The organism is Sphingomonas sp. PP-CE-1G-424 (assembly GCF_004341085.1).
Lineage (GTDB): Bacteria > Pseudomonadota > Alphaproteobacteria > Sphingomonadales > Sphingomonadaceae > Sphingomonas.
In genome coordinates this window covers 1-55,126 of record NZ_SLXW01000012.1, presented here as the reverse complement: position 1 = coordinate 55,126, position 55,126 = coordinate 1, and the positions used below count along the sequence as shown (strand labels likewise).

Here is a 55,126-nt window from a genome sequence, read left to right as displayed (position 1 = left end):
CGCGGAGGCTAGTCTCGACGCTGCCGGCTGACGATCGCGAACTTCTGGCGCGCGTCAGCCTATTAATCGGTCGCGTCGCCCGCGCGCGCCTCATGGCGGTCGCGCGGATCGACCCGCCGATCGCCGAGCCGGGTGACGTGATCGACCGGCTCACCGGCCCCTGGCTCGAAAGGACGGGCAACGAGGATCTCCGGCCGTCGCCGCTTCTGAATGATCTGGGCGGCGAGACGCGCGGCCAGGAGTGGACGACCGCTATGCACGCGGGCATCGCCGCGTCGTTCCTGCGACCCGGTGGTATTCTAGCCACCGACATCCTCAGCATTGCGACCCACGCGATGATCGGCCGGACCGCCGCGTCGCTCGTTATGATCATCCCCGGCCTGATGCAGGCGGGCCCTGAGGTCTGGTCGCAGGTGGCGGAATCGGCGAGCGTGCTTCCTTACTTGGGGCTGACCGACGCGGCGCCGCTGCCGTTCGAGGATCCGAACGAGACGGCGGCGTTCCGCGTGCTTCAGCTACGCATCGCCATCGAGAACGGGAAGGAGGAGGAGATCGCTAAAGTCGTGGAGCGCTCGCTGCACGAGTTCGACGCGGTCGATGCATCGCTCATTCCCGGCCCGGGGCTGTTCGAACTCGTGTTCCTCTGGCAGCTCATGCAGCGCCCGGGGGACCTGCCGCTGGCAGACCGTGTGCGGCTGTCCCTTCGGTTCGTCCGGGTCGGCGAGGCCATGGCGGCGGCGTTCCGCGCCATGGAGAGGCTCGGCGATATGAAGGACATGCTGGAGGAGTGGCCGGACGTGTCGGCAGCCGTGCCGATGGCGCTCATCCCGGCAGTGGGCGACGTCGACGAACTCGACGAGATGCTCGACCTTATGGAGTCCCTCGATCCTGCGGACAGGGCTGTCGTGTTGGGCGGCTACGCCGGTGACAATGAGGGCGCCGCGCTCGCAATGGACCGGGTCTGGCTCGGCGAGGCTCAGCGCGACGAACCCAGATGGGGTGAACTTGCCACCGCGCTTAGACGGGTGATCGCTATGTCCGAGGAGCTGGAGGTTCCCGGATTGGCGTCGGCGGCCGCCCCGCTGCTTGTCCGAGTGCTCGACGAGAATGTCCGTGACCGTGCTGCCGCACTGACTGCGGCTGACGACCTTATCGACCGGCTCGGCCGTCTCCCGCGCGTTCTGACCGCCAAGGCGAAGGTGCTGTGGCGCGGACGAGAGCTTCCCGAGGCGCTCGCGCTCTACGACGAGGCGCTTCCGGCATTCCCGCTCGGCCTGTCATGGCGGTCGGACGTGCTGAGGGAGGCCTCGGTGGCCGCCGGTCGAGCGGAGGACTGGCCCCTTGCTGCGAGCCGAATGGCCGACGCGCTCGCGAACCTGTCGGCCGCGGAGCCTCTGGTTCGCCGCGTCGGCTTCCTGTTCGACCTTGCGATCGCGCTGCACCTTTCGGGTCGTAAGCGGCAGGCGGTAGACCGGCTAGGTCAGGCGATCGACCTCATGGTTGAGGACGGCGCCCAGATGCCGCCAGAGCCGCTACTGTCAGTGCGGCAGTTGGGCTCGCAGGCGATCAAGACGATTGGAGCGGAGTCCAGCAGCGATGGGATCTGGGGCGACAACACGATGCCGCTGCCCAATATATTCGGTTCGCCGAGCGCGATGGAGGAGCTGACATGGAATGGTCAGCGCGCGGCCTCCCTAGACCTCGTCGTCCTCCTGATGGCGGACCTCGACCTCCTCATGTCCGAACCTCCCACGATAGCCTCGCGGCTGGCGGCCCGGCTCAGGGCGTCCACGAACCTAATGGCCCAGTCGACGCAGGGCGACTTGCTCACGCGTCTGTCCATTCGCACCCTTGACGTCGGAACGGCCGTTGTCGACGTGCTGCGCGAGGGTCGGGCGCTGACCCAGGCCAATGCGGAGAACGCCAAGGGCGTCGATGTGTCCGGCGTTGAGTTTCAGGACATGCCCGGCGCCGGGTCCCCGTCCTGGACCGATCTCGTTCAGCACCGTCTGCTAGCGCGCATCGTTGCGATGGTCGCCGGTGGCAGGACCTTGGAAATCCCGGTTGATCTGTGGATCGACGCGCTGCCCACCGACGGGAGCCTTGGAGACGTCCTGGCGACGCTTGAGGATCTGCGAGGGCTTCTGAACAGCAGCACGGCCGCCACGTCGCGGATCATGGGTGGCAATGCCTCCTGGGATCGTCACCTGCTCGCCGTACTACTCGCACCCGTCGGCCGGCATCTTTCCCCAGAACAGCTGCTCGCGTGCCATGTGATCGCAGCCACCTATCTTCAAAGGCAGAGGCTCGCGGAGTTCACGGGGCTTCCCTTCTCGGAAATGGTCACGACTGCGTGGCTGGACCGCTGCGACAGTCCGGCGCAGCTCGTGACGCCGCGTCTTTCAATCCCAGCGATCCGCTCGGCGGCAACTACTACGCGACCCGGATGGCCGCGCGTCCTTGCGATCCTGGAGGCCGCGAGAACCGCTATCTCGTCCCCGGCCGCGGCGGGACTGCGGGAGGTTCTGCAGAGCCTGCGCGAGAAAATCGGGCCGTCCGCGGCAGAAACCGCATAGGAAAAGATCCGGTATACCTAAGTTTCAGCGCAAGCGGCGGTTATTGCTGTATAGAAGTGTTTACCGGTCGTCTGCATGGAACAACTACCCACTTAGACCAGGATCGGTAACCTACTTGATGCTGAGGTCGCTCCCATCCTGTGGTATCAATGATCTTTACGACACGTGAGTCTGTCATCGCTAGGCGGTGCTCTTGGTAGAAGAGGATATGGAAGTTGGCATGTATGCTGGCGAACTTCGGTAGCGTCATCATCTGCCGGGATCGCGATATCGCTCGCGCTCTTAACGGGAAGGATAGCTTTGCTCGCTTCTAACCTGTCAGTCGACTTGGGCTGAGTCTACTTCGTTCTGTGGTACCGGTCGGACGAGCGGGAAACGACGGCTTCTGACAAGAGATGCCGTTCGGCATGTTGCACGCAAACGGCAGGAAAGACCAATTTAGACCGTTCCTAGCACCTGCCTAATGCCGCAAAGCACTCGATCTGCGCGCATGAATGAGCGACTGCTTTCGGGGGCCGGCAAGGGCTGCGTGAGTGTCTAGATGGGTTGTAGCTGCCTCGGCCGATGCCAAGCAACGACTAGGTCCGTCGATGAACGTGCGCACGCGCGAAATTCGGCGCTGTCGAAGGGTTAGGCGCAAACTGAAACTTTACGATCAAGCGGTAGGTTGCTCAGCACGCCAAGCGATTTTCGTTAGCCAACCAGACAATGATTCCGCAGCCGGACTCATCATAATGACCAGCGTTAGCGACGTCGACAGGCGTCGGAGAGGGTAAGCGAATGGGCGAACAGCAAACATCTGATCTAACGCTAAGTAGGCCGTTCATGGCCGCTGCGTTATCCGGATGCGCGATCGCGCTCGGTATCATCCTGTACGGCTACACGTATTCATTCGAACGCTTGGGAGTAGGCGTCTGGGCTGCGTCCGGGAGTTTGCTGGTTCTCGTCGTGATTTCAATTGGCTCCCTGGCAAAGAGCCGGGTGATACCGTGGAATTCTCGCAACCCGCGCGAGTGGCTGCGATGGCAGGTACTCGGTGCCGCGGTGTTCGAGTTGCTTCTCGCGGCGCTCTCGGCGACAGCAGTAGTTCAATTGCTCGATCCGAAGGACCAGCCCCCAGAGTTGGCGGCGGCGGCAGCGAACTCGGCTCGTGCAGCCGAAGCGTCTGGCACGGTCCTGGCTGAGCTTGTGAAGTCGGGCTTGATGGCGAATCCTGGCGATACGTTCAGTGCGGGGGCAAAGGGTGTTTGGGGCGAGCGTGGATGCGCCGTCACGTATGAGGTTGCGATTGAGAATGACACTATGGTCATGCACTCAGTGCACGACCTTCCCGGAATGTCGTCGTTCCGCCAAGTGCTTCGACTCGCTCCTGCACGGACCGGGCCAGGAGGGACCGTGACTGCGCTAGCGGAGGTCTTCGATGGCCCCGATACCGGCACCAGCATATTACTCAGCTATGAAAGGCGCGGCGGCGTCGAGCGGCTTGTTCGCGATCAGAAGAGTCCTCAGCGTGTCATCTACTTTGATCGATGCCCTGCGTGATGAGAACGCTCCGTATCGCGACGATGGCAGCAGGGTTGCTTGCCTCCGTTGAGCTTGCGTCGGGTCAGGCAGATCGGTTTGGCGCGACACCGGCCGAATTCCGCGCCGCGACGAAACGGATCGCGTCCTTAGAGGCCGATTTCGCCAGCCTTTCGCAAAAATACGGTGTGCCAAAGCCAACGTTGCGAGCGATCGCACGTGGTCAAATTCGAGCAATGCCTACGCTTGGAGGCGGCGAATTGCGAGAGACGGTGCGCAAGTTGGCGCTGGACGCCGCCAAGCTGCGCGTTCAACTCGCTTCGCTGCGCACGACGGCCCTTGGCATATCGGGTCCCTCGGGCATTAACGACGACCAGCCAGAGGACGTCGCGGGACGACTAGCCCGGGCATCGGCGTTGATCGACAGCGGGGACCTCTCGGCCGCCGGCAGGATACTGGCGGAGATCACGCCGGGCTCGACCGCCGCAGTAGGGCGCGCGGGCCGGTTGTGGGTGGACGTCGTCAAGGCGACAGCGCTGACGCAGTTTCTGGCAGGTGACTTGGCCGCGGCGGATGAAACGCTGCGATCGGCAAGCGGACGGCTGAAAGTGGAGGCCGACGATTATCGTTGGGAACTCGAGTACGAACGGGGCCTTCGCCTGGTCCAGCATGGCCATGCGAAGCAGGACATGCAGGCCGTGATGAAGGCCGTGGCCATTCTTGAGACTGAGGCATTGCCGCTTACTGCCATAGGATCAAGGCAGCGGTTGCGCACGCTTACCGAGGTCTGTTCCGGCAGAACAAGCCTCCTTAGCGAAACCGTTGCGTCGACTGGGGCGGCGAACATACTGTCGACGTTGCAGATTCTCCTCGACACGTGCGGCGCTGCGGCCAGTATCGCCGAGCAAAGCAGTGCCGGCACCATCTCAGAGCGTGGAACGGCGTTGACGCTTCATGGAATAGCATTCGTTCTCGCGTGCACGATCAACAGCGAGCAGGCAGGTATCAAAGGCGCCTTTGCCCAAATGCGGCGGGGCTTAGCAATGCTGCGAGCAGGATCGGACAAGGAGGCGCTGCGGATTGGCCTCATCATATACGGAGATGCCTTGAATATTCAGGGCAGCGCGACGAATGATAGGGGTATGCTGGACGACGCGACCCGGCAATATGGCAGTGTCGTCGAACTGACGGATCGTATGGAGGTCCCAGGCGAATGGGCTGCCGCGCAGCAACGGCTGGCCGGCGGCTATGCTGCGCTTGCGGGTTTGAACGGACAGCCCGCCACGTTCCGGCGTGCGATTGACGGCTACCGTCGTGCTGCAGAGATTTTCACTCGTGCTTATTCCGATCCTGCGTGGGCTGGCAACGTGGTTATGACGGCTCGTACCGAGGCGGCGCTTTCCCGAATTACAGGCGATTACGCAGGCCTGAGGGCTAGCGAGCAAGACCTTCGATCGGCAGAACGGATACTGGCCACCTCTGGGTCTACGACAAAACAGGAGGAGGCGGGGGAGTTGTTATCGTCGATCGAAAGATCGGGCGTCAGCAAGTAGCCTGATTGCCAGTCCATCCCATGACGGCGCCAAACGACTGGAACAGGAAGCGGTGTGCGACGCGGCGTAGCATCTCATCGCGCCCGTATTCGATGACGATTGGCTCGACGATCGCCGAACCGAGCTTGGTCATGTGCTCGCCGAGCCAAGCGGGCACGCGCCCGCCATGCAGCGGCAGGTCGGCGCTTCCGGCTAGCTGTGTTACGAAAGGGAGGTTCCGGTAGGAGCTGAGACCGCAATCGGGGACGCGTCGAACAGTTCGAGTGCGTTTGAAGACGCGCCGCCCTCGAAGTTGGAGACGGTCACGCCGACAAGCCGGATGGGCTTTGTGGTGGGAAGCACCGACCGAACAAGCTCGAGGCTGACCGAATGAAGCTCGGCGTCCGATGTGATCGCGGACGGGCGGCTCCGGCTGCGAGTGATCTGCTGGAAGTCCGCGTACTTCACCTTGACGGTTACGGTCCGCCCGAAGGCCCGCCGATTCTCGCACCAGGACCAGACGTCGTCAGCCATCCGGAGCACGCCGGCCTCGATGTCGGAGTCGGATGTCAGGTCCTCGCGGAAAGTGGTTTCCGAGCCGGACGACTTTCGCACCCGGTTGGGATTGACGGACCGGTGGTCCTCGGCGCGTGCGATCGCGTGATACCACTCGGCTGAGCTGCCGAAGTGCTGTTGAAGGAAGGCGAGCGATTTTGCGCGCAGGTCGGCGCCCGTCTCGATGCCAAGCCGCTTCATCTTGTCCGCGGTGACCGGGCCGACGCCGTGGAAGCGCGAGACCGGCAGCGTTTCGACCCAGGCCGCACCCATGTCGGGCGTGACTGCGAATTGACCGTTCGGCTTGCGGTGATCGGATGCCAGCTTCGCCAGGAACTTGTTGTATGAGATGCCGGCCGACGCCGTGAGCCCGGTCTCTTCCAGGATGCGAGCGCGGATCGCCTTTGCCGTGAGCCACGCCGTCGGCAGCTCGCGGCGATTGGCGGTCACGTCGAGATAGGCTTCGTCGAGCGAGAGCGGCTGGATCAGATCGGTGAACTCCGCGAAGATGGCATGGATCTGCGCCGAGACGGCGCGATAGACCTCGAAGCGGGGCGGGACGAAGACCAGCTCGGGGCAGCGCCTCATGGCCGTGACGGAGGGCAGGGCGGACCGGACTCCGAACTTGCGTGCTTCGTAGCTTGCGGCGGCGACCACGCCGCGCGACGCGCCGTGACCCACGGCCACCGGCCTGCCCCTGAGCGTAGGATCGTCACGCTGTTCCACGGACGCGAAGAAGGCGTCCATGTCGACGTGTATCACCTTCCGGATGGCTGGTTCGACGATCATGCACCGCGACTAGCATATGCCGAACATAGAGAGAACAGTCGCGTGCTCGGCAGGTTCTGAAATTTGGCGTCCGAACTAGTTGGCGGGGTAGATGAGATCCCGACACCCCCCTTTTTGATCCACGGCGCTTATCATGCGTTGACCGTCGCAACCCGATGGAGACGGTGATGGCCGAGCTGAGCACGAAGGACCGCAAGAAGCTGGACAAGGGATCGTTCGCCTTTCCCGAGCAGGAGAAGGAGCCGCTCGAGAACGCCAGCCACGTTCGGAACGCCATCGCCCGGTTCAACCAGGTGAAGAACGTCACGGATGACGAGCGCGATGCGGCGTGGAAGCGCATTGAAGCTGCTGCGAGGAAGTTCGACGTCGAGGTCAGTGAGAAGGGCTGGCGCGACATCGGCAAGTGATCGGTAGTAGCCGGCGACTGACGCCGCAGCTCTAGAGGGCAAGCGTCGCTTGTCGGCCAGCGCCGATCTCTTCTGCGCGAAAGGTTCGATCAGGTCGCGTCGCCAGCAGTTCGGATTCGAGCACCGTGCACTCCCGCCAACAAACTGGGGCGCGGGTCCTCAGGTCGCCTCGACCAGCTCGACCACTTGATCATCGTCGGGGTTTCGCCCGATTATGGCGCGCCGATTGCCGAGCGGCACGTCCGAATTGAAGGGCGTTGGCCTCCGATCCATGGTTGAAACCCAGGGGAACGATCGGGACGCGCAACCAGGGGTGTTTGAACGTGTGCAACGACTACCGTCTGGAAATGGACATCGCATCGATCGCCGAGGACTTTTCCGATCTCAAGATCAGGATCGAATTCTCCGAAGGCGTTCCCAACATCGAGGCGCGTGCGGACATCAAGATCACCGACCCCGGTGTCATCGTGCGCACCGCTGCCGGTCGCGGGGTCGGGGATCTGGTGCCGCGACGTTGGAGCTGGCCTGGTCCGACCGGCAAGCCGGTGTACAATTTCCGCTCGGATGGCCGCGAATTCACCAGCGGCCGTTGCCTGATCGTCGCCGACGGGTTCTACGAATTCAGGAAGCCCAGCGACCCAAAGAAGAAGGTCAAGGACAAGTGGCTTTTCACCAAGCGCGATGAACCGATCTTCTGCATCGCGGGTATCTGGCGCAGTACGCCTGAGGTGGGGGAGGCGTTCACGATGCTGACGATGCCACCCGGATCGGACATCGCACCGTACCATGATCGCCAGATAGTGGTCCTAGATCGCAGCCAGTGGGCTGACTGGCTGGACCCGACCGTGCCGGCTGCCGACATCATCCGCACCCTGCCGGCTAGAACGCTCAACGTCGTCCAGGTCGGCTAAGCTCTGTACGCCGCCGCGTCGCGGAACGGGAGTATCCAATTGAACACCGAAGTCGCCCACGCCTTCGTCGATCATCTCGCCAAGCTCCTCGAGCTGGTCGGCGTCGTGATCATCATATGCGGCGTCGTTCTTGCGGCCGTCCTTTTCATACGATCAGGGTTTCGAGGTGGTGATTGGCAAGCCGCCTACCAGGCTTGCCGGTCCAACCTTGGGCGGGGCATCCTCCTCGGGCTGGAGCTGCTGGTTGGCGCCGACATCATCTCGACGATCACTGCACCGCTCACGTTCCAGAGCGTCGCCCTCCTCGGTGGCATCGTCATGATCCGCACTTTCCTCAGCTTCTCGCTCGAGACCGAGATCGAGGGTTGCTGGCCTTGGCAGCGCTCCGGCCGCGATCGTGGCGACCGGGACCGACGTTCACCACCAGCGGACACGACCTGACCCGCCAAATCAATCACGCGACAGTCAGCGTCAGCTTCGCAAAGCGCTATTTACCTTTGAAAACGCGTTTTGCGTCGAATACGGCATCGGCGGCTTTGCCCCCGACGCGGTCAACATCCTTGTTGAACTGCGCGACGATGCGAGGCGCCGTCAAACCGTTCAAACCCTTGCGCAACAGGCGGTTATACTCCTGACGGCTATCTGCCTTGGCGAAGGTTCGGGCTTTGAATTCCGAGAGGGCGGCCTCGAACTTCAGGCGGTCCTTCGGTCCCAGATCGGCCTTGGCGGCGCCTAACGTTCGATCGAACGCCTCCGCGCTAGTACCGTCGATGACCGTCGGCTCATCACGGCCGAAATTGCAGGCCGATACGAGCAGGCAGACGTAAAGCAGGAACGACCGTCGCATGTGGTAACCCTTCGATGCAGAGTCCATCGCTCTCACCCCATTCCGCCTACTTGGTCCAGACCGAACTTGGCTAAGACTGTCGATGCGCGGCATGGTTTGGGTCCTCCAGACCGACGGATCAAGGGGTTCTACGCAAGCGAATTTCCGCTCAAGCTCGTGTCTGATGGAAGGGCTGCAGGGCTTCTGATGATGAACGGATGTTCGCAGCTGGGGAGGGGGGAAGGCACTGCAAACGGCCACAAGTGGTCGGTGGCACGAGAATGCATAGCAACATCGTCGATCCAATGCGGTCTCCGACAACAGGCCAGAGACACACGTTCGTGGTTACGGGACGCCCTTCGCCTCGTCGAAACCCAACCGATTGCCTTCGATCTCCGCGATATGGGCGCCGGCCCAGTAACCGAGCTCGCGGATCGGACCGGCCAGCGAGCGGCCAAGATCCGTGAGGGCGTACTCCACCTGGGGCGGCACGGTTGGGCGGACGGTACGCGACACCATACCGTCGCGCTCGAGAGCACGCAGGGTCCGTGAAAGCATCTGTTGGCTGATGCCGCCAATCGTTCGCTTGATGTCGTTGAACCGACGCGAGCGGTCGTTGAGCGTCATCACGATCATAACCGTCCACTTGTCGCCAATCAGGCTCAGGACGCTGCTGAACCGGCGGCATTCGCCGTGGATTGGTTCCGGGGTAGTCAGCTCCATGTGACCAGGTCCTTCCAATATGCCTTCTTGGCGAAGCGGTTCGGGTCACATAGCTGGTGCAGGTCACAATTCCAGACCGGAGACGCCCCAATGAGAATCCTCCACGTCGACGCCAGCGCGAGCGACACCGAAACCTCGCATACACGCCGCCTTTCCAGCGAGCTCGTCGAGCGCCTCATCGCGGCGAACCCCGGTGCAACGGTCGTGTACCGCGATGTCGCCGCCAATCAGCTTCCCCATGTCGACATTACGATCCGGCAGGCATGGACGCCCGAGAACAGCGCCGACCCGAAACTGGCCGGTACGATCACGAGAGCCAAGGAACTGGTCGACGAGCTGAAGGAAGCTGACGTGGTGGTGGTCGGTTCGCCCATGTACAACTTCTCGGTACCCTCGACCCTGAAGGCGTGGATCGATCATGTCTCGATCGCCGGCCAGACCTTCAGCTACACGGCCGAGGGGCCACAGGGGCTGCTGACCAGCAAGGTGTATCTTGTCCTGTCATCCGGCGGGATCTATTCTCAAGGGCCGTTCGCCGCGAACGACTACCTTTCGACCTATCTGCAGGCGATCTTCCGCTTCCTCGGCGTCAAGGACGTCGAAGTGATCCGAGCGGAGGGTGTCGCTTACGGACCGGAGCAGGACCAAGCCGCCATGGCGAGCGCCGCCGACAGGATTGAGACGCTCACCGCTACTGCCTGACTAGGATGTTGGACAACCACAGCCATCACCGCAGGCCGCGACCTTGAGCCATGAAGGGGGGATGTCCGCTGCATTAGCGCCGTACTCACACGCATTTTCGCCCCCGCGCGGCGCCGTCGAGGCGGCTTGAGTCCGACATCCGGCCGCCCCTCTTACCCCGTGGGGGCGTCCCCGACTGGCGTCAAAGACCCCAACGTTACGAATGCGACGCAGCCGGAGGCAATGGCGAACAAGGCCGCAAGTATTGCCGCGTACCTGAACGTCTCGACGAGCGCGGTGCCGGTCTGGGCGATCACCGCTCCGGCAAGCGCCGTCGCTATCAAACCGCCCGTCCGCGCGATCGCGCTGTTGAAGCCGGAAGCGGTGCCTGTGTGCGACTGATCGACCGATGAGAGAACCGCGGTGGTGAGTGGCGCCACGGCGCCCGCCATGCCGAGCGCGACGACGATCATCCCAGGCATCACGGTGGTCCAGTAGCTGCCGCCCGGATCGACGCGGACCAGCAGTAGGAAGCCGAGACCCGTGACGATCGGCCCGATAGTCAGCGGCCACCGCGGACCGATCCGCTCGGTCGTCCTCCCCATGAGCCGCGACGCCGCGCCGATGACCAGAGAGAAGGGTAGAAGTGCCAGGCCGGCCTGAAGCGGCGAGTAGCCGCCGCCGACGATCAGCAGGTACGGCAGGAGTACGAGCAGCCCGCCCAGCGCTCCGTAGAGCAGGAACGTCAGCAGCGTCAGACCGACGAACGGGCGCGACGCGAACATCGCGAGCGGCATCATCGCGTCGCTCCGCCGGCCGCGCTCGATCCACACGAACAGCGCCAGGAGGACGACACCGCCGACAAGTCCCGCCCATATCTTCGGCGATCCGGCGTGGGTGCCCGACCAGAGGGTAAGCGCCCAGGTGAGTGTGCCGAGCGCCAGCGTCGCTAGGACCGCGCCGGGCACGTCGAGCGGCTGTTCGCCTTCAGCGCTCTCCTCCACATATCGCCACGCAATGACGATCGCGGCGAGCGCGACCGGCACGTTGATGAGGAAGATCGCACGCCAGCCCGCCGCTCCGACGAGCCAGCCGCCAAGCGGCGGGCCCACCGCGCTCGCGATCGCGCCGGCGGACGCCCAGGTGCCGACCGCCCGACCTCTCGCCTCGCCCTTGAAGGAGGCACCGAGGATGCCGAGGCTGTTGGGCATCAGCAGGGCCGCGCCGACGCCTTGTGCGGCACGCGCGGCGAATAGGGCCGTGCCCACAATCAGCATGCGCCGGCGGCCGAAGTGGTCGCCCGCCGCGCCGCCTGCGAGCAGCAGTGCCGAGAGCGGCAGGAGATAGGCGTTGACGATCCACTGCAGCGACGCGGCGTCCCCGTGCAGGTCGCGTTGGATCGACGGCAGCGCGACGTTGGTGACCGAACCGTCGATGAAGGCCAGACTGGACGCGAGCATTGTCGCCGCGAGGATCCAGCCTGCTTTGTCAGGGAACGCATCAGCGGTCATCGCAATTCGACTTGGTTCTGGTGAAGTCACGTAAATCAAGAACCTCCGATAATGTTCGCCAATCTGAAGCCGTATAGCGGCTGATCGCTGGGCGGTGCGGCCACGCATAAATTTGAACGGTGCTTCGCTTCCGCTCAATATAGATCACCGCGAGGTCGCACCGGCATAGTTTCGGTTTCGGAGTGCTAGGCGCCTGATCGAGCCAACTTGCCGCCGCCCAGTGTCTTTCCCATGTTCACGGTCCCAGGATTTCACGCACCTGGTCGCGGCCGGAGAATGTAGTTGGACGAAATCGATTGGGACAACCTGCCAAAGAGCACGACGCCCGTCGGGCTGAACGTCCGCGTCATCGGTTTCGACAACATGGAAGCCGCGACGCAACTTGGACAGGCCGTCGCCGAGGCCGTGGCATTGTTCGGGTCATTCATCGATTTGACGACCCTCGATGGCATCACGGTGGGCTTCGACTACGACGACGCCCTTGCGTCGGTGGATCAGGGCATCGCCGGTCTACCCCCGCTCGATCGGACGAACACCGACGAGCTCACCGGGGTCGCGAAGGCGTGTCGCGTCGTCCGCGATGGTGTCGTGAAGACCCATCTGGTCTTCGGCGCAGAACAGCTCGTGCCGCTGATCGCCGGTGATGCCCTCACGCCGGCTGATCGCGAGTTCTCCGTCGGCCTGATGGCGCACGAGTGCGGACATGTCGAGGTGAACGCCATGAACGAGCAGTTCGTGCCGGATGCACGGCTTGGAGCGACGATCGCCGAGTACGACCGTGCCATCATGTTCCCTGCCGCCGTCGTTTTCTGGGACGAATATGCCGTGTGCCGCCTCTCTGCACCATTCGCGAGGGGCCAGAACACGCTGCATGCCGACAGCATGGCGGCCGTCACGCCCGGGGCACGAGGTCGCAGCGATGCGCATATCCGTGCGCATCGGCTCCACCAGAACCATCTGCGGACGCTAGGAGAGACGGCGACCGAACTCGTGACACCGCTCAAGACGGTCTCATATCTTCTTGGTGGTATGGACGCTGACGGGGCTGGGTGGGAGGATTTCGCCGCTGTGCGCCGGATCATCGACGCGGCTGGCTACGGGGAGCTGGTCGACGACCTGCACCGCGCGCTGCGGCGGATGTGGGACACGCGGGATCAATGGAATGAGGACGACGACATTCTCGCCCCTGTTGTAGAGATCATCCGCGAGACGCTTGCTTCGGGTGGCGTCAGCCTGTTCAAAGAGCCCGACGGCAGCTGGCACGCCCATTTTCTCTTTCCTGGCTGAAGCATCGTCGAAAGCGGGTCGACCAATACGCTGCGCGAACGCCGTGTCTGCGATCAAACTACGGTAAATTGTGCGGGCCGAATCCGTCATCCGCGCTCGATCGCGGTCGGCGTCACTTCGGTCCCGTCACCCAGGCTCGTCACCAGGTGATCGATCAGGATGCGAAGCCGGACCGGCATATGGTCCCGGCTCGGGTAGACCGCATAGATCCCGACCTCGGGGGTCAGCAGGCCCGGCAGGACCTGTTCCAACGCGCCTTCGGACAGGTCGTGACCGACCAGCCAGTCCGCCAGAAGCGCGACACCGTGGCCGCGGATCGCCATCTGCCGTACCATCGCACCCATGCTCGACGTGAATGCCGGCGACACGTGGGCCGTTTCCCACTGACCGTGATGCTCGATCCGCCACCGATCGTTGCTTCCCAGGACGAGGCAGCGATGGGTAAGAAGATCGTCAGGCTTTTCGGGGCGACCGAACCGGTCGAGATACTGCGGCGAGGCGCACAGGATCTGTCGCCCCTTCAGCAATCTGCGAGCTACCAGCCTCGAGTCCTCCAAATTGCCATAGCGGATCGCGACATCGACCCCTTCGCTGATCAGATCGAGGACGCGGTCGGTCAGATCGACATCGATGGTGACCTTCGGATGGAGGCGGAGGAACGTGTCCAGGACAGGTCCGAGGAAGCGGTCGGCGAAAGTCGCCGAAGCTGTGAGCCGGAGGTGGCCGGACACCTCGCTGGCGCCGCCAAGGAACCGATCCGCCTCATCCGCTCTAGCCACCAGCGCCCTGACCAAGGGGAGGAACTCTAGCGCGTCGACGTCGGTCGCAGCGCGCGGGTGCTCCTGTGGAACAGACGTTTTCCGATCCCGTCCTCGAGCGCCATGAGCCGCTTGCTGGCAGCCGCGGCGGTCAGGCGGGACTGCGCGGCCGCAGCGGCGATCGAGCCCTGTTCCAGTATCGCCAGGAAGAGCCTCAGGTCGCTGATCGAGTTCAGCATCATTATCGCCGCATTGGAAGGAATGACATGCAAATTCGGAGTGATGGACGACGCTCGGTAATCATCAAATCAGTCCGGTAGCAACTGATTGGAACGAATTATGCGAGCGATAGTAATTCAGCGTCACGGCTCCACCGAAGTGTTCGAAGACATCGAGATAGCCGATCCGCAGCCTCGCCCGGGCTACGTCATCGTCGATGTGAAGGCGACGAGCGTCAATCCCGTCGACACCAAGATCCGCGAGGGGTCGGAGGGCACCCAGGGACTGACCTTCCCCGCGATCCTGCATTTCGACGTCGCGGGTATCGTGCGATCGGTTGGCGATGGCGTTACGAAGTTCCGGCCTGGTGACAAGGTCTATGGCAGCGCCGGCGGCGTCGTGGGGATCCCGGGTGCCCTCGCCGACCAGATGGAGGCGGATGCCGACCTGCTCGCCCACATGCCATCGAGTCTCAGCTTCGGCGAAGCGGCGGCCGTCCCGCTCGTCGGGATAACGGCATGGGAGGCGTTGGTGGGCCGGGCGAGGATCACGCCGCGGTCCAACGTGCTCATTCAGGGCGGGACCGGCGGCGTCGGCCACATCGCCGTGCAGATCGCGCGGGCCATGGGAGCTCGGGTGACCGCGGCTGTTTCGACGCCGGAGAAGGGCGATGTCGCCCGCGGGCTCGGAGCCGAGGAGATTATCCTCTACCCCAGCGAAGCACCGGAGGACGCGGTGCAGCGCATTACCGCGGGCGAAGGCTTCGACATCGTCTTCGACACGGTCGGCGGCAGCTCCCTGCAGTCGGCGTTGAAGTTGGCGAGGATGAAGGGGCATGTCGTCTCCATCATCGGTTACGACACCTATGATCTCACCGACATGCACTTCAAGGCGCTGCGGCTCGACCTCGTCTTCATGCCGATCCAGCTCATCCACAACATCGACCGTCATGAACACGGAGAGATTCTGCGGCGTCTCGCCGAACTGATCGACGCAGGCGCCGTCACCCCCCTGATCGACAGTCGGCACCCGTTCTCGGTGGGAGGCGCGCGTTCCGCGCATGAACGTGTCGAGTCCGGCAAGGCGATCGGCAAGGTGGTGATCGAGCGCGACTGAAGAGTCCGTTCGGCAATTGATGTGATGCGGCTTCCTTCAACAGAGGATAGCGGCCCGCGTTGGTAGAAACGTCTACCTTCCTCAATGCAGCTATCGCCCGAGGATCCCGATCATGCGGGAGTCGGCAAAGCGGCCCTAAGGAAACTGACATGAGGTTCTCGGCGACGGCGAGAACCTCATGGAAGATGCCTTAATTCTGCATGTGCGTAATCGGTTTGATGCTCGCCGATCATTCGGCGAGTATTGCGTCGGGGCAGGCGATAACCCGGTCCCGGCCGGCCCTCTTGGCGTCGTACAACGCGACATCGGCCTTATGCATCGCTCCGGTCAGCGAGGCATAGTTGCGGACGATCGCGAGGCCGCAGGAGAAGGTCACGGGACCGTTCGGCGAGACACCGAAGCCTTCCCCGTTTAGCGTGACGCGCAGCCGGTTCACGATCTTGTTGGCCTCGTCCAGATCCGTGTCCGGCAGCAGGATGGCAAACTCCTCACCACCCCAGCGCGCAGCCAGATCGGTTCGCCGCAGGCCACGTTCCAGGCGCTCGCCGAACGCGCGGAGAACGCGGTCGCCTTCGCGGTGTCCGAAGCGGTCGTTGATGCCCTTGAAGTGATCGAGATCGATCATTCCGACCACCGAACTGCGATCGTCATTAAGCAGCGGGACGATCGCGTCCATGAACCCGCGGCGGTTGCGCAGTCCGGTCATCACGTCTCTTTCGGCAGCTTCGGCCAGCCGGTCGATCCGCGCGGCGGTCTCTGCGGCGGCATCCGAAACGCCCGCGAGCAGCGCGCCGACCAGGTCTTCGCCGCCCGTAGGCACCGGTCCGATGGGTTCGCCGCGTTGCACCGCGCGCAGCAGGCTCGTGGCGTGTGCGATCGGCGCTAGCAGCGCCGAAAGCCCTGCGATGCCGGCGGCCGTGCCTACTAGCGTGGCTCCCAGCAGAGATAGGAAGAGCTGCCAGTCCCAAGCGTTCACGACCATCTGCGTCACGCAGAACGCGATCAGTGGCAGATGCACGGCGCCGAAGCACACCGTGAACGCCCGTAGTTGAAAACTGCGGGGAAACAGGAATCGAGTGCGGGCGTAGAAACGCATCTGGCCGTCCTTAGGTAATCATGGAACGGCTATGCGGTCACGGTTGATCAACAATTGAAATCATGTCCGGTGCAAGTTGAACGGTTCAGCTAGTCGGCCGCGCCCATTACGTTCGCAGGTTATAGGCACACGGTGAACGAACCGTGCGTCCGGCAATGGTAGGTCCCCAAATGTTTGCCGTTGTGGCTTGGCGCCACTCGACGGCTAGATTCGATCGAACACCGAACCCATGCGCGGGCTGAACAGGCGCTCGTACGTCTTGAGTAGGAAGCTGTCGGTCATGCCTGAGATGTGGTCGCAGATCACCCGCCGCTTGTCGTCCGCGGCGGCGTACCTCGCGCGCGTGGAGTCCGGCAGCAGCTTCTCGGGATCGGACGCCAGCGCGTCGTACACCGCGACGACCATGTTCTGGCCCTTGAATTCGAGGTGCTGGACCGACGCGCTCTGGATGACCTTGATCATGACCGCGTCCTTGAGCGCGTCGAGGAAGACGCGCTGACGAAGCGGGAGATCGGCACGATAGCGCAGCAGCGGTGCCTCGAACGCCTCGTCCGTGGTGATCTGAACGTGGGTGATGAAGTGGTGCACCATTCGGCTGATGCAGCGCTTGCGACGACCTTCGTCCGCTAGCGCTGCTATGAAGCCACCATGGACGTCGTTTCCGAATTCGTCCGGATAGCGTTCCTTCAGCGCGTCCAGGAAACATCCGGAGACGTTCTCGGGGATCATCTCCCGTAGATCGTCGGCGTCCATCAACCCCATGGCAAGCGCATCCTCGAGGTCATGGACGCCGAAGGCGATGTCGTCGGCCAGATCCATGATGCTGCAGTCGAAGGACTTGTGTCTGGTCTTGCCGTGCTTCCCCGGAACGGCGTCCCAGCTCGTGAAGCGGTCGCGATCCTGGTCGCTCAGTGGCTGCAGAAGCCAGTCGACGACGTCCTGTTCGGAGTCGAGGTAGCATTTCGGCGGCTTGCAGCTCCCCCGGTCGATCAGCTGCACGACGCTCGTGCCCTTCATGAGCCGCGGTTCGGCTTTCCGATCGGGGTTGCGGATGGACAGGTAGGGCGCCGGATACTTCAGGACGCCGAGCATGGTCCTGCGCGTTAGGTTGGCCCCCGCGTTTTTGGAGAAGCGCTCGAGCCGGGCTAGAATTCGAAGCGTCTGCCCATTGCCTTCGAAGCCTCCGGCCTTCCTCATCACATAATTAAGGGCGTACTCGCCACCGTGTCCGAACGGCGGATGGCCCAGGTCATGGGTGGCGCCAATGGCCTGGATCATCGCGAGTTCGGGGATCCATTCGAACGCTGGATGTTCCGCGAAGTCCTTCTTCATCTGACGGGCGAGCCCCCCGGCGATCTGCGCGACCTCGATCGAGTGGGTGAGCCTGTTCCGGTAGAAGTCGCTGTCCCCGAGGTTCAGGATCTGGGTCTTGCCCTGGAGGCGACGGAAGGAGGCCGAGTGGATGACGCGCGCATAGTCGGTGGCGGGACCGTCGCGAGCGTCCTCCTTCTGCGGATCCCATTTTTCCCTTCGCGCTGCCCAGCTCGTGGAGGGCTCTTCGGTATTCATCGTCGTGTGTGCTCCAATGTCGGATCTCTAACCGTATCGTTCGCAGAAGAACGGGCTCCGATGTGAACTGCGCCCAGACCGACCACGTAGGCCGGTAACCCGAAGGCATGCGCTACCTCATCCCCGTGACGACCCAGCGGCACCGCGTTCAGGCCCAATGCTTCCGCCGTCATACACAAGGTCGCCGTGACGGCCCCGGCGTCGCGCCATAGTAGCGAACTGTGGTTGTCGTAGCAGGCTGTGAGCCTGGTCGGGTCCGCAAAGAGCTGCAAGGTGGTCCCCGCCACCGCCGCCGTCAGCTCGGTGACGCTCGCGCGGTTCAGGGCGATTGCCGCCGCGGCGTCTTGATCCAATCTCCCTATGGCGTGGGTGGCATCGTCGTAGACTCCGGCAACGTCGTCCGCGTCGAGCGGGATAGCCAGAAGGCGGATCGAATGTATGCCGCCGGCCGACGGGGTTGGCCGGCTCTCCCACTGCCCGAAGCGACCGTCGAAGCCGCGTTCGCGGAGCTGGGTCGCATGCCAGAGCAGCTTGCCGAGCAGACCCGTCGGCACGCTGCCGCCCACCCTCGATCGTCGACCTGCGAGCACATCGAAGAAGTCGACCGGCGGCGTTTCGACATGAGCCGGCAGGGGCTTCAGGTCGCGAAGTTCGATCGCGTTTGCGGGCCTGTCGCCCGGGATCCGGGGGAGGGGCTCGGCATCAGTATGGATCGCCATAGAGCTCCTCCATAACGTGCTGATGCTTGAAGCACCCGCGGCAGGCGCCGCACGCGATGGCTGACGTGTGGCAGCTGTGGGCCCAGGCGAGCAGGTCGCGTCCGATGCCGGAAGCGCGGACGAGCTCCGTACTGGTCAGTTCGAGCGCGGGAGCCGATACGCGAAGGAAACCCTCCTGCATCGCGAACAGTCGGTCCAGCATTTTATAGAACGGCGCGGTCCCATCGACGTGTGTGCCGTCAGACACGACGGAGCCAAGCAGCAGCTCGGTCACGCCGATCGAAACCGCTTTCATGCCCGCGAGCGTTGCAAGGAGCTGGTTGCGAAATGGCCACCATTCCGACACGGGCGCGTCGGGGAGGGGGGCGGTCCCTGCCATGTCGCCGGAACCTAGCGCGGAGCAGTCTGCCGTCACGACGACGTGGTCGATGCCGATGAGCGCGCAGACGTGCTTCGAGACCGCGACCTCCGCCGACGCGGCTCGCTGCCCATAGTCGACGGTGATGGCGACCTCGGGTCGCTTCCAGAACGCGAGCGCGACGGAGTCGACACCGCCCGACAGGAGCAGGGCTCTCAACGCAGCTGCCACACCGTCTGGTAGATCGCCGACACGACGTCGGTCACGACGAGGCAGCCGGACCCCACCGGCATCTTCATGTCTTCCGGCCGCATGTTCTGCGCCAAAGCGACGATGGGAATGCCCTTCGCGGTCGCGTAGCCTATCTCGAAGATGGTGCCGGCGTCCCCACCGTTGAGGACGGCGAGCACGGCGTCGCATTCGTCGAGCGCCGCCAGATCGAGCGGTGCCACCAGCTCGGCGCTGCCCGGTCCGACATTGTGGAAGGGGGAGAACACATCGACCCCGGCGGCGAGCAGTTGGTCGCGCAGCTCCTCGACCAGCCACAGTTCCGCGAGGTTGAAGAAGGGGGCGGCGATGTAGACGCGTCCGGGTGCCGACCTGACGGGGGCGGGCGCCAAAACTTGAAGATCCGCAGCCGCTGCTATCGGCAGCGACATGGTCTCGCAGTACCGCGATGTGGCGCGCGAGGCGAGATCGGCGGCCTCGGCGGGACTGCGCCCCTCGACGGCCCAGAACTGCGTGAACGACGCCGAGAACACGTCGCCCGAACCCAGCTTGAAGACACTGGCGCTCCGGTAGGCGGGCACGAGGCTCGAACCGGCCGCGGAGGCGACCAAGGCGCCACGACCGCCGCGCTTCACGACGACGACTTTCGCGTCACCGCGTGCCAGCAGGACCGCGGCTGCGGAACCGGGATCCGTTTCGCCGGTGAGGCACGTCGCTTCGCGCTGGTTCAGGATGAGGGCCAGCTCATCGGCCACGGACCCGTTCTCGCCGAACGGTCGAGGATCGAACGCGGATTGCGGATCGTAGACGGCGCGCCGGGCGCGGATGCGAGCCGTCCCTTCCAGCATTCCGAAGCGGAGGACCACGTCGTCTTCGACTTCGATCGGCGGCTGCTGGTGGATGGCGTCGGGCCGGGGGACGATGCGGGGCACCGCAAGAGAATGCGTGTAGTCGAAGGCGATCGCGAACCCGACCGGTGGCCCATCCAGTCGCAGGTCGAAGGCCGATGCGAGATTGGCCAACCCGTCACCGAGCTGGTCGCTGCGGTAGGTCACGAGGCGGACGCCTGGAACCGCGCCGCTTATCGCGGCGGCGGCCCGGCCCGCGGATCCATAGACCTCACGCCAGTTCGGCTCGATGCAGCGTTCCGAGTACACGCCGCCGACCACAGTGGTCATACGGGTTCGATCCGGAGCTGGACGGCACCGCCGGAGATGTTGAGGACGACGGCCTCGTAGCTGTGACCCTGCTCGATACAGTCTATGAGGTACAGATGGCCGAGGAAGGTCAGCGAACCCGCCACGGCACCTGACATATCCCGTACCTGAAGGATAGCGCGCCCGGTGCTCTTGTCCAAATGAACATAGAGACGGTCGTTGACCCGAAGTCCTGCCACGACGCGAGGCTGTGGACTGTTGAGCGGTGCTGTTCGCACAGTACTGCATGACGGTGTGGGCGTAGGCGTAGGACTTGGGTTTCCACCGGACATTGCTGCGTCATCCTCTATCGTGGATGACGTAAGGGACGTCACTGCATCGCGGTCAATTGGTTTGGTGTGACACGGCGCAGGAGACTGATCCGGTCCGGATCCATTCCTGGGGGAACGAACGAAGCGATCAGCGAGGACGGTAGCTGCCGCATGGTCATCCACATGACCGAATCCAGGATCGATGCACGCGAACGGATCGCGGTCGCGAAATCCAGATAGGCCGCCTCCATCAGGCCGTAATGCCGCTCGACCCGCCATCCGGCGTCGAAGAGGCGGAGCATGCGAGCAGCTCTGATGATGTGGACGTCGAGGATCGAGACGCTATCGGAACCGCGCCAGTTGCGCACGATCCAGGAGGCGGTCTTCGGCCCGACCCCCGGAAGGGTGGTCAACGCATCGCGCAGGGTCAGATCGTCGGCCTGGTCATCGATGTTGGCCAGCCCGGCAAGTGCGGCGGCGACGTACCGCCCCTTCTGCGCCGCGAAGCGGTAGCGTATCTGTCTGCCGGCGACGTTCAACGGTGCGGACAGCAACCCCGTCGCCCTCGTCGGGCATGTCAGTCGACGGGGATCTTCGCGATCCGCGGCGTTCAGTAGCTCATAGGCGGCGAGCCCGACTTCGGCCGGGATGCCGTATCCACCGAGCAGGCATGCCAGCAGTTCCTCCCGCAATGTTCTGCCGAGCTTGTAGTGGGTGGGATATTCCTCCCCCCACATCCACGCCTGCGAGGCCCAATAGGCCGGGCTGCCGATCTCGTCCGCTCCACCCCATTCGAGCCAACCGCTACCGATCCGCTGATGCGACGGCGGCAGGTCGATCGACCTCATTTCGTCGCCGACCATGGCGACGACCTTCTGGCTCGCGGATGCGGTGGACGAATGCATATATGCATTCTATCATGCATTTATGACACGCTCAACGCCTGATTCGGTGATCTCGATCGAAACCGCCCGGCGGCGTCTCGGAAGGAGCCAGAGCCAGATCGCCACTGCCTTGGGCATAACTCAGGGCCATTACAGCAAGGTGGTGAAGGGGCAGGCGCCACTCTCACCTGCCCTGGAAGGCCGGATGCATGAATGGCTCGAGGCGAATGCGCAGCCCGTTGTGCTGGATGCAGGCGCGCATCGGATGCGCGAGCTGGCGGCATCGATCCGTATGCAATGCATCGAACTCATGCATCTGGCTGACCGCGTTCTCGATGCCTCGCCAGCTGGGACGGAAGGTTGACGCCCTGACTACCTGCCTAGACGTCGGAACTTGGGACGTCCGATGACGACAGCAACAGATGACGGTGTGGATGAGGCATGGCACCTCGGGAAACGGGCCGGCATCACAGGCGTTCACCCACCGGCCCGAATGCCTATTTGCCGGCCGCGATCGACGGGGCGCCGTCCGCCCAATCCTGGCGTCCCGGAGCGAAGAAGTCGATGTCGACCGTGTCTTCGGGGCAGTGGAATTCGTGCGGTACGTTGGGTGGGATGACCATGATCGTCCCGGCCTTCATCGTGAAGCGGCGGCCGTGGGAGAAGACGTCGCAACGCCCGGAGACGATCCAGGTAATCTGTTCGTTCGAATGATGGTGGAGGGGGGGGGACGCCGCCCGCCTTCACGGTCCACTTGACGAACGTCGACTGGGCACCGCTCAGATACTGCCGCTGCACCAGCGGGGAGATCTGCTCCTTCGGCTGGGCGTCGAGGGCGTAGAGCATGGGCGAAGCGGCCGTGTGGCCGCTGATCGAGGGGATCAGCCCCTTCGTCGGCGCCGCAGTCACCTCGCGCGACCCGTTGAGGTCCGGTGCCGGGAGCGTCTGGGCGAAGGCGATTGCACCTGATGCCGCTGCGCAGCCGGCGATGATCAATGCGATCAGTCGTGACATGGTGGTCTCCGTATTTCGTCAGGGTGGGAGCGATCGCATTCTTTCCGGGTGCCCCTGCGGAGGGTCACCCGCTTCCATGTATTCGCGGTGGTGATGGCGTCAGCAGGCGTCGCGTTTGGTGGGTTTGCCCTTCCTCAAGGGCGGTCGCGACGACCTCGACCGGCATTCCCCGCCAACGTCAGCCTCAGAACGACGACGAAAACCGCGAGACCGATGATGACCGCGACCGGCGACGCCTCAAGTCCGAAGCCTCCGCCGGTCAACCAGACCGGCGCGCCGGGTGAGGGGGGGCTTGTGAACAGGCTGCCTTCGCCGGGCATCCCCGAGACGCGGGCGCCGAAGATCGCGCCGAGCGTGAAGTTCTAGCCCGCGTGCGCGCCGACCGACACCCGGTCGGTCGCCTTTTTGGATACGCGGTCGAACACGGTCGTGGGCACAAGCCGGTTCGAGGGCTCGCCGGTCGGGGTGACCTATGCACCCCACGGCAAGGAGGTGTGGATACCCGTGGTGGGTGACGACCGCATCTCCGTACGGGAAGCGAAGGGCTTCTCCGAGGTGGCGCGGATCGACGTCGGCGGTCCGCCGGGACCGATCGCCTTCTCGAACAACGTTCGCCACGCGTTCGTGTGTTCCGCATCCGGCACCGCGGTCCTGGACGTCGCGAAGCGCAGCGTCATCGCGACCGCGCCGACGGGAGACTCGCCTTGCACGAGCATCGCGGCCAGCCCCGACGGTCGACAGATCTGGCTGACGCTCCCGCGGGGCAGGGCGGGCCGTCGCGGTGTCCACCAAGCACCCGTTCGCAATCCTGCGTTCCATCGACACGGGACCGCGGACCATCGGCGTGAACTTCGTGAGCAACGACGACGGACAGTTCGCGTACGTCTCGGTGGCCAGGCTCAACGCCGTGAAGGTGTTCGATACCGGGAGCTTCGAGACCCTGGCGACCATTCCCGTCGGCAGGTCGCCCTCCGGAGTGTGGCCGTCAGGCGATGGAAGCCGGATCTATGTCGGGCTTGAGGGAGACTCCGCGATAGCCGTCATCGACCCCGGCGCGATGCGCGTTGTCGGCAACGTGGAAATGGGGCAGCCCGTCCAGGCCATCGCCTACGTGCCCTATGCGGTCCGCTCCGTGCAGAGTCGCGTTAACCTGCAGGCGGAACCCGATGCCGAGGTGAACGTGGCGGACAACGTCACCGTTGCCAAATGAGGCTTTCAGTCGACCGGTTAGGACCTGCCGACGGCTTCAGCGTCATTTGCGGATGAGAGTACGACTCCATCCCCACTCGACGCGCGCTCCCGGCTAGCCGTCGAGATCCGAGGACGTGAGCAGGATCGGCGGTTCTCCCCCGAGCCGTTTGACGAACTCGCGCAACGCGATCCGGTGAATGTCCGCTTCGAACTCGAAGAAGACTTCGAGCGCGGTCTCGGCGTCGATGCCCGGGAGATCGGGGTTCAGCAGCTCGGCGAGCGCGTCCGCGGTGATGAGGAAGGGCACCTCGCCGAAGTCCGTGGTGCCGACGAAACCCACGCTTTCCCGCTCGGAGATCCATTCGGCGTCGCCGCCTGCGAAGCGTACGCTGGGCTGCGCCATCGCGTCAGCTCGTCGCTGCGGTGGTCGGCCCCGGCAGACGTTCCGCCAGAGCGGCGATGCCGGTGCCGGAGAATGACGAGCTGGAGACGCCGTCTATCTGGACGGGCCTTTCCGTCGTGAGTGTGGCCGCATCCTTGTGTTCGGGATCGAGCCCTATCCAAGCCCGGACCGCCCCTTCGAGACTCGTGACCTCGGCGACGTCCTCGCCGCCGCGCGGCACGTCTTCCAGAGCGGCGCTCATCCGCCAGTCGATGTCGGGAGTCTTGGCGTCGTCGCCCCAGGTCGCTTCGGTCATCGGCTGCGGTCTTTCCCTACGTACGCCACTCTGTCTCACGCGGCGGAGGTTGTGATCTGTTCCGTCGATACAAATCGCGAGAGTCACGATGGTTCAATTGGGGGGCATCAAAGCACCTGTAAGTCGACATCAGCGAAACCCGGGCGCGATGGTACGAAGGCAGCGCCGTGACGGCTCGGCCAGCGTGACGTTGACGTCTTGATGCACTGGCGGGGCGCCCGCCGTCGTCATCAGTACCATGACAGCCGATCGAAAATGCGGTCGCCGGGGCGTCCGATCCTGGTCGCCGAACCTCCAGAGATCTGATTGCGCGGACAATCACAGCGGCCCCCGTCGCGAGCCTCCACGCAGCCGCCATCGCCGATCCAGTCAAAGAGCCAACAGAGCCGGATAAGCGCTGTTTTCAAAAACAACAGCGTTTTTCGCAAAAACACGATTGACGCGAATCGTCGAGTCACAGTAGCTTTGTTTTCGCAAACACAACTCATGTTTGCGTCACGCAAGTTGATAGAAGGGGAAGAAGATGGCCGTCGCCGTTGGCGTGGCAGGAGAGACGTCGTCACGCGCGTCGCGCGGCCGTCGACGGCTCGACCTGAACATTAGGATAGATCTGGACGGCACGGTCCCGTTTCGCAGGACCAGCGACCTGCGTGTGCCCTCCGGTGGGGGGGTGTATCTCCTCCACGACCTTCGGGGTGTTCTCTACGTCGGCCTCTCCGGGGACCTGCGACGGCGCTTTCTCGAGCACGAGCGGCAGCCGGCCAATCCCCTGGTGGCCGTCGCCCGGAGCAGTCCGGTCGGGCCCTTGTCGTTCAGCTGGATCGCCGTGCGCGACGCGCTGCGCCGTTCGGCGGTCGAGGCCGAGCTGATCGGTGCGCTCGATCCACCCTGCAACCGCTGCACCCCTGCATTCCCGCGGCCGACTGCCGCACTCGTCGAAAAGGACTGAATCCCATGGCAACCATCATTCCCGCCATCCGAGGCCGCCTCGGGAACACGACGTACTACGAGACGACCATGAAGGTCAGCGACTTGGTGAAGTCGGTGCGGCCTCCGAAGGAGCTCGACGGCTGGACCGGTTTCAGCATCGAGGAACGCTTGCAGCGCGAGCCTGACACCAAGCGGATCAAGAGCGATTTGGCGCCCTACATCGCCAACTCGCAGGATCGCTTCTTCGGATCGATCATCGTGCTGGTGTACAAGGGAAAGCTCGAGTTCGAGTCCATCACCAGTTTCATCAGCAAGCTGCCGGCCGCCTACCGGTCGGGTTCGGAATCGATGGGCTTCATCACCATCGATGGGGTGACGCTCGTCGTCCTCGACGGACAGCATCGCCTGCTCGCGCTTCGCGCCGTGCATCTGGGCGACGTGACGGGACCTGCCGCCTCCACCGTCGCCAACGACGACGTGTGCGTCATCTTCGTCGAGCATGAGGACCTGCTCAAGACCCGGCGCATCTTCAACGTCGTCAACCGCTACGCCAAGCAGACCGGCCGCGGCGACAACATCATCACGTCCGAGGACGACGGCTACGCCATCGTGGCGCGCAGCCTGCTTGCCGACGATCACGTCTTCGGCCGCCGCAAGGTCGGTGCCGAACTGAAGGATTTCGTCGAATGGCGGTCCAATACGCTTGGCAAGCGGAGCCTGCCGTTCACGACGATCAGCGCGGTCTACGAGAGCGTGAAGCTGATCCTCAGCCACAACGGCGTTCCCGGACTGAAGGATCAGCGGCCGTCGAACGAGGATCTCGAGATCTACGAGAACCATGCCCGCGCCTTCTACGAGTCGCTCATGGAACGCGTGCAGGCTTACGCCGCGGCCGGCCAGGACATGACCCGGATGCCCGACTTCCGGACCGACGACCAGCCCACCGCGCTCCTCTTCAAGCCGGCCGGCCAGATCGCGGTGGTGGACGCGCTGTTCCGCATCGTGAAGGAGACCGATCTGCCGCTCGAGACCGCGATCGACCGCCTCAACGACATTCCCGACTGGAGCATGGTCAATCCCGTCTGGCGGGACATCATCGTCAAGGGAAGCGGCACGATCGACGCGGGCCCGGACGCCCGGCGACGGATGTCCGCACTGCTCGCCTACCTCATCGCGGCCGATCGCATGGATGCTGGGTACAAGCTCTCGACGTGGCGCATGTTCAACGATTCCCGCCGTCGTGGCGCGATCGACGCCTGGGAGGCGGCGGGCTTCGGCGACGTCGGTGATCTCGAGGATCTGCCCGCGCCGATCGCGGGCGAGACGTTCACGACCGAGAACGCGCGGGCGATGATGAGCGCGGTCTGACCTACCGGTCGCGGCTCGAGGATCGGCCGCGGCCACGTTTTCTGGATATGAATGGAGGATTTCATGGCTATCATCGGTGAGTTGCTGTTCTGGTCGCGGGCCGACCAGGCGAGTCTTTCCGACGTGCTGAGGCATAACCTCGAGGTCGAGGTCCGGCAGAAGATAAGTCAGCTGCCGGCCGCCCGCTTCGACCGCGATGACGACGAGAAGATCGTCGCCGCCCTGGTGAAGGAGATGCAGTGCGAACCGATCGAGTTGCGACTCGAAGAGTCGGACGCGGAGGTGACCGACGTCTCCGTCACGGTGCGGGACGTGTTCGGAGATGGCGCGACGGTTCCAGGTCTTCGTGTCGTCAAGGTGGTGCCGTTCGACGGGGAGAGGGACCTCTTCGGCCTGCGGCCCAACTCGTGGAATCTGAACCCGCCCCGTGGCGAGGTACGGTCCGGCAGGCTGCTGATCGGCATGGAGGTCCGCCAGAGCCAGAGCGAGGAGGCGCTGCGCTACATCGAGGAGACGCTCGCGTCCATTCAGACGTGCATCGCGAGCCAGCGCCCCATGATCGACGAATTCAACCGTGCGCTCGTCGAAACCGTGCGGTCCGCGGTGATCAGCCGCCGGCAGACCCTTGGCACGGCGTCCGATCTCGCCGCCCGGCTCCGCGGGCGCTGAAGTCCTCCGTTCGACGTTCGACCGTACCCCGCGACCAGGGCGTCGCCGGTGCGGTCGACGTCGCCCTCACTTGTGGCAGGTCACGCAGCCACCGCTCGCCTCTTCGATGCCGTAGACGTCGTCGATGGTCTCCGGGGCTCTGCCCGACAGCGGGTTCGCGGGGCGGCGCTTCCGGAGCCGGTCGAGCCGCTTCTCGTAGTCGGCCTTGATCTGGGCGACCCGTTCGGGCTGCGTCAGCGCGATCAGGCTCTCGCCCTGGCTCCATGTGAAGGGCGAGCCGCCGTCCATGGCGGTCTTCTCGTAGTTCACCGCCTCGTCGAAGCGGTCGGGATGGCGTTCGGCCAGCCGCACCCATTCGATCTTCTGCTGGAAGAAGCAGAAGGTGCAGCCCGACCGCGACCGCCAGTCATAGTATTCGGGTTCGCCGACGTCGGCGTTGCGCAGGATGTCGATCACGCCCTTGCGGTCGATCCCGGCGTCGCGGAGCGGAAGGTGGACCAGCATGTTGGACTGGGTCGACTGGTAGCCCTCGCGCGATGGTTCGTCCGCGCGGATGGCGACGTAGGAATGCACGGTGACGCCGGCGTTCAGATCGTCCCGGAGCCAGTGCTCCAGCGGACGCAGCTTCAGCTGACGCGTGCACCACCGGGTGCGCGGCGAGGGCAGGAAGTTGCCGTACTCCGCCATCCAGAAGTCGAAGTCGCGGTCCGGGTTCAACCGGGCGATCGGCTGTCCGAGGAAGCCTTCGAGCCGGTCGAGGAACGAGTAGACTTCGGGAAGCTCCTTGCCCGTGTCCGTGAAGAAGTACTCAAGCCTTAGGTCGGGTCTGGTCTGCCGCATGTGCACGGCGAGCGCGGCGCTGTCGCGACCGCCCGATACCCCTAGAATGTGCCGTTCCCTGGTCTTCATGCCGCCTGCGCCTGTTTCTGGATCGAGCCGTCCTCGAGTGCGATGCCCGCGATCGCCCGGGCGAGTGCCGCCAACTGGACGCTCGCGAGCCGATCGCCCGAGTTGAGCGTGGCAAGGATCTGGTCCGCGAGCGACGTAGCCTGCGACTTTTCGGCCTCGGTCAGGATGAAGCTGCGGACGACCGGGAGCACGGCGGCGTCGAGACCGACGATGAGGGCCATGGCTTCGGCCGTCGGTGTGCGGTCCCTGACGATCGCGAGCGCCTCGGTCTCGCGGAAGCGTCTGCAGAGCTTGCCTAGTTCGAGCAGGGCCTGGTCCGCGTCACGGTCCGACCACGAATGCGGCGGCCGGTGCAGCAGCAGACTGGCGAGGCCCTCGATGTCGCCTTCGCCGGCCCCGAACGCTCCGGCACGCATCGCAAAGGCCTCGAAGGCGAAGTCGTTCGTCAGGTCGCGAAGGTTCTCCGCGCGCTCGGCAACTCCGCTGAACGTGTCGGCGTCGACGCCGAGGCCGCGGGCCAACGCCAGTCGGAGGCTGCCGAGCAGCTCGCCGTAAACGCTTTCCGAACTCGTGAGCGCGTCGAGCACCGCTTCGGCCGAGAGACGGCCGCCGAGGGCTTCGGGAATGCGTTCGAAGAGAACCTCCTCCGGATCGTTCGCCCGCAGGACGGCGTCGCGGACCGCGACGCATTCGGCCGGGATGGACTTGGTGCGTTGAGCGTATGCGGTCAGGTCCTCGAAGCGTCGATACAGCGTCTGGGCGACGGACAGCGCCGGCGCGTCGGGCGCGAGTTCGAATGCGTTGGCGAGACCGCCGAGATATGCGGCCTCCTGCACCGACCGGTCGATCCGGCGGAGCCGGATCGCCTCCGGCCGCTGCAGCATCTTGTCCGCGAGCACGTCGTCGAAGTCGGTCTGGAAGACGCCGTCGACATAGACGGCGACACGGTCGCGCCTGGACATGAGGTTCGCCATCGCGAGCAGCGGCATCACTCCCGCCTTCATGCCGAACGGCGCGGCGGACCAGGTGGCGTAGACCTGATCGAGCGTCACGTCCGTCGTGTCCTCGATGACCGACCATGCCGCGGTCATCGTCGAGCCGGGGCCGTCGGAAAGCGGCGCGCGGAAGTCGATCGCGCCGTCGACTTCGCGGTGCAGCCCGAACGGCCGCAGAACCGTCATGTACAGACCCATCTCGGCCGGATAGCCGGTGAAGCCGAGATCGGTCTTCTCCGGTCGGTCGACCATTGCGTGCATGAGGTTGCGCACGGCGGCCATGGCGCTCGACGACGGCCTGTTCCGCTGGAGGAGCTCGCTGTGCAGGACGGGCGCCTCGCTGAACGCCTTGTCGGCGAGCGTGCTCGCGAGCACCGGCAACGGCTGCCGCACGGCGTCGTCGTCTTCCGTCGAAAGCCGCCACGTGGCCTCGTTCAGTGCGGCATCGAGACGACGCAGCAGGTTCTCGGTCGTCGAGGCGTGGCGGGCGCCCGTCTCGCGACGCGCGATCCGGTCGCCCTCGAGCCGCAGATTGTCGCGCATCACCCGCTCCAGCGCGAGCAGCTCGGACGCCGGCGCGAGAAGATCGTGCCGCGAGGGCGCCGCGCCGACGGCCACGATGGCGCCGGCCTTGCGGAACGCGTCGGCCATGAGCTTGCAGCGGACGTCGATCTCCGGCCGATCGAAGGCCCCGTCGTTGACGACGAGGACCAGCATCCCGCTGCCGCGCCGTTCGACCTGCGACAGGCGCTTCGCCGCATCCTGAGGCTTCTCCGCTCGCGCGGCGATGTCCAGGACGATGTCGAACGTGCGCAGCGTGCCGGTGCGCAGATAGTGCCGCTTGGCGGCGACCGCCGGAAGGCCGACGCGTGCGGGGATGGCGTTGAGTTCGAACGACGAGGGTTGCGACGATACGAGGCCGATCGCCTCGTCGAGATCGAAGTCGCTTCCGGCGAATAGCGCGTAGCCGCCGAGGCGCGGCTGCGGCATCAGGATGGCCCAGGACAGCAGGTCCCTGATGGCGGCGTCGACGGCCACCCGATCGGATGATGGAACCGCGAGCGCCAGGAACTCGTCCGAGACCGCGACACCCGAACCGTTGCGGAAGAACTCGATGATGGCCGCCGCCTTGGTGAGCGAGACGTGGAGCGGACCGCCCTTGGCGCCCGCGCGTTCGATCGCCTCGAACGCGAGGCTGAAGCGGCCGCCGTCCTGACCGCCGGCGAGGGCCATCCCGAAGTTGGTCGCCAGATAGTCCCAGAGACGGTCCGGATCGTAGGTGCGCCCGCCCGCGGCGGGCGTGCCCGTCAGATGCTCCTGGAAGCCTGCCGGCTCGGACGAACTGAGGAAGCCGAAGACGCTGCGTTCGTTCTGGGCGAAGCGCTGGCGGGAAACCGGCCCGAGGAGCAGAGCGGTGATGGGATTGAGCGGCCAGGTCGCCGCGAGTGCGGAGGCGAGCGCCTTGGCATCGACGGGGCGACGTCCCCCGACCTCGGCCGCGACCGCCTTCGCCGCCGCGCCTGCCGCCGCTGGACGCTTGGCGCATCCGATCGCGCGGCTGAGGAGCGTGACCGTCTCGTCGGGTCCGGCGAGGAACGGGAGATCCTGGAACCTGCCCTGGACCTTGGCCCATTCCCGCCGGGCGTCGCGGTCCGCACGGGCCGCGTACTGCTCGAAGGATTGATGGAGGATGCCGAGGACGACAAGTCGGCCATCGCTGCGGGCGGCGGCCTCGGCCAGATCCTGGAGAAGGTGGACGTCGCCGCCGTGGAGCGCCGCGAACTCGAGCATCTTGCCGAGCTCGTCGAGGATGATCAACGTGCCGCCGGCTCTCCTGCCGCGGCCTCTCGGCGCCATGATCGCGTCGATGAGTGCCTGATCCGACACCATCGCCTCGCTCGTGCGGTCATCGCTCCAGTCGAGCGACGCCTGCGCGGCGGCGGCGATCGCCTCGCGCAGGCTGATGCGGCTGCCGGTGACGGCGAGCACGTCCCAACGTCCCCGGCGCGTCGGGAATGCCTCGTCGAAGAGGCCGGCGACCTCGTCGCCCGCGATGTCGCGCGCGACGTCCCGATTGTCGCCCTTCCCGGCGATCAGGTTGGCGAGCAGCAGCGCGGCGCACGACTTGCCGCCGCCATAGGGGCCCGTCCAGGTGAAGGCGCCTTGCCCGCTTTCGATCTGACTGCACGCCATGGCCGTCAGCGACTTGGCCACGCTCGCCTGCAGGACGTAGCCGACGAGCGGCGGCGTGCCGGCGAGATCGCGGTCTATGCGCGCCGACCGCGCGAACCGCCGCTCGATGGTGACGATGTCCGAAAGGGTCTTCATGCCGCTTCCGCCATCCGGCCGTAGGACCGGGTCAGCAGATCGAGCCAGTCGGGTTCGTGACGGCGATGGACCTGTCGAAGGCCTGCCGTGTCCGTCCACGTCCAGGAGCCGTCGGTGATGGCGTCGAGTGCCATCAGCCGCGTGACGACGCTGTCCTCGTCGAGCTTGAAGACGCGTCCCGGCGAGCCGGGCTCGTATGTGACCTGCTCGGCGGTGAGCGTCGTGGAGTCCCCCCCGGTCCTCTGCCAGAACCGATCGAGGGCGAAGGCGAACACGCCGTCCGGCAGGGTCGGCTTCGGCCCGCGCACGAACTCGAACCATCCGCCGATGCGGGCTTCGCGAACGAGGCCGAGTTCGGCGAGCAGCGGCTCGGCCGCGTCCTCCGTCAGCGCACCCGTGCGGCGGACGTAGCTGCGCAGGAACACCTCGACGTCACGCTTGATCGTCACGCGGGTCGCGCGCCATCCACGCTCCTCCACCAGCCGCAGCAGTTCGCTGCCCAGACCCTCGCTGTCGAAGTCGACGCCGGGCAGGGCGTTGAACGCGAAGTACGCCGTGGTCGTCATCTCGGGCGTGGATGCGATGTGCCAATGGGTGAGCCATATCGTGGCGGGATGCTCGACGAACGGGTCGAGCCCGTCGTCGTCGAGGATCGCGGAGGCGAGAGCGGTGGGCCAGAGCTGACCGCCGCGTTCCTCGATCAGGCCGCTCGCCATGTTCCAATGACGCATGGAGACTGCCATGTTGCGGCCGACGCCGAATCGTGCGATCGCTTCGTGTTCTTGGAATGTTCTCAACGATGCGCCGCCACGGACGGCCTCGAACGCCTTCTTCGGCCATAGCAGACGCAGCGGGAAGGTCTCGTGCCCGGCGAACTGCACCTTGGTGGCTTGGTCTTGAAGAACGTTTCTCATGCCGGAACGATAGCGGAACGCGCCCCGCTGGACAAGTCGTCCAGTGGTTTACGCGTGAAGCTCGACGCGTTTGGCCAACAGTCGGGCGGCATCGACCGCTTCGTTGTCGGTCGAGTATCGGTTGAAGTGGACGCGCATGGTCGACCGACGTTGTCGGTCGTCGAGGCCCATGGCGGCAAGAACATGTGAAGTATCGATCTGCCCGGACGTGCAGGCCGACCCAGTGGAGAGCATCACTTCGGTTGACAGGGATTGAGCTATGGACTGTGCGTCCGAGCCGATGATCGCCAGACTTGCTGCTCCGGGGATCCTTTTCGTGCCGTCACCATTCACCGCGAACCGCACGTCGCTTCGCGAGAGTTCGAGAAGGAACATCTTGAGAAGGGCATCCGCGTGCTTGCCGTCCCGATCGAGCCGCATGCCGGCCACGGCCGCCGCGGCGCCGAACCCCGCGACCAGTGCGGTCGGCTCGGTCCCTGCGCGCAGACCCCGCTCCTGATCGCCGCCCAGCACGAGCGGGGCGGGGCGGGGCGCGGTCGCCGACACGTAGAGCGCGCCCACGCCGGCGGGGCCGTACATCTTGTGCGACGACGCGCTGAGATAGTCGACGTCCATGTCGAACACGTCGATCGCCACCTTGCCGACCGCCTGCGCGGCATCGCAGTGGAAGAGCGCGCCGCGTTCATGGGCGAGGGCCGCGACGGCTGCGTCCGGCTGGCGCACCCCCGTCTCGTTGTTCGCCGCCATGACCGACACGAGAAGCGTGTCGTCGCGGATGAGGGACGCCAGCGCGTCCAGATCGACGACGCCGTTCGCATAGACCGGCGCGATGTCCACGACGAAGCCCAGGTCGCGCAACCGGAGGGCGGGCGCGAGCACCGCCTTGTGCTCGACTGCGGACACGATGACGCGGCGGCGCGCACTGCAGCCGGCGAGGGCGGCCAACGCGACGCCGGTGATGGCGATGTTGTCCGCTTCCGTCGCCCCTGACGTGAAGAACACCTCGGCGGGGGACGCGCCGATGAGTTCGGCGACGCGGGCGCGTCCCTCCTCGACGGTCACCGCGGCCCGCTCACCCGCCGCGTGGGGCGAACCCGGGTTTCCTGGCCGCGACCAGGCGTCGAGCATCGCGTCGCGCGCCTCGGGTGCGAGCGGCGTGGTGGACAGTCCGTCGAGATAGATGGGCATCTGCACGGCTCCTATTGCGACGTTGGCGGGGCGCTTGTCGAGAGTGCGACCGTGACAGGGTGCTGCGATCGGTCGTTCTCCGATGGTGTTGAGGGATGTGTACGCCCTCCGATAGCCGCGACGCCGCCCTAATGATGTCGTTGGAGTGCTGCCCACGTTCCCCGCTGTAGGTCGATGGGCGAACCCTGCGGCGTCCAGGGGCGATCACGGACCATGCCCCTGTACGCCGGACATGATGGCGGCGACGGCGTTGGCGAAGTGACTGGCTCAGGCGACGTCCGCGACCTCGTGCAGCGCGACGAGGAAGGCCGTCAGATCCTCGTAGTTGTTGGCTTTGCTCACCGGAATGATCTGGACATTGAAGTCCTTGAACCACCGTTCCTCCTGCACGGTCGTGATCTCCTCGTCGACCATCAGCGCGAAGTGGTTGGGGCCACTGCCTGGCGTAAAGGCATCGGCGATGAAGCCTAGCAGCAGCTTGATCTCCGGATCGTTCATCGAGGCTCCTACGAACACGACCGTGAACATCGTGAAGATCGCCTGGAGGAGGCTCTGATAGGCGCGTTGGCGGTAGAGCAGTTCGCGGTAGTCGGTCTCCGTGAGGACGATACCGTCGCCGACCTTGGCGGCGTCGCCATGTGCTTTCAGAATGAAGAACTCGCGCTGTCCGAGACGACGCTGGAGTTCACCGGCGTTCTTGAACGTCAGGACGGAGACGTCCTCGTCGCCGCCCGCGCGAAACGCGCGCTCGATCAGGGTATCGTAGTTGGTGGTGACGACGAACTGCAGGCGGTCGAGCGCGACCAGGGCCTTGTGCAGATCGGTCGGCTTCGGCTTCGACTTGATGAATGCGGTTTCGATGAAGTCGCTGAAGTAGACCCGCAGATCGTCCTTCAGTCCGCCCGCCACCATCAACCACTGCCCGGGGTCCTTGATCAGGGCGCGGTACTCGGCTTCCTTCTCGGGCGTGATGACCCGGTGCTTCACGCCGGCGTCCACCATCTGTTCGAGCAGTCCGTCCCACAGCGGCAGCTTTGCGCCGGCTGACGCTCCGGCGCCGACGAGGATTGCACAACGGCGATCGCGGTAGGCGCGCACGAGATCGTCGGGTATCCGCTTTGTGTCGAAAGCCATCATTCGCTCCTTGCGTCGATGTCGGGGCAGAAGGCTCGAAGCGCCGCGGCACGAGCCGCCACGCTGTCACGACGGCCGGCCTGAATTCGGAACGCTTGGATGTAGTTGTACAGATGACGATCAAGGACGGGGTTCGCGCGTCCGTCCTGGATCAGGACGTCCGGCGCGCGATTGTGCAGCGCGCGCCTTGCCTCGAACCCATGATAGGCAGCGGCGAGTCTTGCCGCATCGACGCTCGCCCCCGCCGCGAGGCGCTGCATGACAAGCCAGCCGAGATCCACGAAGATCCATTTCTGGACGATGCGAAATCTGGAAAGTTCGTTGACCTGCTCGAGGATGTTCAGCGCGTCTCCAACTTCGGCGGCGCACTCGAGGATCCGGTCCATATGGTCCGGACCGAAGTCTGCGACCATGCGCTTCAGATCGGGCGCCTTGATGTCCCTTTCCCCGCGGTAGGCGGCAAGAGCGAACAGATGCGTCACGAAATCCTGTCGGCGATAGCGATTGTCCGCGATGCGGCAGTTTAGGAAGAATTCATGCGACGTCGCGACGCCGTCGATTATGTGCCGCATCGGTTTGAGCATCGCGTTGCGCAGTTCGGCGGGGTTTAGCGCCACACCCATCTGCAGGCGAGCGAACAGGTTGGTGACCTCGTCGGCCGTCCCCTCGACGATATCCGCAACGCTCACGGGAAACGCATCAAAGCGCTCCTTCAAGGTATCGGAAAGTTCCGAATAGGTCAGGCCGTCGACGGTTTCGCCGTTGATCGGCAACAGCCTCTCCGGGTGATCGAGAACGAGTTCGTCGTTCCGGAAAAGCCACAGGGCCCGCAGGCGCTGCTGACCGTCCACGGCTTCGTGCTCGAATACGCCGCCCGGCGGCATTCGACGAAGATAGACCTTGGGGATGTCCATGCCGCGGAGGACGGAATCCACCAGCAGAACCTGGCGGGGGGATTTCCAAGCGGCTCCGCGCTGCCAGCTGGGATTTAGCTGGATAGTGTCGCGTCGCTCATGAAGCGCGTCGTTTCGCGCGATTTGCTGCTCGATGATCATGAACGCACGATAGCGAAGTGCGACGAGAGCGGAAGCCACACACGTCGAGGAACTCTCAAGTCGACACGGGTCGGGATCGCTCCCGGCCCGTGCGACGGCATTCACGCGGCTGGCGGTCGCCCGCGGCGTGTCTTCGGTGGGTCGCTGGGATTGCTCAGCTCCTTCGCGACCGAGTTGAGAAAGTCGGGCATCGAGACGCCCAGCACGCCAGTCATCTTGGCGAGAGTTTCGAGCGTCAGGTTCTCCTCGCCCTTCTCGACGCGGCTCATGTACTGGAAACGGACGTCGATCGCGCGCGAGAACGCTGCTTGCGAGGTGAAACCCGCAGCCACGCGCGCGTGGGCGATGGCTCTGCCCATCGCCCGCTTCAACGCCATTTCGTCCGGGTTCGCTACCTCAACCATGTGCGGATTGTAGACGCTCGAGCTCTTCGTGTCGACGCGCGTCGCTCCCAGGCGGGTGGCTTTCGCGTCGGCCTTCGTAATGCGGATCGGGCGGCGTGGAACGTGCCGCGCAGCGGCTGCGAATGAACTCCTGTCTCGTGGGTGGAAAGGGCTGAAGCGGACGCAACTTGACAAACTGACGCAACTAATCTACCTATAGGTTGAGTTTAATTCGAGTGGAGGTTGTTATGCCGCACACCGACATCGATACTGGTTCCGTCCTTCGTCCCTCCTTTCATGCGGGTGCAACGCATGCGGTGCCCTCGGGTGACATGCTCGCCGACCTGATCGGTCGGCTTCGCCTCACGCAGGGTGACATCCGCAGGCTGCTGCGCATGTCGGACGAGCCGGCCAGGGTGGTTCCGGATCGCGAGCAGGGGGCGATCAGGATCGGTTCGGTGGCTTCCGCTCTGGGGGAGGCGCTCTTGCTGGTGGGCGATGACGAGCTCGTCGGAAGTTGGCTCCGTGCACCCCACGCGAGGCGTGGTGGCGCGACGCCGATCGAGGAGGCCGAGTTCGCCGAAGGCGATACACAGATCCGCTTCGTGCTCCGCCCGGACCCGATGGAGCTCGTCCTGATGATGGCGGAGCGCACGGTGTCACGTCACCGCGCTGCGCTTGCCGACATGAAGACGGACGCCTGATATGCGGTACGCCGTGCTCGACATCGAAACCGGCCCTAATGTTGACGCCATGCTGAACGCGGCGCCCCGGGCCAGGACAGAAATGGATCTTTCCGCCCTGCACAGGCTGAAGGCGGCTGTCGTGTTGTCCTTCGATGTCTCGGGAGGTGGCGCTCCATCGAACCTTCTCTTCGAGCGCTTTGGGCTTGACGGCCGTGAGCAGGAGATGATCTTCGGTATTGATCGCGCCCTCCCTAGTCCGGCTGCTGGAGACATGTTGATCACGTTCAACGGACGATCCTGGGACATTCCGATGCTGTTGCAGCGCGCTGCCGCCGCATGGTGTTTCGCCGTCCCGACGCTGGCCGCCTGGGGCGACGCGTCGTTCGAGCGCCATTTTGACGTGATGCGCCGCGGCGGGGCGAGGCCGGGCAAGGGCTGGTCGTCCTTGGCCGACAGAGCGGCGGCGATCGGTATCGACATGCGGCTTGCGCGCGGAAAGGCGACCGGGACTCCTGCTTCGGTCCGCCGACGATGCACGGCGGACGTCGCTGCCACCTTCCTGCTGTTCGCGGCGGGCGAGGCCGTGCGGCGATCGGACGCCCGCTTCTTCGGCGGCGCGTGGCTGGCGCTCGCCGGCGTGATCCGTACGGATCCCGCCTTGTTCAGGGACGTCGGATACTTGGCTGAGCACCCGGTGCTCGATGGCTGCCGCGTTCTTGTCGGTGGCTCGGCCGCCTACAGCGTCGCACCGACCGTTGGCCTCGTGGCATGATGGATGACCTGGAGTGGACGGCGTTCGGTCGTCGCCCGCGCGACGACCATGAGGGGCCGTTCCGGGTCCCCGACGCCCGTGTGCTGGGGCAACGGCTAGCCGCCCTGCGTTTCCGCTACGGGCTTTCGGTTGCCGACGTCGCGGACGCGGCTGGGCTTTGGCATCATCAGATCGAAGAGTTCGAAGCGTACGGTGCGGTGTCTGCGGAGACGTTGCTGTGGCTGATCGAAGTCCTCTGCCGTGATGACAGGCTGGCTGACGCCTTCCAAACCCCGAGTTTCCGTGATCGTCAGCACTTTGTGACACGCTGGTCGAATGGCTCGAACGTCGTGCCGCTTCGTCGCTAACGCGATACGTTACTAAATTTCTCACCGAATAACCGTCTTCGGATCGAGCATTACGCGCTTGATCTCGGTGCCGCCTCTCTACCCTCTCCAAATGTTGCTGAACTGGCGCACAACCCCGCGGCGCTCCGGATTTCAGTGCAGAAGTAGCAGCACTAAAACTTTCCGTACGTTGCAACCCAGTGCAGGTTATCCGTCGGCTCTCGGCACCCGTTTGGTGTAGTTTGCAGCGAGCGCTGCTATGACCTCCCACGCGTATGATGGGTGAGCAGCGGCGGCGGGTGACCAGTTGGCCTCGTCGATCAGAATCATCAGGCGAAGGATCGACTCCCCCCTGAGCTGTTCGCTGAGATCTGCGAGGTCGCGATGCGGCATCTTTGACAGCGCTCGTGGCGAAGCGCGTTCGTCCACGGGTCGGTGGCCCAACCTCGGCGCGAGCTTGTAGCCACAGAGCCAACCGCCGAGTAGCCGATTGGCGTCCGGCCCGAACTTGAGCTTTCGCGACCGCTCCGGGATCACCACGGCACCCGTTTCACCAAGCCTTGCAATGAGCTTGGGCCATCCCTGCGCGAAGACCGTCGACATGATAACCGTGGATGGCGCGGGGGCTCCGCGGGGGGCAGCTCTGGATGCCAACTCCGCCAATACTCCGGAGACGGTGGCTGGACCCGGAACGTCGAGCCCGACCGAAATGGCCACCGGTTGACAGCTGAAAAGATCGAACGCGATGGTGGCGATCGGCAACGTTGGCTCCCCGTCGAGCCAGACTACGGCCTCGATGGCGATGTGATCTATCAGAATCACGTCGAGCGGCCACCTTGGCTCCGGTCTGGGCCGAGGTGGATCGTCAGCGTCATCACCGGCCTTCAGGGTAACCCCAGGCGTTTTTTTTTGGTGCTCGCTCCGTGCCAGGCCGACGCGACGGCGGATATAGCTGATGCCGGGCTTGCGGAGATGGGCCGGCCAACTGGCCAACACTCCAACGGCCACGGGCTCGGTAGGCCGATCCGGATCCTGGTCGATCAGTGGTTTGACCTGACCATCGATGTATTCCACAACCTCCTTGCTGATCCGGGTCGTGCCGTCGATTCGTCTGGCCCAAGGGGCCAGCGCAGCGGGGTCCTGTTTGGACTTATGCCATCGACGTACCAGCGCATAGAACGCGGATCTGGTCAGGCCCGTCCGGCGGCAAAGGACGTCGACGAGAATGGCACCGTCCTCTCCGGCACTGACATAGTCCATCACCGCGTAGGTCCGGGTCCGCGTGACGTCACGCCACCGCTCCGGGAGCGCCTGCAGACGCTCTTCCAACTCTCTGGTCATTTTTTCCACTCCTCTAGCTAGACGCCGATCTCCGACGCTTCAACGGTTTATGTATCTGTAATTGAATAGTGACCTTGACGCCCCGGCAAAGCCTCCTTAGTTGGGGTGTAAGTGTAATGGAAAAGTGAGTACCGCTCCGGCGGTTTTGTTTTACCTAATACGAGTTGTGTAAACCATTAGAGATACATGCGCATCCGGGTTTCGCGCTTTTTCCCGGACCCAGTGCCAATCGAGGAGAGGCAGAGTGGACGTTGACACGAGGGCTGGCCTCTCGATCGGTTCCGCGGTTACAGGCGGTCGATACGGCAATGTGCCGGCCATCGATTTCTCGCGACCGTTGGCGCCCAAGGTACGCGAACCCTCGCCCGGCGCTGGACGACCGGGCGGGGTACCGTTCGATGACCTGTTCGAGGTGTTCGAAACCGGAGATCTCGTGTTTCCGCGTTGCGTCCGGGGAAGGGGTGTCGGCGAGGTTCCAGGGTATGGTGAGCTCGAGCTGAGCGTCACCCATTCGTACATGAGCCGGTACAAGGCTGCGAGCACGTGCGTCAGCTACGAGCGGGGGCAGCGGCTCTTCTACTCGTCACCGATAGTCCAGAAACTGAAGCGGCAGGGGGCGCTGGCGATCGAGGGCTCGGTCGACCAGGCGCGGGTGCTCATTGCCAAGATGCTCGAGGAGGACCTCGGATGCTCCTTATCCCCAGCACGTAACCACAGCGCGTTCTACGTCGATCCAGGGAAGCAGGGCGCCACGGCCGTTGCGCGGATTCTATACGGGATGGCGATAGGCATCAGCATACAGCAGGCGCTCGAAATCTATCCTCACGCCAACCCGTTCCTGCAGGACCATCTCCCTCCCTCGGTGCGCTTCGCCGAGCATGCGGCGCTCGGGACCGACCGCAGTCAAGAAGAGCTTCGCAAGCTCCTCTACGAGATGCCGAGATACTTCATCATGGCCGGTGACAAATGGCCGTCCGTCGGACGCCTCGTTACCACGCCGATGAACGTAGCCTACAAGACGGCATTGCTCGCTGGCTGGTCGTCCGGACATCTTTGGATCCTCCGCGCTTTGATCGAAAGTGGGGCGCGGTTGAGTGAGATCGTCGCGCTGACGATACTCGACTGGATGGAGGCGAGCTTCGGCGGCGTCCGGTGCAACGCCATCAACAAGGGATCGCGCGGTCAAATCCACAAGGAGATTGGCTGGACGCCGGGCTGTGCCGCGGACGGTATCGCCTACATCGACGATCACCGGATCTCGCCGCTGGAAATGAAGCGGTACGGTCGCAGTCTGAAGTTCGATGACTACCGCGAAAAATACGAGGCAGGTCACCTTGACGATCTCAGGGTGCCGATCGTGCCGACGCGCATCGGCGGCAACTATACCCGCGACGGGTTCTACAACCACAAGTTCTCGCCGACCTTCGCGCCGCTCGGTCTGCGCGGTCACGATCCGCGTCACGCGTTCGTCTCTTCGAACCTGGACACGATCTACGCGAAGTACTGGGACGAGCCGGACCTTCTGGCCGCCGCCTGTCAGAAGCTCATCGAGTACATGGCCTGGTCAACCGGCGAGGCGATGCTGTTCCTGTACTCGAAACGTCACCGGCAACGGCGAAACGCCATTCTGTCCGCAGCATTCCACAACGTCATGCAGGCGGACGAGACCGCAGTGCTCGCCCCTGGGCGGACGGCCTTGCCGCAGTTCTGCAACCCAAACCCGATCGACGACGCATTCGACAGCTGGATGGGATCCGCCAAATGACCGACGCCCGCACGACCAACGACACCGTAACGTCCGTTCCGCCATTGTTTGAAGCGCCCGCGGACGGTAACCCGATGGCGTCGAAGAACGATGCCGCGCCCGAGCCGCCCCGCGCCAAGCGGCGGTGGAAGCGTACGAAGTTGCGGATGCTGCAGGCCAAGGCCTTGGCATCCGACGCCATCCTCGACGATGCCGAACGTGCACGCCTGCTGTCGTTCCACCGCTCCCGGTTGATGCTGAAGGCGCCGAAGTTCGACGAACTGCTCGCCACCGGTGCCATCAAGCTGTTCGCTAACGATCCTGGGGATGGCGCGGTTCTGTTCGACCTGGAGCGCAAGGCCGACATCTACGCAATCGTGGCTCAGTACATGGACGAGAATTCGTCGCTCGACGACGTCCTTCGCCTGCGACGCATCCACTCGCTCTGCCGGCCGGGTCAAGAGGTTCGCCCCCCCGCCAGCGCCATCGCCGCAGCGGTACGTCACATGCCCACGGACCCGACGAACCACGACTTCACCCGACTGCTGTGTGGCGGAGCCATGGCGCAGAGGTTGGTGACGGAGCACAAGAACAAGCACGGCGGCAGTCACCGTTTCGCCCGCGCAGCGGCGGGCGCCGACGCGGCAGCGCTTCTGCAACAGGCCCCTCTGGCCCTACGGGATTATCTGGTCAAACGCGGTTTCGGACAGATCAGGGACGTACCGCCGGCGTGTGCGGCGCAGCTTCTCGGCTGCCGGAACGAAATGCTCTTCGGGCTCGGGTTGCTGCTGCTCGATAACATCCTGCGCAAACCCGTGTCGCGCCACGCATATCACAAGATGCTGGTCCTGAAGCAGATCGCTAACGCGGTCGGCGACGACGACCTAGCTACATTGGACGGCCTCGATCGCTTCGCGATCGAGTACTGCCTTGAAAAGACGCGTTTTCCGAACGATCCGGATACGCGTCGGCACAAGGTCGGCCACTTCCTGCTCGAGGCTCACGTCGACATCGATCGAGAGGTCCGTGCCGCCGAACCCCCGGACGCTGAACTGCTGAGAGGCTTTCAGCTGCCACTACCGCGGATGCCCCGGGAGTTCGCTGCGGCGATAGGCAAAGGAATTCGCAAGCAGATCGCCGATGGACGACGGAAGCGCAAGGATCGCGTCGAACCTATCTCCGACGGTCTGGCCGAGGCGAGGTTCCTGGCGGGATCGAGGGTCGCAGAGCTCTCCCACGACCAGAAATGCTGTGCGCAGGCAATGACCGAGGCCGCGAAGCTGGATACGTCCGGACCGGTCGAGATCACCTTCTCCTACCTCGCGCCGATCTTCGACGACGATGGTCGTCGGGTGCCCGGGCTTCAGCGCCGCCATTGGACCCTGCGCAATACCAACCGCATCAACGAGATGCTCGTTGAAGTCGGCGGCACCTCCAGCCGCGACCACCGGCATCTTCCGGGGGGCGACCAGTACGACTGCGTCTTCGACACGGAATGGTGGCTCACCTACGATTGTAGCGATGGGGTGGATGGTACAACGCCGCGCGATCCATGGTTGAGTCAGGCCGTCGACGCATTGGCGTTCTACACTGGACGCGGGCTGCCGCCGGAAATGGTCCGGAAACAGCTCGGGTTCCTCAAGACGAACAAGGTAGGTCGAGACCTGGCGATCCGCCTGCCGCGGGGACTCGCGTGGTATGCGGGTCCGCAGGCGAAACGGGCCCGGAGGGTGCTTGTCGAGCTGGGCCTCCGGCCATTTCCGATCACCGAGCTGACCCACGGAATGCTCGTCGCCATCGCCGGTACGAACGTCATGAAGACATCCGGTGCTCGTACGCACGAATTCTTCCAGATAGTGCAGGACCCTGGCCGGTTCTTCCGCCTCGAGAATCTGCCTAACGAAGAACAGCGTTACGTCTTCCTTGCGGTTCCGAAGGGTTTCACCGAGTCCGTCCCGTTCGTCGTCACGCGGGAATGCGCCATGTCCATATGGGCGATGGCGAAGTTCGCAGGCGACCGCTGGCACGGTGGCGGGCCAATTCCGATCACAGCTGCCGATCCAGCCCTGCGCGAGAAGTGCGGCCCGGGCAGGTTCGTCGCGAACGCCGGCGATCGTCCCCTTCGACCGAACACCCTCAGCCCGCTCGTGCAGGTGTTATTCATCGGGAGGCACGAACTCGAGGCGTACGATCTGCGTCACAGCTTCGCCGGGTATGCGGCGGGGACGGGCGTTCCGCTGGAGATCATCGCGGCCTGGCTCAACCAGAAGTCGCTCGATATCACACGCTACTACGCCAAGGCCTCCCGGAAGATGCGGGACCGGTGGTGGATCCAATTCCATACGAGCATCGATCTTCAGGAACACCAGGCGCGTGCCCTTTCGGTGCAGGACGCGGAGAAGGCTGCGGCGTTCGACAACGTGGGTGCGCTGACATCGGTCGTCGGCGGGACATGCGTCACGCTCGGCGAATGTCCGGTGAGGTTCTCTTGCATCGGTTGCCGGAGCAACGCCCCCGATCCCGACAAGGCCGACGAGGTACAGGACTCGATGGTCGCCGCCGTATCGCTGCGTGACGTCTGGGCTCGCCACGGTCGGGTCAAGTCGGTGCAGGAACAGGAGCAGGTGATCGCGCGCCATCAGGCGACGCTTCGCGAGATGGATCTCATAAGGAAGTACCGAGCCATGCGCGACGAGGTCGTGGACCCCAACCTCCGAATGGGTGACGACGCGGCATCCGCAAGGAAGCTGTCGTGAACGCGGGCGGTGACGCCGCTGGCCATCGCCCCCCCGATTTCGGGAGCGGTCCAGGCGTACGCGCACGGGTGCGCGAGTATCGGCTCGCGCTGCTTCGCATCGTGCTCGAGCAGGCTGAGGCGCCCTTACGATACGAGGATGCTGCAGAGCGCCTGGCACTTGCGGATGGGGTCGGCATCCCGTTGCGCACGCTCAAGGAACCGCCCTTCGCCGATCTGATCTCGGCGCAGACGCCGAGGCGTGGCAGGAACGGGGAGTTGTCAGGGATACCGTGGCGCCTGCGCCGGTTCAGCCCGGGAGGCTTGGCCTCGCACAAGGCTGGAATCGAAGCTCGGCTGCGCGCCATGCAGATCGATCTGCCCGACGTCGTCCCGCACGATCGGGGCGCCGAAGCCGGTGAGCGCGAACGCCTTCAGCAGGTTTGGGACATGGAGCTGCTGATTGAGGCGCGCGCACGGGAGCATGGCCTGGCCATCGCGGCGAACATGCGCGAGCGGCTGCTCGAGCGGCGGGGGGTGATCGCCGCCCGTCGAGAGGGCGCGATCACTCTGGCGTACCGCGAGTTGCGCCTGACAGCTCCATCTGGACGAAACCGCTGATGCGCCGGGAGGTCGCCTCGTCGATGAGCCCGCGTGAACGCGTCCACGCCAGAAACGCATCGAGCATCTCGATCGCGTGGATCCCATCGCCGCGACTGATTGGAACCAGCGGCCATTCGGTGTCCCCGACCGGCAGGTTGGTTCCGGTCGCCCAGTCGAGGACGGCTTGGCGGGTCACGGTGACCTGCCTGCCGTGGGGGGCGCGGATGCGGAACATCGTCGAGGCCGGCTGCCTCGACGCGAACAGCCGGACATTCTCCCGCGCCGTCACTGCGACGGAGATCATGAGGTCATCGCCGTGTGCGGCGGCCGGTCGCCACTCGATCGTGAACATTTCGCTTGCCTATCCACTTAAGATCAACCTATGAGTAGAGTTAAGGAGGCAGGAGGTCAAGTCGTGGTACAAGAAAACATCAGCTGCTCGGTCCCCGCGGACGCCGTGTTCTTCGGCGTCGAGGACGTGGCCCTTCAGCCGTTCGTTCCCTATCTGGACGTCGCATGCCTTCTGGGTACGACGCCGTCGCTCCACTTGGTGCGCGGAATGGGTGACGGTTCGGAGCGGTACGATAGCATTTGGGTCTTCGGTGGCGCCGTCGATCCGGATCACGCCAGCCGGTTGTTCGCCTGGATGTGGTCCCGCCCGGACCGGTGGTCCGTCTGGGGACGTGCGGCGACCGGTCTCGGTCCGGCCTACCTGTCTGGAATCGTCGCCCGCGAGACGGCGGATGCCGTCCTGACGGAGCCATCGACCGTGGACGCTATCGCCACATGGCCGGCGGACCTTGATGAGGATGACGACGAGAACGACCCTGGCAACATCTGGTGCGGGTGCAACAACAAGAATTGGGGAAGGGAGAAGAGCTACTCCATCATCCTCTACCATGAGAACACGAGGTCGGATCCGATCTTCTCCCTCGCCCTCGACAGGAAGGGGGACCGCGACCGGATCTGGGATTTCATTAAACATCAGACGGGTCGGTATCGCGAGTTCGCCGATCTCGTAAATGCCCACGGGCGCGAGGCTCTCGAGAAACTCATCTTCGCCAGCATGCTCGAGACCGAGCGCGCCGTGAAGAAGGCAGGCTTAGGCAGCGGCGGACTTCGGCCGTTGCGCTTCTGGCCAGGACCGGAGAGCGTCGATGCATAGGGCCGATCTTCCCTACTGTTTTACGCGCATCCTGTCGGATGGAATGCCGGCAATCGCACTGGCCCGCCGTGAGCGTGGCGGCCGTTCGCATGTGTTCGTCTGGACGGTCACGTTCGATGCCCCCCTTTATCGCGAGTTCCTCTTCGCGTGGCTCGAACGAAACGTGCCCCGTTGGGCTATCTGGGGCGCCGTCGCCGCGACCCGGGGATCGGCGGCGCTCAGCCGCTGCATCGACGATGCCGTCGGCCAGGCGGCTTTGTCAGGAGCCCCCCTCATGATCCAGATCTACCGTGCGGCCGCTTATCTCGGATGCAGCGAGATCGATCTCCTGGAGTTCCGCGAGCGGGCCGAGTGCGCGGCGCTTTTCGAGGAGGAGCCCGACCCGCTTCTCGAGGAATCCATTATCACCTTCGTCGATCTGGGCGGCCTCGTCCGCCGGATGATCGACGACGCGGTCGCATCGGTAAGGGAGAATAGAGAATGAGCGACATCGTCGGCGTCGTTATGGACCACCATTCCCATCAGGACGTGAGTGCGTCGGCGCTTTTCGTCCTGGGGGTGAACCCTGGCGGGATATCCGCAAAGTACGCGAAGCGCGGAGCCATGATCCTCGTCAAGGCGTGCCGCGCTCTCGGCGACGACGTGCAGCAGCACGTCGGCCTGGAGGCCATCGCAGCGGGATGCGGGTTCCACCGTTGGAACGAGCTGACCGCGCAGCTTGGGGTCAGCGCCGATCGGGTCTGGTCCGAGGAGCGCTGCCGCTCCCGCATGATCGAGCTTCTGCCCGGCATCGAGACCGATGTCCTCGAAGGCGCCCTAACGGTGTTGGCGACGAAGTGGAGGCCCGCGTGGTGATGCTCATCGAGAACCCCGCGATCGACGAAGTTCGTGAAGCGGACACCGCCTTTGGCGCCAGCGACGCTCGCGAAGACGCGACCATCGAAAGCTGGAATCCTTCGCTGACGATGTGCATCGCCGAAAGCTACGCAGCCCACGTCGTTCCGTGGGGACTGGACGCTCCTCGGCAACTGCGCGGAGGCGACCGCGTGACTGCGGGCATAACGCCGCGGCTCGGCTGCGAGTGGAATGCCGAATGGCTCGGGGCGATCGATCTGGCGTGCCGGCATCAGCGGGACGCCGGTCGACCTTGGTTTCACATGCTTCCGCTGGCGGTGACTGGTCCATGTGGCGCGGGCAGGACCCACGTCGCCCGTCGGCTCGCTTGGGAGGCGGGGGTGGCGCACATCGCGATCGACGTCTCGAGCTGTGCGATGGTCAGCGGGTTGGGTTCGCCGGGCCGTGGGCCAACGCCGGCACTGCCGTCTGCCCTGGCGTTGGCGATGAGCATGACGGACTGCGCCAATCCCATCATAAACGTGACTGGCGTGGAGACGGCCGATGCGAACACCCTTGCTAGACTGGCAGCCGCCACGGATCCGATGCGGTCCCGGATCGACGACGAGGGTCTGGGCATCACGCTGGACCTCTCCGAGGCGACATGGCTGATCCAGCTGCCGCCGGACGCCGAGCTTCCAGCTGAACTGCAGGACTTCACGACGACCGTCGCACTCACGCTGCCCGACCAGCCGGATTGGGTGGAACTGGCATGGATCGAAGCGCTGGTCGAGGTAGCCACCGATCGCGCGATGGGTGACGAACTCGGTCGTCTCGCCGACTGGACCGACGACGGGGCGGAGCGATGGCGCCACCCGGGCCTCAAGGCCGCGGCTCGATACGGACTGGCAGCGACGGCGTTCGAGCATGTCTACGGTCCCGGCTGATGGAACCGCATCGGCTCGGGGCAAATACCGAGCGCCTGAACGACATTTAACTGTGAGGAGTGGACAATGGACGACGCAAACAACGACGTGAGGGACGCTGGGGTGCAGGAGTACCTTATCAAAGTGGACGGTAGGGAGATCCCTGTCGCGGGCATGTCGATTACCGGGTGTGAGGCGGTCGAGATCGCCGGCCTCGTGCCGGCCGACGCGCACCGCCTGGTCCGGGTCGACGGGGGACGCGCCTCGTTGATCGAACCGGCAACTGTCATCCCGCTTGGCGAGGATGTACCGGCGTTCCGATCGGGAAGGGGGCAATCGCACTGGGCGTTGCGTGTCGACGATGTGGACTGGGATTGGTTGGATCCCGGCATCCTCGCCTCAGACGTCCGCGACATCGCGTCCGTACCCTCCGATCGCGAGCTTTACGTTAACGGCGGCACCGGGCCTGTGCGAACCGGCGGCCTGATCGACCTTACCGGCGGCGCGCCGGAAGTTTCGACCCGCCGGCTTCCGGTTGCACCTGCGCAACGCAGCGTTCCGATCATCCTGAACGGTCGGCCTCGCGAGCTTGCGACCGCGGAAGCGACCTTCGAGGACCTCGTCCGGCTCGCCTTCCCTCAGCTGCCGGCGGAGCCGGAGCGTACATTCACCGTGACCGTTCGACGCGCTGGCGGAGACCGGCCCGACGGCTCCCTCGTTCCGCGCCAAGCAGCGCGTCTACAACCAGGAGCGGTGATCAATGTCTCATCAACCGATAAGAGCTAGCGCCGATCTTTCCCGGCTTGCCAACGAAGGTTTCGACCTTGCTATCGAGACGGGCCACCTCGTGGTCAGGGGGGTGCCGTTCGTCGATTCCGACGGCGTAATTCGGCATGGAACGGTGCTGACGGTGCTCAGCCTCGCGGGAGACCGGACGATACGGCCGCAGAGTCACGTCGCCTACTTTGGGGGGGGCACGCCGCACGACAATCGGGGCCAACCCCTGCGGATGCTGCATACGAGGCAGGCTAGGCATTTTGGCGACGACATGACGATCGACCACATGATGTCGAGTCAGCCGGTGACCGGCAACTATCCTGATTACCACGCCCTGATCACGACCTACATCGCCGAGATCGAGGGACATGCGCGCGCGATCGATCCGACGGTCGGCGCGCGTCGGGCGGTCCGCACTGTGTCTCCGGCTGCCAGATCGGTGTTCCGCTATCAGGACACCGCTTCGTCGCGGGCGCAGATCGGCGCCTTCACCGACAAGCTGCGGAACCATTCGATCGCGATCGTCGGACTAGGTGGCGGCGGGTCGTACATTCTGGACCTGGTCGCGAAGACCCCGGTGTCGCGCATCCACCTTTGGGATCCGGACGTTTTCGAGCAGCACACCGCGTTTCGCGCGCCCGGAGCGCCTACGCTCGAGGAACTCGGCCGGCGCCCAGCCAAGGTGGACTATCTCGCGAGCATATACGGGAGGATGCACGCCGGGATCGTTCCGCATCGCTCGCGCCTGGGCCCGAGCAATCTCCAGGGCCTCAGGAACGTCGATTTCGTCTTCATTGCGGTGGACAGCGCCGCAAGCCGGCGTCCGATAGTCGAATTTTTGGAAATGGTGGGGAAGCCCTTTATCGACATCGGCATGGGGCTCCATGTCTCCGACGCGGGCATCGTCGGGACGGTCCGCGTCACGACCTCCACCGACGAGATGCGCGGTCATGTCCGCGAGCGGGGCCGCATCCCCATGACGGGCGACGACGACGCCGACGACCCGTACTCGAGCAACGTTCAGGTCGCCGACCTGAACTGTCTGAACGCGGCGCTCGCGGTGGTCCGGTGGAAACGCCATCTCGGCTTCTATGCCGATTTCGAACGTGAGCACTGGAGCGCCTACGTGGTCGACGGCAACACGTTGATGAATGATGAGCGGCCGGTGGATACCACGACGTGAGGGTGCGTGTGATGTCGCACCGCTCCGTCGGCCTGATCCCGGAAAGGCTGCGCAGCGCGACGCTTTACGTCTCGGCCGAGTTCGGGGTCGCGGTGCACCTGTGCGCCTGCGGATGCGGGACCGAGATAGTCACGCCGATCGGCGGCGATGGCTGGAGCGTGACCTGCGACGGGACGTCCGTCACGCTCGATCCGAGCATCGGCAACGCGAGCCTCGCCTGTCGTTCGCACTACCGCATCACGCGGGGGACCGTGGATTGGATGCCCGGCTTCGGCCCCGCCGAGCCACCCGCGCGGTCGACTCTGCAAGCGTTCTACGAAGACCTCCTTTTCCGCATCACGTCCTGGTTTCGTCCTCCTGGACCAGGCCCATCGTGATGGCACGCCTGTCAAGGAACGGACAATGCAACGAGATCATATGAGATGACCCGCATAGCGAACCTAAAACATCCAACCGACCAAATGCAATTTATCTACTGCTGGCGTCGGCGGGAGATCGACGCGACCGCGCTGGCATATGTCGCGAAGGTGCTGCGGGATCCTGCGCAGTCGGTGCAGGCAGCCGAGTGGGTGGCTGGTCTTAACACCGCCAGTGCAAGGCGGGAGGACACGGCGATCTTGCAGCTTCGGCGATTGCGGCATGAGATGAAGGGCGTCTCCCTCCTCCTGGCCAAGGCATGCGCATTTGAGGGACTCTCGCTGTCGGCGATGCTGTACGGCATTCTACCCATCGCTCACGTTCCGGAATCCTCGGAAGGCTTTCCCTGGTCTACGACCGAGAGCCCCGCGTCATGGAAGGCTGTGAGCAAATCCCACACGTCGAGTATGCGGGACGGCTGGGAAAAACTTCATTACGCCAGCGGGGCCTTCGTGCGACCGCGTGTTCATTCAAGTGGCGGTTGGGCAGTGCGGGTGAGGCGCGGGGTCGTCCACGGTTCCTTCATCGTGGACGGTTGCATCGTTCGATCAAGTGAAACCTGGCCATGTACGATCCAGGTTCCGCAGGCCTGGCCTGAAACGTATCTCTCGATGTTCACGGGCAGTCGGCTTGATTCGGTAGTCGGTCACCCGATCTTCGATGACCCGGCATTCATAATAAAATCTGCAGTGTCGATCGGGGGAGGTACGCTGATCAGCTTCAGATCCCCCGTGATCCCGGTTGTCTTCGACGAGCTGCGCGCGGAGGCGGGCATGGAACATCAGCAGTTGGGTCGCAATGGCGAGTTTTCCGGCGAACAAGCGCTGCGAGACGTCAGCGGTAGAGGCGCTCGTCCGGTCGATTCATATCTCAGATCGAAGGAGCGTGAGGCCATCATCGCCGCGGGGTTCGCCAGGCACGAGCTGACCACGCGAATGCTTCAGATCAACTCGATGTGTCCGCCTTGGGCCGAGAAGCTGCTGCTGCCGGACTAGCGAAAGGCGGATCAGAGCGGCAAGCCACGAGGATCGGCATCGCATGCGGGTGTCATCATCGAGCCGGGTCAATGTTGACCTTGGACTTGGCGCTATCCATCGTGTTCCGACCACACAAGGCGTCGAACCGGGGAGTGCCATGAGGCTACAGGATCTCTACGAACACGGCAGCGGCCGATATGCCGCCCAGGCGTATTGGAATGCCTTGGCCAAACTTCGCGCGGCCTGGAAGGAGGTCTTCGCGGAAGACCTGCCGACCGAGGGCAACCGGGCGATGGGCGCGTTCGAGCAGGCCATCGATCTCATGAAGGCGCGCCTCGCCGCGGACGCTACGGGTGGCGATCGGCTTCGACAGGTGCTCGACGTCGACCGGAAGGACGACATCGCGGAGGTGCTGCTCGGCTGGGCGGATATGGACGACGTCGCGCCAAAGATCGTGCGGCAGGCCATGATCGCCCGGTGTCTCGAGTTGGGCAAGGGGCGTCACGATCTGCGTAGCGTTCTGCGACCCGTCCTTGATGTCGTGTTCGCCGACAGCAAGGCTCGAAGGCCAAGGGTGGGTGCCAATAGGCACTGGCCACGACTGCTGCAGTATCTGCGTGAACTCGAGGAGGAGACGGACGCGTCACCCGCCGGGCAGGGGTTGCGGCTGTTGAACGCCGGCGGCGGTGGCCGGGTCGCCAGACACCCAAGCGATCCAGGCACGCTAGCTGTGAGGGTCGACCCGGAGCATCTCTTATGAACCGGGTCGATGGGTTGGCTCGTACCTGAGAGATCTACTGGCAGAGCGATCTGGACGTTTACCGACCAGGATCTGGGTGGGATTAGCTAGGCTTGAGACCGTTAGCGCCGTGGTTGGCGCGACGGCCAACCCGATCAGAAGGTCGTGCCGCCATCGCCGAGGACGATCATCGTGCCGTTGAATGCAGTCATTTGATGCTCCCTTCGTGTTACAACTCGTAGCCCATATATAGGGCAGTTCTTACCAATGCACCATGACTATCGGTCTCAGGCATTGGAAACGTCCTGGACCGGCGGAGGTTCATCCCCCGTACCGTCATTCTCCTGGGGAGTAACGGACTTTCTTGGCTCGCCTGGCGCCGATTGCAGCGGTGACAGGGCTTTAGGCGATTTTTTCCACCACACCATAATGCCCTGCAGCGGAAGGCTCAGATCGTCCAATTTCCACTGTTGCGCGGTCGGCGAGACCTGCCCGTAGAGCTTGCCATGGGCGAGCGATCGCGCCTGAATGACGAGATCGTCCTGCGACTTGCTGACGACAGTGAGATGGATGTTCTCGGCGATCTCGTTCGAGCGGAACACCTCGGTGTCCTGCAGCTCCTTGACCATGGTGTACGATCCCGAAACGGTCACCTGCTCGCCAGGCATCATCGGGACGGAACCGATGTTCACCGGCGCATCGACGAGCCCGTCGTCGACGAGCTGCTTCTGGAGATCCTCGTTGATCTCCGCGATCCTGTCCGCGGAAAGCGTGACGTCGCCTATGCGGAAGCTGTTCACCTTAACGAACGGCTTGAGCTCGGGCAGAATTGGGTTGGGAAGCCCCAGCCTGATGCGTAGCTCCACGATACCCTTGGTCCCGGTCTGCGCGACGTTGATGTTCTCGGACACGGTCGAGATGATGACGTCGACGGCGAGGTACTTCTCCGCTGCGAGACGGGTGTTGGACAGATCGACGTCGAGATCCGTCAGAGTGTAGTTTATGTCGATGTTGCGGCGGATGATCTTCTTTTCGAAGATGTGCTCCTTCACCAGGCTGAAGAGCCTTGGGTGATGGCGCGTCTCGAACATCCCCAGCAGCACGTTCGAGCCGAGCGCTTCGGTCTTCCGGGCGAGCTCGTCGAAGAAGTACCCCCGGGTCCTGCGGTCGACGGTGGAGGAGATGAACACCGCGGCGAGCATCGTCAGGCCGAGGGCCTGGAGCGTCTCGGCGAGAAAGATCGCCCAGTTCGCTTCTGACGCGGAGTGCGATTGCCGATCGAAGGCGCGGACGGTCTTTTCGCACAGGCCCCGTGCTGGCGGCACGCAGGCATCGACGATCGAGGCGAGTTCGGGAAACTTCGGAACTGACAGCTTTATCCCGAGACCGATGACGAACAGCAGGCACCCGACCAGCATGACGATGATCGAGTCCCGGTCGAAGAGCCGGTCGTCGTGGGGTATCCATGGATTGACGTGCGAACCGGGCGATGGCGTCGGGATCGCGCTGCCGGCTTTCGAGCCTCTCTTCGTCCCCTGCGCGCCGGCCTGTGGCTCGTCTGCCGATTTGTCCGTGGTGCCTGTCACCTTGTCTTTTCCCCATGCCATCCGCGCCGTGTGACGACCTGTTCCCTCTTCGGCAACTGCACTCTGATCCGCATTGGACGAATTCCGCCACGACCCGCAGCGCGCTCGATTATCCATGAGTACGTTGTGGCCGCCGCGGCGGCGTGAACGGGCCGAACATGACTTGGCCGAAAATTTGGAGCCGTTGCCGAAGTCGATGCGGACATTGATCCGTCGGATCGCGCTTTATCCTCGGTCCCGGTATTTCCGCTCTAGATAGGAATGATACTCCTCGACGTCATCGAAGCGAGGTGCGGTGAAGAGATCGTCGAGTTCCCTTCGCGATAGGACGTGATGGATCGCGAGCATATCCGAGACGGTCGCTTCCCCATTCTGTTCAAAGCGGAGGTAAGCGGTTGTCTGGATCCCGGCTCTACCAGCAGCCTGTCCCGGAGTCAGACCAAGTGCGTCGCGCAGGACCTCGGCACGGCGGCCGAGATCAACTGACGTCGTCTCGGTTCTTTCGGGTTAGCGAAATTCCAACATGTAGTCGATCATTGCTCATCTTCCGTCACTCGGACTGGGTCTACGGATGATGCCTGGATCTCCGCGTCACTCACTCAAATCGCACATGTCTCATTTTGTTCTGCGATGGGGATGTCTGTCCGTGTCCGTGTCCGTGACCTTGGACGCCGTAGCCTAGACCGCCGGTCCCTTTGGGACGGGGATCGGGAGTTCGACAACTCCGATGGCGACGAGTGCCTGCAGGAAGAACGCGGCGGAGAACCTGCCAGCCCGCAGCTTGCCGCTGATGCCCTTGTTGTCCTGGCGTATGCCCATCGCGGCAAGCGCCTCGCCGAGCTGGACATAGTTCAAGCCTGCGATCTGCAGGTTGGCACGGATTATCTTGGACGCCAGTTCGTCCCATTCGGCCGCGGTCTGCGGCACCGGTAAATCTCGCATGGTAATTTTCCTATCCGGTCAAGAGTTCATTTGACTCTCAGTCTGCGATTTCTGGCTCACGCGCAGATGCTTCATAATCGGCGCAGCAAGTCTACGCAGATATTGCATATTTTCGCGCCACAGGCCGAAATCTCGGCTTGCGGCACGCATTTCTGGCTGCTCCAATACTTCCAAGACACGTGGCCCGCTGGTCACGTCGAGGGAGAATGTAGATGATGGATTCTGATATTGGTGAACTGCGGAACGAGGCGCGGATGCTCAGGTTCGCGACCACGATGTGGGGCGTCGTGACCGCGGTGCTCGTTGGAGCGGTCGGGTGGCAGTTGGCGGGGCACGGAGACATGCTGTCGGCGCTCACGAAGGCGCTGACCGTCACCGTGCCATTCCTAACCGTCGCGACCGGACTTCTGGCGGCAGTCCGCTGGAACACGCACCGGCGGCTCAGGCTGGAACGCGCGGAACGTCGGGCGATCGACCGTCCAGCGGCATCGCCTTTCCGGTCCGCAGTCGTGTACCGCCTGACCTGCTCGGTGCGATTGTCGCCGGTACCCGTCGGGAGCGTCGCAGTCTTCGACGCTCGGGGTTGATCGGGGAAGCCGGACGAAGGGTGTGATCCCGCGGCCGGGGAGACCCTGCCGCGGCGATCTCCGCTGGAACCGACACGCGATCCTGTATCCGGCATCGACAGGCGACAGGTCGTTTTCACCGAACGGCGGCCATCGCCGCGCTGACGCGAAGCGGCTTGCGAATGCGACAAAGGTCAAATCGCGTCCCCGCAACCAACTTTGACATACAATCAGGCGTCCCTCGCGGGCGGCTTTGTCGTTTGTGGCCTATGCCAGCAGATTCGATACCTTCGCGACC

Annotated in this window: 60 protein-coding genes (1 of these 60 cut by a window edge); 32 read left to right on the top strand and 28 right to left on the bottom strand. The window is 64.2% G+C overall.

The genetic code is table 11. From position 1 onward, the window contains the following. From C8J43_RS20415 to C8J43_RS20405, 3 genes are all read left to right on the top strand, one after another. Positions 1-2,576 carry the 3' portion of a hypothetical protein gene (locus C8J43_RS20415; protein ID WP_133032454.1) on the top strand. It extends 1,507 nt beyond the left edge of the window, so 2,576 of the gene's 4,083 nt are visible here — the last part of the coding sequence; its start codon lies off the left edge, out of view; the stop codon is at positions 2,574-2,576. 825 nt (positions 2,577-3,401) lie between these two features. Further along, complete coding sequence (locus tag C8J43_RS20410) at positions 3,402-4,118, top strand: hypothetical protein (protein ID WP_133032453.1); 717 nt, start codon at positions 3,402-3,404, stop codon at positions 4,116-4,118. Continuing rightward, on the top strand, positions 4,118-5,650 hold the full coding sequence (locus C8J43_RS20405) for a hypothetical protein (RefSeq protein ID WP_133032452.1): 1,533 nt from the start codon (positions 4,118-4,120) through the stop codon (positions 5,648-5,650). Before C8J43_RS20410 ends, C8J43_RS20405 begins: the two co-directional genes overlap by 1 nt. Here C8J43_RS20405 and C8J43_RS20400 read toward each other — a convergent pair. Continuing rightward, entirely contained in the window at positions 5,640-5,828 is a 189-nt protein-coding gene (locus C8J43_RS20400) for a DUF763 domain-containing protein (protein ID WP_133032459.1), read from the bottom strand. The two genes, C8J43_RS20405 and C8J43_RS20400, sit on opposite strands and share 11 nt — an antisense overlap. Before the next feature lie 23 nt (positions 5,829-5,851). Continuing rightward, entirely contained in the window at positions 5,852-6,973 is a 1,122-nt protein-coding gene (gene dinB, locus C8J43_RS20395) for a DNA polymerase IV (protein ID WP_133032451.1), read from the bottom strand. Positions 6,974-7,140: 167 nt separating this feature from the next. Between dinB and C8J43_RS20390 the strand changes: the two genes are divergently transcribed. From C8J43_RS20390 to C8J43_RS20380, 3 genes are all read left to right on the top strand, one after another. Beyond that, on the top strand, positions 7,141-7,380 hold the full coding sequence (locus C8J43_RS20390; RefSeq protein WP_133032450.1) for a DUF6582 domain-containing protein: 240 nt from the start codon (positions 7,141-7,143) through the stop codon (positions 7,378-7,380). Positions 7,381-7,703: 323 nt separating this feature from the next. After that, a complete protein-coding gene (locus C8J43_RS20385) occupies positions 7,704-8,291 on the top strand; it encodes an SOS response-associated peptidase (RefSeq protein WP_133032449.1) in 588 nt (195 codons plus the stop codon). A 39-nt stretch (positions 8,292-8,330) separates the two neighbouring features. Then, positions 8,331-8,732, top strand: a complete 402-nt coding sequence (locus C8J43_RS20380; RefSeq protein ID WP_133032448.1) for a DUF1622 domain-containing protein — start codon at positions 8,331-8,333, stop codon at positions 8,730-8,732. A 46-nt stretch (positions 8,733-8,778) separates the two neighbouring features. On the opposite strand, the gene C8J43_RS20375 is transcribed toward C8J43_RS20380, so the two are convergent. Both C8J43_RS20375 and C8J43_RS20370 read right to left on the bottom strand, forming a co-directional pair. Next, positions 8,779-9,138, bottom strand: coding sequence for a hypothetical protein (locus tag C8J43_RS20375; RefSeq protein ID WP_165899720.1), 360 nt, complete (start codon positions 9,136-9,138; stop codon positions 8,779-8,781). Between the two features lie 324 nt (positions 9,139-9,462). Then, a complete protein-coding gene (locus C8J43_RS20370; protein WP_133032446.1) occupies positions 9,463-9,840 on the bottom strand; it encodes a helix-turn-helix domain-containing protein in 378 nt (125 codons plus the stop codon). A 90-nt stretch (positions 9,841-9,930) separates the two neighbouring features. Between C8J43_RS20370 and C8J43_RS20365 the strand changes: the two genes are divergently transcribed. After that, complete coding sequence (locus tag C8J43_RS20365; RefSeq protein ID WP_133032445.1) at positions 9,931-10,542, top strand: NAD(P)H-dependent oxidoreductase; 612 nt, start codon at positions 9,931-9,933, stop codon at positions 10,540-10,542. 152 nt (positions 10,543-10,694) lie between these two features. On the opposite strand, the gene C8J43_RS20360 is transcribed toward C8J43_RS20365, so the two are convergent. After that, the gene (locus tag C8J43_RS20360; protein WP_243645709.1) at positions 10,695-12,032 is read right to left on the bottom strand and encodes an MFS transporter; all 1,338 of its coding nucleotides are present in this window, start codon (positions 12,030-12,032) and stop codon (positions 10,695-10,697) included. Between the two features lie 282 nt (positions 12,033-12,314). Here C8J43_RS20360 and C8J43_RS20355 point away from each other — a divergent pair, with 282 nt between their 5' ends. After that, positions 12,315-13,319 (top strand): hypothetical protein, encoded by a 1,005-nt coding sequence (locus tag C8J43_RS20355; protein ID WP_133032444.1) that lies wholly within the window; start codon positions 12,315-12,317, stop codon positions 13,317-13,319. An 86-nt stretch (positions 13,320-13,405) separates the two neighbouring features. Here C8J43_RS20355 and C8J43_RS20350 read toward each other — a convergent pair whose 3' ends face one another. Both C8J43_RS20350 and C8J43_RS20345 read right to left on the bottom strand, forming a co-directional pair. Next, entirely contained in the window at positions 13,406-14,098 is a 693-nt protein-coding gene (locus C8J43_RS20350) for a substrate binding domain-containing protein (RefSeq protein WP_165899719.1), read from the bottom strand. A gap of 26 nt (positions 14,099-14,124) precedes the next feature. Then, positions 14,125-14,316, bottom strand: a complete 192-nt coding sequence (locus C8J43_RS20345; RefSeq protein WP_165899718.1) for a LysR family transcriptional regulator — start codon at positions 14,314-14,316, stop codon at positions 14,125-14,127. A gap of 139 nt (positions 14,317-14,455) precedes the next feature. On the opposite strand from C8J43_RS20345, the gene C8J43_RS20340 reads away from it, so the two are divergent. Further along, the gene (locus C8J43_RS20340; RefSeq protein WP_207893469.1) at positions 14,456-15,412 is read left to right on the top strand and encodes a zinc-dependent alcohol dehydrogenase family protein; all 957 of its coding nucleotides are present in this window, start codon (positions 14,456-14,458) and stop codon (positions 15,410-15,412) included. 229 nt (positions 15,413-15,641) lie between these two features. Here the strand turns inward: C8J43_RS20340 and C8J43_RS20335 are convergent, their stop codons facing one another. The 7 genes from C8J43_RS20335 to C8J43_RS20310 all read right to left on the bottom strand — a co-directional run bounded on the left by C8J43_RS20335 (position 15,642) and on the right by C8J43_RS20310 (position 21,713). Then, positions 15,642-16,508, bottom strand: coding sequence for a GGDEF domain-containing protein (locus C8J43_RS20335; RefSeq protein ID WP_133032440.1), 867 nt, complete (start codon positions 16,506-16,508; stop codon positions 15,642-15,644). A gap of 204 nt (positions 16,509-16,712) precedes the next feature. Then, the gene (locus tag C8J43_RS20330; RefSeq protein WP_133032439.1) at positions 16,713-18,077 is read right to left on the bottom strand and encodes an anti-phage deoxyguanosine triphosphatase; all 1,365 of its coding nucleotides are present in this window, start codon (positions 18,075-18,077) and stop codon (positions 16,713-16,715) included. Further along, positions 18,074-18,796, bottom strand: a complete 723-nt coding sequence (locus C8J43_RS20325; protein ID WP_133032438.1) for a nitroreductase family protein — start codon at positions 18,794-18,796, stop codon at positions 18,074-18,076. Before C8J43_RS20325 ends, C8J43_RS20330 begins: the two co-directional genes overlap by 4 nt. After that, a complete protein-coding gene (locus C8J43_RS20320) occupies positions 18,780-19,385 on the bottom strand; it encodes a 7-cyano-7-deazaguanine synthase (RefSeq protein ID WP_207893468.1) in 606 nt (201 codons plus the stop codon). The genes C8J43_RS20325 and C8J43_RS20320 overlap by 17 nt, the downstream gene beginning before the upstream one ends. Next, positions 19,370-20,560 (bottom strand): PfkB family carbohydrate kinase, encoded by a 1,191-nt coding sequence (locus C8J43_RS20315; RefSeq protein ID WP_133032437.1) that lies wholly within the window; start codon positions 20,558-20,560, stop codon positions 19,370-19,372. The genes C8J43_RS20320 and C8J43_RS20315 overlap by 16 nt, the downstream gene beginning before the upstream one ends. After that, the gene (locus C8J43_RS22070) at positions 20,557-20,697 is read right to left on the bottom strand and encodes a hypothetical protein (protein ID WP_165899717.1); all 141 of its coding nucleotides are present in this window, start codon (positions 20,695-20,697) and stop codon (positions 20,557-20,559) included. The genes C8J43_RS20315 and C8J43_RS22070 overlap by 4 nt, the downstream gene beginning before the upstream one ends. A 212-nt stretch (positions 20,698-20,909) precedes the next feature. Further along, a complete protein-coding gene (locus C8J43_RS20310) occupies positions 20,910-21,713 on the bottom strand; it encodes a hypothetical protein (protein ID WP_133032436.1) in 804 nt (267 codons plus the stop codon). Here C8J43_RS20310 and C8J43_RS20305 point away from each other — a divergent pair. The 3 genes from C8J43_RS20305 to C8J43_RS22065 all read left to right on the top strand — a co-directional run bounded on the left by C8J43_RS20305 (position 21,712) and on the right by C8J43_RS22065 (position 23,114). After that, complete coding sequence (locus tag C8J43_RS20305; RefSeq protein WP_133032435.1) at positions 21,712-22,098, top strand: helix-turn-helix transcriptional regulator; 387 nt, start codon at positions 21,712-21,714, stop codon at positions 22,096-22,098. The genes C8J43_RS20310 and C8J43_RS20305 overlap by 2 nt on opposite strands. Before the next feature lie 480 nt (positions 22,099-22,578). Further along, positions 22,579-22,842 (top strand): hypothetical protein, encoded by a 264-nt coding sequence (locus tag C8J43_RS22225; RefSeq protein ID WP_207893467.1) that lies wholly within the window; start codon positions 22,579-22,581, stop codon positions 22,840-22,842. Positions 22,843-22,961: 119 nt separating this feature from the next. Beyond that, entirely contained in the window at positions 22,962-23,114 is a 153-nt protein-coding gene (locus C8J43_RS22065; RefSeq protein ID WP_165899714.1) for a hypothetical protein, read from the top strand. 104 nt (positions 23,115-23,218) lie between these two features. On the opposite strand, the gene C8J43_RS20295 is transcribed toward C8J43_RS22065, so the two are convergent. Then, a complete protein-coding gene (locus C8J43_RS20295) occupies positions 23,219-23,464 on the bottom strand; it encodes a hypothetical protein (RefSeq protein WP_133032434.1) in 246 nt (81 codons plus the stop codon). Between the two features lie 65 nt (positions 23,465-23,529). Between C8J43_RS20295 and C8J43_RS20290 the strand changes: the two genes are divergently transcribed. Further along, on the top strand, positions 23,530-23,958 hold the full coding sequence (locus C8J43_RS20290; RefSeq protein WP_133032433.1) for a hypothetical protein: 429 nt from the start codon (positions 23,530-23,532) through the stop codon (positions 23,956-23,958). Between the two features lie 93 nt (positions 23,959-24,051). Here the strand turns inward: C8J43_RS20290 and C8J43_RS20285 are convergent, their stop codons facing one another. Beyond that, positions 24,052-24,342: a DUF1488 family protein gene (locus C8J43_RS20285; RefSeq protein WP_133032432.1), complete on the bottom strand. Its 291-nt coding sequence runs from the start codon at positions 24,340-24,342 to the stop codon at positions 24,052-24,054. Between the two features lie 4 nt (positions 24,343-24,346). Then, positions 24,347-24,637, bottom strand: coding sequence for a hypothetical protein (locus tag C8J43_RS20280; protein ID WP_133032431.1), 291 nt, complete (start codon positions 24,635-24,637; stop codon positions 24,347-24,349). Positions 24,638-25,160: 523 nt separating this feature from the next. On the opposite strand from C8J43_RS20280, the gene C8J43_RS20275 reads away from it, so the two are divergent. The 3 genes from C8J43_RS20275 to C8J43_RS20265 all read left to right on the top strand — a co-directional run bounded on the left by C8J43_RS20275 (position 25,161) and on the right by C8J43_RS20265 (position 27,604). Beyond that, positions 25,161-25,586 carry a hypothetical protein gene (locus C8J43_RS20275; RefSeq protein ID WP_133032430.1) on the top strand — a complete coding sequence of 142 codons (426 nt, stop codon included), beginning with the start codon at positions 25,161-25,163 and terminating at the stop codon, positions 25,584-25,586. A 5-nt stretch (positions 25,587-25,591) separates the two neighbouring features. Next, entirely contained in the window at positions 25,592-26,935 is a 1,344-nt protein-coding gene (locus C8J43_RS20270; protein WP_133032429.1) for a DNA sulfur modification protein DndB, read from the top strand. Between the two features lie 63 nt (positions 26,936-26,998). Further along, positions 26,999-27,604 carry a hypothetical protein gene (locus C8J43_RS20265; RefSeq protein ID WP_133032428.1) on the top strand — a complete coding sequence of 202 codons (606 nt, stop codon included), beginning with the start codon at positions 26,999-27,001 and terminating at the stop codon, positions 27,602-27,604. Between the two features lie 66 nt (positions 27,605-27,670). On the opposite strand, the gene C8J43_RS20260 is transcribed toward C8J43_RS20265, so the two are convergent. The 7 genes from C8J43_RS20260 to C8J43_RS20230 all read right to left on the bottom strand — a co-directional run bounded on the left by C8J43_RS20260 (position 27,671) and on the right by C8J43_RS20230 (position 36,531). Then, positions 27,671-28,513 carry a phosphoadenosine phosphosulfate reductase family protein gene (locus tag C8J43_RS20260; RefSeq protein ID WP_133032427.1) on the bottom strand — a complete coding sequence of 281 codons (843 nt, stop codon included), beginning with the start codon at positions 28,511-28,513 and terminating at the stop codon, positions 27,671-27,673. Beyond that, positions 28,510-31,836 (bottom strand): ATP-binding protein, encoded by a 3,327-nt coding sequence (locus C8J43_RS20255; protein ID WP_133032426.1) that lies wholly within the window; start codon positions 31,834-31,836, stop codon positions 28,510-28,512. The genes C8J43_RS20260 and C8J43_RS20255 overlap by 4 nt, the downstream gene beginning before the upstream one ends. After that, a complete protein-coding gene (locus C8J43_RS20250; RefSeq protein ID WP_133032425.1) occupies positions 31,833-32,750 on the bottom strand; it encodes a DUF4007 family protein in 918 nt (305 codons plus the stop codon). The genes C8J43_RS20255 and C8J43_RS20250 overlap by 4 nt, the downstream gene beginning before the upstream one ends. A 48-nt stretch (positions 32,751-32,798) precedes the next feature. Beyond that, positions 32,799-33,938 (bottom strand): cysteine desulfurase family protein, encoded by a 1,140-nt coding sequence (locus C8J43_RS20245; protein ID WP_133032424.1) that lies wholly within the window; start codon positions 33,936-33,938, stop codon positions 32,799-32,801. Positions 33,939-34,205: 267 nt separating this feature from the next. Next, a complete protein-coding gene (locus tag C8J43_RS20240; RefSeq protein ID WP_165899713.1) occupies positions 34,206-35,072 on the bottom strand; it encodes an SIR2 family protein in 867 nt (288 codons plus the stop codon). Beyond that, positions 35,072-36,127 (bottom strand): DUF262 domain-containing protein, encoded by a 1,056-nt coding sequence (locus C8J43_RS20235; protein ID WP_133032422.1) that lies wholly within the window; start codon positions 36,125-36,127, stop codon positions 35,072-35,074. The genes C8J43_RS20240 and C8J43_RS20235 overlap by 1 nt, the downstream gene beginning before the upstream one ends. A 101-nt stretch (positions 36,128-36,228) precedes the next feature. Further along, positions 36,229-36,531, bottom strand: a complete 303-nt coding sequence (locus tag C8J43_RS20230) for a helix-turn-helix transcriptional regulator (protein WP_133032421.1) — start codon at positions 36,529-36,531, stop codon at positions 36,229-36,231. A 227-nt stretch (positions 36,532-36,758) separates the two neighbouring features. On the opposite strand from C8J43_RS20230, the gene C8J43_RS20225 reads away from it, so the two are divergent. From C8J43_RS20225 to C8J43_RS20215, 3 genes are read left to right on the top strand one after another with little or no spacing between them, the layout of a single operon-like run. Then, positions 36,759-37,214 carry a hypothetical protein gene (locus tag C8J43_RS20225; RefSeq protein WP_133032420.1) on the top strand — a complete coding sequence of 152 codons (456 nt, stop codon included), beginning with the start codon at positions 36,759-36,761 and terminating at the stop codon, positions 37,212-37,214. Positions 37,215-37,227: 13 nt separating this feature from the next. After that, the gene (locus C8J43_RS20220) at positions 37,228-37,968 is read left to right on the top strand and encodes a hypothetical protein (RefSeq protein WP_133032419.1); all 741 of its coding nucleotides are present in this window, start codon (positions 37,228-37,230) and stop codon (positions 37,966-37,968) included. After that, positions 37,965-38,315, top strand: a complete 351-nt coding sequence (locus C8J43_RS20215; protein WP_133032418.1) for a helix-turn-helix domain-containing protein — start codon at positions 37,965-37,967, stop codon at positions 38,313-38,315. The genes C8J43_RS20220 and C8J43_RS20215 overlap by 4 nt, the downstream gene beginning before the upstream one ends. A 186-nt stretch (positions 38,316-38,501) precedes the next feature. Here the strand turns inward: C8J43_RS20215 and C8J43_RS20210 are convergent, their stop codons facing one another. Further along, positions 38,502-39,635, bottom strand: a complete 1,134-nt coding sequence (locus C8J43_RS20210) for a hypothetical protein (RefSeq protein ID WP_133032417.1) — start codon at positions 39,633-39,635, stop codon at positions 38,502-38,504. A gap of 244 nt (positions 39,636-39,879) precedes the next feature. Here C8J43_RS20210 and C8J43_RS20205 point away from each other — a divergent pair, with 244 nt between their 5' ends. The 3 genes from C8J43_RS20205 to C8J43_RS20195 are packed head-to-tail and all read left to right on the top strand — an operon-like array spanning position 39,880 to position 44,734. Continuing rightward, positions 39,880-41,400: a hypothetical protein gene (locus C8J43_RS20205; RefSeq protein ID WP_133032416.1), complete on the top strand. Its 1,521-nt coding sequence runs from the start codon at positions 39,880-39,882 to the stop codon at positions 41,398-41,400. Beyond that, the gene (locus tag C8J43_RS20200) at positions 41,397-44,135 is read left to right on the top strand and encodes a hypothetical protein (protein ID WP_133032415.1); all 2,739 of its coding nucleotides are present in this window, start codon (positions 41,397-41,399) and stop codon (positions 44,133-44,135) included. The genes C8J43_RS20205 and C8J43_RS20200 overlap by 4 nt, the downstream gene beginning before the upstream one ends. After that, positions 44,132-44,734 (top strand): hypothetical protein, encoded by a 603-nt coding sequence (locus C8J43_RS20195; RefSeq protein WP_165899712.1) that lies wholly within the window; start codon positions 44,132-44,134, stop codon positions 44,732-44,734. Before C8J43_RS20200 ends, C8J43_RS20195 begins: the two co-directional genes overlap by 4 nt. On the opposite strand, the gene C8J43_RS20190 is transcribed toward C8J43_RS20195, so the two are convergent. Continuing rightward, on the bottom strand, positions 44,679-45,068 hold the full coding sequence (locus C8J43_RS20190) for a hypothetical protein (protein ID WP_133032413.1): 390 nt from the start codon (positions 45,066-45,068) through the stop codon (positions 44,679-44,681). The genes C8J43_RS20195 and C8J43_RS20190 overlap by 56 nt on opposite strands. A gap of 63 nt (positions 45,069-45,131) precedes the next feature. Here C8J43_RS20190 and C8J43_RS20185 point away from each other — a divergent pair, with 63 nt between their 5' ends. The 9 genes from C8J43_RS20185 to C8J43_RS20145 all read left to right on the top strand — a co-directional run bounded on the left by C8J43_RS20185 (position 45,132) and on the right by C8J43_RS20145 (position 51,755). Next, entirely contained in the window at positions 45,132-45,881 is a 750-nt protein-coding gene (locus tag C8J43_RS20185) for a hypothetical protein (protein WP_133032412.1), read from the top strand. Beyond that, positions 45,874-46,365: a hypothetical protein gene (locus tag C8J43_RS20180; protein ID WP_133032411.1), complete on the top strand. Its 492-nt coding sequence runs from the start codon at positions 45,874-45,876 to the stop codon at positions 46,363-46,365. The genes C8J43_RS20185 and C8J43_RS20180 overlap by 8 nt, the downstream gene beginning before the upstream one ends. Then, a complete protein-coding gene (locus C8J43_RS20175; RefSeq protein ID WP_133032410.1) occupies positions 46,362-46,736 on the top strand; it encodes a hypothetical protein in 375 nt (124 codons plus the stop codon). The genes C8J43_RS20180 and C8J43_RS20175 overlap by 4 nt, the downstream gene beginning before the upstream one ends. Further along, on the top strand, positions 46,730-47,662 hold the full coding sequence (locus tag C8J43_RS20170; protein WP_133032409.1) for a hypothetical protein: 933 nt from the start codon (positions 46,730-46,732) through the stop codon (positions 47,660-47,662). The genes C8J43_RS20175 and C8J43_RS20170 overlap by 7 nt, the downstream gene beginning before the upstream one ends. A 66-nt stretch (positions 47,663-47,728) precedes the next feature. Beyond that, on the top strand, positions 47,729-48,427 hold the full coding sequence (locus C8J43_RS20165) for a multiubiquitin domain-containing protein (protein ID WP_133032408.1): 699 nt from the start codon (positions 47,729-47,731) through the stop codon (positions 48,425-48,427). Then, a complete protein-coding gene (locus C8J43_RS20160; protein ID WP_133032407.1) occupies positions 48,402-49,601 on the top strand; it encodes a ThiF family adenylyltransferase in 1,200 nt (399 codons plus the stop codon). The genes C8J43_RS20165 and C8J43_RS20160 overlap by 26 nt, the downstream gene beginning before the upstream one ends. Positions 49,602-49,612: 11 nt before the next feature. Then, positions 49,613-49,978: a DUF6527 family protein gene (locus C8J43_RS20155; protein WP_133032406.1), complete on the top strand. Its 366-nt coding sequence runs from the start codon at positions 49,613-49,615 to the stop codon at positions 49,976-49,978. 45 nt (positions 49,979-50,023) lie between these two features. Continuing rightward, positions 50,024-51,013: a hypothetical protein gene (locus C8J43_RS20150; protein WP_133032405.1), complete on the top strand. Its 990-nt coding sequence runs from the start codon at positions 50,024-50,026 to the stop codon at positions 51,011-51,013. Between the two features lie 139 nt (positions 51,014-51,152). Further along, positions 51,153-51,755 (top strand): hypothetical protein, encoded by a 603-nt coding sequence (locus C8J43_RS20145; protein ID WP_133032404.1) that lies wholly within the window; start codon positions 51,153-51,155, stop codon positions 51,753-51,755. Positions 51,756-52,021: 266 nt separating this feature from the next. Here the strand turns inward: C8J43_RS20145 and C8J43_RS20140 are convergent, their stop codons facing one another. Next, entirely contained in the window at positions 52,022-53,320 is a 1,299-nt protein-coding gene (locus tag C8J43_RS20140) for a hypothetical protein (protein ID WP_133032403.1), read from the bottom strand. A gap of 678 nt (positions 53,321-53,998) precedes the next feature. After that, positions 53,999-54,262 (bottom strand): DUF6471 domain-containing protein, encoded by a 264-nt coding sequence (locus C8J43_RS20135; RefSeq protein ID WP_133032402.1) that lies wholly within the window; start codon positions 54,260-54,262, stop codon positions 53,999-54,001. Between the two features lie 215 nt (positions 54,263-54,477). Between C8J43_RS20135 and C8J43_RS20130 the strand changes: the two genes are divergently transcribed. Continuing rightward, entirely contained in the window at positions 54,478-54,849 is a 372-nt protein-coding gene (locus C8J43_RS20130) for a hypothetical protein (RefSeq protein ID WP_133032401.1), read from the top strand. The last annotated feature ends 277 nt before the right edge of the window (positions 54,850-55,126 follow it).

Bases quoted from the DNA above. Each gene is read 5' to 3' on its own strand.
- C8J43_RS20285 (WP_133032432.1), bottom strand. From the start codon at position 24,342: ATGGCGCAGCCCAGCGTACGCTTCGCAGGCGGCGACGCCGAATGGATC.
- C8J43_RS20255 (WP_133032426.1), bottom strand. From the start codon at position 31,836: ATGAAGACCCTTTCGGACATCGTCACCATCGAGCGGCGGTTCGCGCGG.
- C8J43_RS20315 (WP_133032437.1), bottom strand. From the start codon at position 20,560: ATGACCACTGTGGTCGGCGGCGTGTACTCGGAACGCTGCATCGAGCCG.
- C8J43_RS22065 (WP_165899714.1), top strand. From the start codon at position 22,962: ATGATGACCGCGACCGGCGACGCCTCAAGTCCGAAGCCTCCGCCGGTC.
- C8J43_RS20410 (WP_133032453.1), top strand. From the start codon at position 3,402: ATGGCCGCTGCGTTATCCGGATGCGCGATCGCGCTCGGTATCATCCTG.
- C8J43_RS20160 (WP_133032407.1), top strand. From the start codon at position 48,402: ATGTCTCATCAACCGATAAGAGCTAGCGCCGATCTTTCCCGGCTTGCC.
- C8J43_RS20365 (WP_133032445.1), top strand. From the start codon at position 9,931: ATGAGAATCCTCCACGTCGACGCCAGCGCGAGCGACACCGAAACCTCG.
- C8J43_RS22225 (WP_207893467.1), top strand. From the start codon at position 22,579: ATGGGCGAAGCGGCCGTGTGGCCGCTGATCGAGGGGATCAGCCCCTTC.
- C8J43_RS20135 (WP_133032402.1), bottom strand. From the start codon at position 54,262: ATGCGAGATTTACCGGTGCCGCAGACCGCGGCCGAATGGGACGAACTG.
- C8J43_RS20370 (WP_133032446.1), bottom strand. From the start codon at position 9,840: ATGGAGCTGACTACCCCGGAACCAATCCACGGCGAATGCCGCCGGTTC.
- C8J43_RS20180 (WP_133032411.1), top strand. From the start codon at position 45,874: ATGCATAGGGCCGATCTTCCCTACTGTTTTACGCGCATCCTGTCGGAT.
- C8J43_RS20250 (WP_133032425.1), bottom strand. From the start codon at position 32,750: ATGAGAAACGTTCTTCAAGACCAAGCCACCAAGGTGCAGTTCGCCGGG.
- C8J43_RS20375 (WP_165899720.1), bottom strand. From the start codon at position 9,138: ATGCGACGGTCGTTCCTGCTTTACGTCTGCCTGCTCGTATCGGCCTGC.
- C8J43_RS20325 (WP_133032438.1), bottom strand. From the start codon at position 18,796: ATGGCGATCCATACTGATGCCGAGCCCCTCCCCCGGATCCCGGGCGAC.
- C8J43_RS20265 (WP_133032428.1), top strand. From the start codon at position 26,999: ATGGCTATCATCGGTGAGTTGCTGTTCTGGTCGCGGGCCGACCAGGCG.
- C8J43_RS20190 (WP_133032413.1), bottom strand. From the start codon at position 45,068: ATGTTCACGATCGAGTGGCGACCGGCCGCCGCACACGGCGATGACCTC.
- C8J43_RS20270 (WP_133032429.1), top strand. From the start codon at position 25,592: ATGGCAACCATCATTCCCGCCATCCGAGGCCGCCTCGGGAACACGACG.
- C8J43_RS20210 (WP_133032417.1), bottom strand. From the start codon at position 39,635: ATGACCAGAGAGTTGGAAGAGCGTCTGCAGGCGCTCCCGGAGCGGTGG.
- C8J43_RS20390 (WP_133032450.1), top strand. From the start codon at position 7,141: ATGGCCGAGCTGAGCACGAAGGACCGCAAGAAGCTGGACAAGGGATCG.
- C8J43_RS20145 (WP_133032404.1), top strand. From the start codon at position 51,153: ATGAGGCTACAGGATCTCTACGAACACGGCAGCGGCCGATATGCCGCC.
- C8J43_RS20130 (WP_133032401.1), top strand. From the start codon at position 54,478: ATGGATTCTGATATTGGTGAACTGCGGAACGAGGCGCGGATGCTCAGG.
- C8J43_RS20335 (WP_133032440.1), bottom strand. From the start codon at position 16,508: ATGCGTTTCTACGCCCGCACTCGATTCCTGTTTCCCCGCAGTTTTCAA.
- C8J43_RS20155 (WP_133032406.1), top strand. From the start codon at position 49,613: ATGTCGCACCGCTCCGTCGGCCTGATCCCGGAAAGGCTGCGCAGCGCG.
- C8J43_RS20235 (WP_133032422.1), bottom strand. From the start codon at position 36,127: ATGATCATCGAGCAGCAAATCGCGCGAAACGACGCGCTTCATGAGCGA.
- C8J43_RS20310 (WP_133032436.1), bottom strand. From the start codon at position 21,713: ATGGTCGGCGACGAAATGAGGTCGATCGACCTGCCGCCGTCGCATCAG.
- C8J43_RS20360 (WP_243645709.1), bottom strand. From the start codon at position 12,032: ATGACCGCTGATGCGTTCCCTGACAAAGCAGGCTGGATCCTCGCGGCG.
- C8J43_RS22070 (WP_165899717.1), bottom strand. From the start codon at position 20,697: ATGTCAGGTGCCGTGGCGGGTTCGCTGACCTTCCTCGGCCATCTGTAC.
- C8J43_RS20275 (WP_133032430.1), top strand. From the start codon at position 25,161: ATGGCCGTCGCCGTTGGCGTGGCAGGAGAGACGTCGTCACGCGCGTCG.
- C8J43_RS20225 (WP_133032420.1), top strand. From the start codon at position 36,759: ATGCCGCACACCGACATCGATACTGGTTCCGTCCTTCGTCCCTCCTTT.
- C8J43_RS20165 (WP_133032408.1), top strand. From the start codon at position 47,729: ATGGACGACGCAAACAACGACGTGAGGGACGCTGGGGTGCAGGAGTAC.
- C8J43_RS20295 (WP_133032434.1), bottom strand. From the start codon at position 23,464: ATGCTCGTGCAAGGCGAGTCTCCCGTCGGCGCGGTCGCGATGACGCTG.
- C8J43_RS20305 (WP_133032435.1), top strand. From the start codon at position 21,712: ATGGCGACGACCTTCTGGCTCGCGGATGCGGTGGACGAATGCATATAT.
- C8J43_RS20150 (WP_133032405.1), top strand. From the start codon at position 50,024: ATGACCCGCATAGCGAACCTAAAACATCCAACCGACCAAATGCAATTT.
- C8J43_RS20330 (WP_133032439.1), bottom strand. From the start codon at position 18,077: ATGAATACCGAAGAGCCCTCCACGAGCTGGGCAGCGCGAAGGGAAAAA.
- C8J43_RS20345 (WP_165899718.1), bottom strand. From the start codon at position 14,316: ATGCTGAACTCGATCAGCGACCTGAGGCTCTTCCTGGCGATACTGGAA.
- C8J43_RS20240 (WP_165899713.1), bottom strand. From the start codon at position 35,072: ATGGCTTTCGACACAAAGCGGATACCCGACGATCTCGTGCGCGCCTAC.
- C8J43_RS20215 (WP_133032418.1), top strand. From the start codon at position 37,965: ATGATGGATGACCTGGAGTGGACGGCGTTCGGTCGTCGCCCGCGCGAC.
- C8J43_RS20245 (WP_133032424.1), bottom strand. From the start codon at position 33,938: ATGCCCATCTATCTCGACGGACTGTCCACCACGCCGCTCGCACCCGAG.
- C8J43_RS20230 (WP_133032421.1), bottom strand. From the start codon at position 36,531: ATGGTTGAGGTAGCGAACCCGGACGAAATGGCGTTGAAGCGGGCGATG.
- C8J43_RS20405 (WP_133032452.1), top strand. From the start codon at position 4,118: ATGAGAACGCTCCGTATCGCGACGATGGCAGCAGGGTTGCTTGCCTCC.
- C8J43_RS20280 (WP_133032431.1), bottom strand. From the start codon at position 24,637: ATGACCGAAGCGACCTGGGGCGACGACGCCAAGACTCCCGACATCGAC.
- C8J43_RS20175 (WP_133032410.1), top strand. From the start codon at position 46,362: ATGAGCGACATCGTCGGCGTCGTTATGGACCACCATTCCCATCAGGAC.
- dinB (WP_133032451.1), bottom strand. From the start codon at position 6,973: ATGATCGTCGAACCAGCCATCCGGAAGGTGATACACGTCGACATGGAC.
- C8J43_RS20260 (WP_133032427.1), bottom strand. From the start codon at position 28,513: ATGAAGACCAGGGAACGGCACATTCTAGGGGTATCGGGCGGTCGCGAC.
- C8J43_RS20200 (WP_133032415.1), top strand. From the start codon at position 41,397: ATGACCGACGCCCGCACGACCAACGACACCGTAACGTCCGTTCCGCCA.